The organism is Aliiroseovarius halocynthiae (assembly GCF_007004645.1).
GTDB classification, from domain to species: domain Bacteria; phylum Pseudomonadota; class Alphaproteobacteria; order Rhodobacterales; family Rhodobacteraceae; genus Aliiroseovarius; species Aliiroseovarius halocynthiae.
Window position 1 is genome coordinate 113,453 of sequence record NZ_ML660023.1, and the last position, 53,401, is coordinate 166,853.

53 protein-coding genes (1 of these 53 only partly in view) are annotated in these 53,401 nt (G+C 56.6%); 29 read left to right on the forward strand and 24 right to left on the reverse strand.

Translation table 11 applies throughout. The features are described 5' to 3' along the window. Positions 1–926 carry the 5' portion of a molecular chaperone DnaJ gene (dnaJ, locus tag FIL88_RS12950; protein WP_142854298.1) on the reverse strand. It extends 217 nt beyond the left edge of the window, so the window shows 926 of its 1,143 coding nt (coding positions 1–926); the start codon lies at positions 924–926; its stop codon lies off the left edge, out of view. A gap of 65 nt (positions 927–991) precedes the next feature. Beyond that, positions 992–2,908 carry a molecular chaperone DnaK gene (gene dnaK / locus FIL88_RS12955; protein ID WP_142854299.1) on the reverse strand — a complete coding sequence of 639 codons (1,917 nt, stop codon included), beginning with the start codon at positions 2,906–2,908 and terminating at the stop codon, positions 992–994. A gap of 339 nt (positions 2,909–3,247) precedes the next feature. Between dnaK and FIL88_RS12960 the strand changes: the two genes are divergently transcribed. Beyond that, positions 3,248–3,952 (forward strand): alpha/beta fold hydrolase, encoded by a 705-nt coding sequence (locus FIL88_RS12960; protein ID WP_221931156.1) that lies wholly within the window; start codon positions 3,248–3,250, stop codon positions 3,950–3,952. Between the two features lie 27 nt (positions 3,953–3,979). On the opposite strand, the gene FIL88_RS12965 is transcribed toward FIL88_RS12960, so the two are convergent. Beyond that, on the reverse strand, positions 3,980–4,801 hold the full coding sequence (locus FIL88_RS12965) for an ABC transporter permease (protein WP_142854301.1): 822 nt from the start codon (positions 4,799–4,801) through the stop codon (positions 3,980–3,982). Between the two features lie 131 nt (positions 4,802–4,932). On the opposite strand from FIL88_RS12965, the gene cysQ reads away from it, so the two are divergent. The 7 genes from cysQ to FIL88_RS13000 all read left to right on the forward strand — a co-directional run bounded on the left by cysQ (position 4,933) and on the right by FIL88_RS13000 (position 12,948). Then, entirely contained in the window at positions 4,933–5,730 is a 798-nt protein-coding gene (cysQ, locus tag FIL88_RS12970; protein WP_142854302.1) for a 3'(2'),5'-bisphosphate nucleotidase CysQ, read from the forward strand. 6 nt (positions 5,731–5,736) lie between these two features. Further along, positions 5,737–6,540, forward strand: a complete 804-nt coding sequence (locus FIL88_RS12975; RefSeq protein WP_142854303.1) for a 3-deoxy-manno-octulosonate cytidylyltransferase — start codon at positions 5,737–5,739, stop codon at positions 6,538–6,540. 215 nt (positions 6,541–6,755) lie between these two features. Next, positions 6,756–7,649 (forward strand): UTP--glucose-1-phosphate uridylyltransferase GalU, encoded by an 894-nt coding sequence (galU, locus tag FIL88_RS12980; RefSeq protein ID WP_142854304.1) that lies wholly within the window; start codon positions 6,756–6,758, stop codon positions 7,647–7,649. A 6-nt stretch (positions 7,650–7,655) separates the two neighbouring features. After that, on the forward strand, positions 7,656–8,684 hold the full coding sequence (locus FIL88_RS12985; RefSeq protein WP_142854305.1) for a glycosyltransferase family 2 protein: 1,029 nt from the start codon (positions 7,656–7,658) through the stop codon (positions 8,682–8,684). A 154-nt stretch (positions 8,685–8,838) separates the two neighbouring features. Further along, a complete protein-coding gene (locus FIL88_RS12990; protein WP_142854306.1) occupies positions 8,839–9,849 on the forward strand; it encodes a glycosyltransferase family 2 protein in 1,011 nt (336 codons plus the stop codon). After that, on the forward strand, positions 9,846–11,531 hold the full coding sequence (locus FIL88_RS12995; protein ID WP_142854307.1) for a DUF5927 domain-containing protein: 1,686 nt from the start codon (positions 9,846–9,848) through the stop codon (positions 11,529–11,531). The genes FIL88_RS12990 and FIL88_RS12995 overlap by 4 nt, the downstream gene beginning before the upstream one ends. A 1-nt stretch (position 11,532) precedes the next feature. Then, positions 11,533–12,948 (forward strand): nodulation protein NodH, encoded by a 1,416-nt coding sequence (locus tag FIL88_RS13000; protein ID WP_142854308.1) that lies wholly within the window; start codon positions 11,533–11,535, stop codon positions 12,946–12,948. 10 nt (positions 12,949–12,958) lie between these two features. Here FIL88_RS13000 and FIL88_RS13005 read toward each other — a convergent pair whose 3' ends face one another. From FIL88_RS13005 to FIL88_RS13045, 9 genes are all read right to left on the reverse strand, one after another. Next, the gene (locus tag FIL88_RS13005) at positions 12,959–13,423 is read right to left on the reverse strand and encodes a PTS sugar transporter subunit IIA (RefSeq protein WP_142854309.1); all 465 of its coding nucleotides are present in this window, start codon (positions 13,421–13,423) and stop codon (positions 12,959–12,961) included. A 35-nt stretch (positions 13,424–13,458) separates the two neighbouring features. Then, entirely contained in the window at positions 13,459–14,037 is a 579-nt protein-coding gene (gene hpf / locus FIL88_RS13010; RefSeq protein WP_142854310.1) for a ribosome hibernation-promoting factor, HPF/YfiA family, read from the reverse strand. A gap of 244 nt (positions 14,038–14,281) precedes the next feature. Next, a complete protein-coding gene (lptB, locus tag FIL88_RS13015) occupies positions 14,282–15,040 on the reverse strand; it encodes an LPS export ABC transporter ATP-binding protein (protein WP_142854311.1) in 759 nt (252 codons plus the stop codon). After that, positions 15,040–15,504, reverse strand: coding sequence for an LptA/OstA family protein (locus FIL88_RS13020; protein ID WP_142854353.1), 465 nt, complete (start codon positions 15,502–15,504; stop codon positions 15,040–15,042). The genes lptB and FIL88_RS13020 overlap by 1 nt, the downstream gene beginning before the upstream one ends. 29 nt (positions 15,505–15,533) lie before the next feature. Beyond that, positions 15,534–16,157, reverse strand: coding sequence for an LPS export ABC transporter periplasmic protein LptC (lptC, locus tag FIL88_RS13025; protein ID WP_142854312.1), 624 nt, complete (start codon positions 16,155–16,157; stop codon positions 15,534–15,536). A gap of 64 nt (positions 16,158–16,221) precedes the next feature. After that, the gene (locus FIL88_RS13030) at positions 16,222–16,833 is read right to left on the reverse strand and encodes a ribonuclease D (RefSeq protein WP_142854313.1); all 612 of its coding nucleotides are present in this window, start codon (positions 16,831–16,833) and stop codon (positions 16,222–16,224) included. A 64-nt stretch (positions 16,834–16,897) separates the two neighbouring features. Then, positions 16,898–17,767, reverse strand: coding sequence for a dimethyl sulfoxide reductase anchor subunit family protein (locus tag FIL88_RS13035; protein WP_142854314.1), 870 nt, complete (start codon positions 17,765–17,767; stop codon positions 16,898–16,900). Between the two features lie 12 nt (positions 17,768–17,779). After that, a complete protein-coding gene (locus FIL88_RS13040) occupies positions 17,780–18,511 on the reverse strand; it encodes a 4Fe-4S dicluster domain-containing protein (RefSeq protein WP_142854315.1) in 732 nt (243 codons plus the stop codon). After that, positions 18,511–21,336, reverse strand: coding sequence for a molybdopterin oxidoreductase family protein (locus FIL88_RS13045; RefSeq protein ID WP_142854316.1), 2,826 nt, complete (start codon positions 21,334–21,336; stop codon positions 18,511–18,513). The genes FIL88_RS13040 and FIL88_RS13045 overlap by 1 nt, the downstream gene beginning before the upstream one ends. 337 nt (positions 21,337–21,673) lie before the next feature. Here FIL88_RS13045 and FIL88_RS13050 point away from each other — a divergent pair, with 337 nt between their 5' ends. The 6 genes from FIL88_RS13050 (at position 21,674) to lpxK (ending at position 28,347) form a co-directional block, all read left to right on the forward strand. Further along, complete coding sequence (locus FIL88_RS13050; RefSeq protein ID WP_142854317.1) at positions 21,674–22,741, forward strand: NAD(P)-dependent oxidoreductase; 1,068 nt, start codon at positions 21,674–21,676, stop codon at positions 22,739–22,741. Between the two features lie 79 nt (positions 22,742–22,820). After that, positions 22,821–23,825 (forward strand): ArsJ-associated glyceraldehyde-3-phosphate dehydrogenase, encoded by a 1,005-nt coding sequence (locus FIL88_RS13055; RefSeq protein ID WP_142854318.1) that lies wholly within the window; start codon positions 22,821–22,823, stop codon positions 23,823–23,825. 65 nt (positions 23,826–23,890) lie between these two features. Beyond that, the gene (gene arsJ / locus FIL88_RS13060) at positions 23,891–25,075 is read left to right on the forward strand and encodes an organoarsenical effux MFS transporter ArsJ (protein WP_407642367.1); all 1,185 of its coding nucleotides are present in this window, start codon (positions 23,891–23,893) and stop codon (positions 25,073–25,075) included. A gap of 9 nt (positions 25,076–25,084) precedes the next feature. Next, entirely contained in the window at positions 25,085–26,002 is a 918-nt protein-coding gene (locus tag FIL88_RS13065) for an alpha/beta hydrolase (protein WP_142854320.1), read from the forward strand. A gap of 84 nt (positions 26,003–26,086) precedes the next feature. Beyond that, a complete protein-coding gene (locus tag FIL88_RS13070; protein ID WP_142854321.1) occupies positions 26,087–27,349 on the forward strand; it encodes a 3-deoxy-D-manno-octulosonic acid transferase in 1,263 nt (420 codons plus the stop codon). Then, complete coding sequence (gene lpxK, locus FIL88_RS13075; RefSeq protein ID WP_142854322.1) at positions 27,349–28,347, forward strand: tetraacyldisaccharide 4'-kinase; 999 nt, start codon at positions 27,349–27,351, stop codon at positions 28,345–28,347. Before FIL88_RS13070 ends, lpxK begins: the two co-directional genes overlap by 1 nt. A 27-nt stretch (positions 28,348–28,374) precedes the next feature. Here the strand turns inward: lpxK and FIL88_RS13080 are convergent, their stop codons facing one another. Both FIL88_RS13080 and FIL88_RS13085 read right to left on the reverse strand, forming a co-directional pair. Further along, positions 28,375–29,031, reverse strand: coding sequence for a DsbA family protein (locus FIL88_RS13080; protein WP_142854323.1), 657 nt, complete (start codon positions 29,029–29,031; stop codon positions 28,375–28,377). Positions 29,032–29,035: 4 nt separating this feature from the next. After that, positions 29,036–29,554: a DUF721 domain-containing protein gene (locus FIL88_RS13085; protein WP_142854324.1), complete on the reverse strand. Its 519-nt coding sequence runs from the start codon at positions 29,552–29,554 to the stop codon at positions 29,036–29,038. An 89-nt stretch (positions 29,555–29,643) separates the two neighbouring features. Here FIL88_RS13085 and mutY point away from each other — a divergent pair, with 89 nt between their 5' ends. Continuing rightward, the gene (gene mutY, locus FIL88_RS13090) at positions 29,644–30,684 is read left to right on the forward strand and encodes an A/G-specific adenine glycosylase (RefSeq protein WP_142854325.1); all 1,041 of its coding nucleotides are present in this window, start codon (positions 29,644–29,646) and stop codon (positions 30,682–30,684) included. 50 nt (positions 30,685–30,734) lie between these two features. Continuing rightward, positions 30,735–31,874, forward strand: a complete 1,140-nt coding sequence (locus FIL88_RS13095; RefSeq protein WP_142854326.1) for an alkane 1-monooxygenase — start codon at positions 30,735–30,737, stop codon at positions 31,872–31,874. A gap of 102 nt (positions 31,875–31,976) precedes the next feature. Here the strand turns inward: FIL88_RS13095 and FIL88_RS13100 are convergent, their stop codons facing one another. From FIL88_RS13100 to FIL88_RS13115, 4 genes are all read right to left on the reverse strand, one after another. Next, positions 31,977–32,600, reverse strand: a complete 624-nt coding sequence (locus FIL88_RS13100; RefSeq protein ID WP_142854327.1) for a glutathione S-transferase — start codon at positions 32,598–32,600, stop codon at positions 31,977–31,979. 151 nt (positions 32,601–32,751) lie between these two features. After that, the gene (locus FIL88_RS13105; protein WP_142854328.1) at positions 32,752–33,852 is read right to left on the reverse strand and encodes a site-specific DNA-methyltransferase; all 1,101 of its coding nucleotides are present in this window, start codon (positions 33,850–33,852) and stop codon (positions 32,752–32,754) included. 127 nt (positions 33,853–33,979) lie between these two features. Beyond that, the gene (locus tag FIL88_RS13110) at positions 33,980–34,603 is read right to left on the reverse strand and encodes a ribonuclease HII (RefSeq protein ID WP_142854329.1); all 624 of its coding nucleotides are present in this window, start codon (positions 34,601–34,603) and stop codon (positions 33,980–33,982) included. Positions 34,604–34,762: 159 nt separating this feature from the next. Continuing rightward, on the reverse strand, positions 34,763–35,263 hold the full coding sequence (locus FIL88_RS13115) for a hypothetical protein (RefSeq protein WP_142854330.1): 501 nt from the start codon (positions 35,261–35,263) through the stop codon (positions 34,763–34,765). Between the two features lie 165 nt (positions 35,264–35,428). On the opposite strand from FIL88_RS13115, the gene FIL88_RS13120 reads away from it, so the two are divergent. Then, positions 35,429–35,716, forward strand: coding sequence for a hypothetical protein (locus FIL88_RS13120; protein ID WP_322788900.1), 288 nt, complete (start codon positions 35,429–35,431; stop codon positions 35,714–35,716). Then, a complete protein-coding gene (locus tag FIL88_RS13125) occupies positions 35,688–36,392 on the forward strand; it encodes a winged helix-turn-helix domain-containing protein (RefSeq protein ID WP_142854331.1) in 705 nt (234 codons plus the stop codon). Before FIL88_RS13120 ends, FIL88_RS13125 begins: the two co-directional genes overlap by 29 nt. Positions 36,393–36,396: 4 nt before the next feature. On the opposite strand, the gene FIL88_RS13130 is transcribed toward FIL88_RS13125, so the two are convergent. Further along, complete coding sequence (locus FIL88_RS13130; protein WP_142854332.1) at positions 36,397–37,407, reverse strand: LacI family DNA-binding transcriptional regulator; 1,011 nt, start codon at positions 37,405–37,407, stop codon at positions 36,397–36,399. A gap of 199 nt (positions 37,408–37,606) precedes the next feature. Between FIL88_RS13130 and FIL88_RS13135 the strand changes: the two genes are divergently transcribed. The 5 genes from FIL88_RS13135 to FIL88_RS13155 all read left to right on the forward strand — a co-directional run bounded on the left by FIL88_RS13135 (position 37,607) and on the right by FIL88_RS13155 (position 42,821). Continuing rightward, on the forward strand, positions 37,607–38,911 hold the full coding sequence (locus FIL88_RS13135; protein WP_142854333.1) for an extracellular solute-binding protein: 1,305 nt from the start codon (positions 37,607–37,609) through the stop codon (positions 38,909–38,911). A 70-nt stretch (positions 38,912–38,981) separates the two neighbouring features. After that, positions 38,982–39,863, forward strand: coding sequence for an ABC transporter permease subunit (locus FIL88_RS13140; protein WP_142854334.1), 882 nt, complete (start codon positions 38,982–38,984; stop codon positions 39,861–39,863). Between the two features lie 12 nt (positions 39,864–39,875). Beyond that, positions 39,876–40,754 carry an ABC transporter permease subunit gene (locus tag FIL88_RS13145; RefSeq protein WP_142854335.1) on the forward strand — a complete coding sequence of 293 codons (879 nt, stop codon included), beginning with the start codon at positions 39,876–39,878 and terminating at the stop codon, positions 40,752–40,754. 13 nt (positions 40,755–40,767) lie between these two features. Then, on the forward strand, positions 40,768–41,817 hold the full coding sequence (locus FIL88_RS13150) for an ABC transporter ATP-binding protein (protein WP_142854336.1): 1,050 nt from the start codon (positions 40,768–40,770) through the stop codon (positions 41,815–41,817). Further along, positions 41,814–42,821 (forward strand): endonuclease/exonuclease/phosphatase family protein, encoded by a 1,008-nt coding sequence (locus tag FIL88_RS13155; protein WP_185960944.1) that lies wholly within the window; start codon positions 41,814–41,816, stop codon positions 42,819–42,821. Before FIL88_RS13150 ends, FIL88_RS13155 begins: the two co-directional genes overlap by 4 nt. A gap of 73 nt (positions 42,822–42,894) precedes the next feature. Here the strand turns inward: FIL88_RS13155 and FIL88_RS13160 are convergent, their stop codons facing one another. From FIL88_RS13160 to FIL88_RS13180, 5 genes are all read right to left on the reverse strand, one after another. After that, positions 42,895–44,130, reverse strand: a complete 1,236-nt coding sequence (locus tag FIL88_RS13160; protein WP_142854337.1) for a urate hydroxylase PuuD — start codon at positions 44,128–44,130, stop codon at positions 42,895–42,897. 112 nt (positions 44,131–44,242) lie between these two features. Continuing rightward, the gene (locus tag FIL88_RS13165) at positions 44,243–45,031 is read right to left on the reverse strand and encodes a heme ABC transporter ATP-binding protein (RefSeq protein WP_142854338.1); all 789 of its coding nucleotides are present in this window, start codon (positions 45,029–45,031) and stop codon (positions 44,243–44,245) included. A 4-nt stretch (positions 45,032–45,035) separates the two neighbouring features. Next, on the reverse strand, positions 45,036–46,127 hold the full coding sequence (locus FIL88_RS13170) for a FecCD family ABC transporter permease (protein WP_142854339.1): 1,092 nt from the start codon (positions 46,125–46,127) through the stop codon (positions 45,036–45,038). A 2-nt stretch (positions 46,128–46,129) separates the two neighbouring features. Beyond that, a complete protein-coding gene (locus tag FIL88_RS13175; RefSeq protein WP_142854340.1) occupies positions 46,130–47,041 on the reverse strand; it encodes a heme/hemin ABC transporter substrate-binding protein in 912 nt (303 codons plus the stop codon). Next, positions 47,038–48,087 carry a hemin-degrading factor gene (locus FIL88_RS13180; protein WP_142854341.1) on the reverse strand — a complete coding sequence of 350 codons (1,050 nt, stop codon included), beginning with the start codon at positions 48,085–48,087 and terminating at the stop codon, positions 47,038–47,040. Before FIL88_RS13180 ends, FIL88_RS13175 begins: the two co-directional genes overlap by 4 nt. 186 nt (positions 48,088–48,273) lie before the next feature. Between FIL88_RS13180 and FIL88_RS13185 the strand changes: the two genes are divergently transcribed. From FIL88_RS13185 to FIL88_RS13210, 6 genes are all read left to right on the forward strand, one after another. Continuing rightward, positions 48,274–50,412 carry a TonB-dependent receptor domain-containing protein gene (locus FIL88_RS13185; protein WP_142854342.1) on the forward strand — a complete coding sequence of 713 codons (2,139 nt, stop codon included), beginning with the start codon at positions 48,274–48,276 and terminating at the stop codon, positions 50,410–50,412. Between the two features lie 108 nt (positions 50,413–50,520). Beyond that, positions 50,521–50,886, forward strand: coding sequence for a hypothetical protein (locus FIL88_RS13190; RefSeq protein ID WP_185960945.1), 366 nt, complete (start codon positions 50,521–50,523; stop codon positions 50,884–50,886). Continuing rightward, the gene (locus FIL88_RS13195; RefSeq protein WP_142854344.1) at positions 50,886–51,536 is read left to right on the forward strand and encodes a MotA/TolQ/ExbB proton channel family protein; all 651 of its coding nucleotides are present in this window, start codon (positions 50,886–50,888) and stop codon (positions 51,534–51,536) included. The genes FIL88_RS13190 and FIL88_RS13195 overlap by 1 nt, the downstream gene beginning before the upstream one ends. Then, positions 51,526–51,909, forward strand: a complete 384-nt coding sequence (locus FIL88_RS13200; RefSeq protein ID WP_142854345.1) for a biopolymer transporter ExbD — start codon at positions 51,526–51,528, stop codon at positions 51,907–51,909. The genes FIL88_RS13195 and FIL88_RS13200 overlap by 11 nt, the downstream gene beginning before the upstream one ends. Further along, positions 51,906–52,328, forward strand: a complete 423-nt coding sequence (locus FIL88_RS13205) for a biopolymer transporter ExbD (protein WP_142854346.1) — start codon at positions 51,906–51,908, stop codon at positions 52,326–52,328. Before FIL88_RS13200 ends, FIL88_RS13205 begins: the two co-directional genes overlap by 4 nt. Before the next feature lie 3 nt (positions 52,329–52,331). Further along, positions 52,332–53,159 (forward strand): cell envelope integrity protein TolA, encoded by an 828-nt coding sequence (locus tag FIL88_RS13210; RefSeq protein ID WP_142854347.1) that lies wholly within the window; start codon positions 52,332–52,334, stop codon positions 53,157–53,159. Positions 53,160–53,401 lie beyond the last annotated feature (242 nt).

Consider the following 53,401-nt stretch of genomic DNA (forward strand, 5'->3'; position numbering starts at 1 on the left):
CCAGATTGGCTGCCTGCCGGGATCTTCACGCGCGAACGGCCACCATCGATGGTCGGTACCTCGATATCGCCACCAAGGGCAGCGGCGCTCATCGATACCGGAACGCGGCAATGCAAATGCGTGCCTTCACGGTCGAAGATGGCGTGATCTGTCACTTCGATGAAGATGTACAGATCGCCCGACGGTCCGCCGCGCATGCCTGCTTCGCCTTCGCCGGCTAGACGAATCCGCGTGCCGGTTTCAACACCAGCAGGGATGTTCACAGCCAGCGACCGTTCCTTTTCCGTGCGTCCTGCACCGTGGCAGGATTTACAGGGGTTCTGGATCATCTGACCCGTGCCCTGACAGGTCGGACAGGCGCGTTCGACAGTAAAGAAACCTTGCTGCGCACGCACTTTACCCATGCCTTGACAGGTTGGGCACACAGTGGGTTCCGCACCGCTTTCCGAGCCCGTGCCGTGGCATTCTTCACAAGCGACCGAGGTCGGTACGTTGATGGTCTTTTGCAGGCCCGAGAATGCCTCTTCCAGCGTGACGCGCAAGTTATAACGCAGATCAGATCCGCGTTGGGCACGTGCGCGGCCACCGCCACGTCCGCCGCCCATAAAGTCGCCGAACAGATCGTCAAACACGTCCGAGAACGCGCTGGCGAAATCACCTTGGCCCGGATGTCCGCCACCGGGGCGTCCACCCATACCACCCTCAAAGGCGGCATGGCCAAAGCGGTCATAGGCCGCTTTCTTTTCGGCGTCCTTCAAGACGTCATAGGCTTCGTTCACTTCTTTGAACTGTGCCTCGGCGTTTGGGTTGTCCGAATTGCGGTCTGGGTGCAGCTCTTTGGCTTTCTTGCGATAGGCTTTCTTCAGCTCGTCTGCCGAAGCGCCCTTATCAGCGCCAAGAACGTCGTAATAGTCACGTTTTGCCATGGGGTCGTCTCCACTTGGGAGGGAGGCAGGGCCGCATTGCAGCCCCGCCCTTTAACCTAAGCGACTTAGCGTTTGCTGTCGTCGAGGTCTTCGAAATCGGCATCGACGATGTCATCGTCTACGGCCGAGGGGCCGTCTGCCTCTTCCGGGGCTTCGCCGGCAGCTTCTTCCTGCTGCGACTTATAGATCGCTTCGCCCAGCTTCATGGCCGCTTCGGTCACGTTTTGAACGCCGCCCTTGATCTTGTCAGCCGAGGCGTCCTCTTTCTCGAGGTCGTCTTTCAGAGCAGCAATTGCCAGCTCGATGGCTTCGATCGTGGTCGGGTCGACCTTGTCAGCATGCTCTTCCATCGACTTCTCGGTCGAGTGGATCAGGCTTTCCGCCTGGTTGCGGGCTTCGACAAGTTCCTTGCGGTCCTTATCGGCCTCGGCATTGGCTTCAGCGTCTTTCACCATTGCTTCGATGTCGTCATCCGACAGACCGCCCGAAGCTTGGATGGTGATTTTCTGCTCTTTGCCGGTGCCTTTGTCCTTGGCGCCCACTTCAACGATGCCGTTGGCGTCGATGTCGAAGGTCACCTCGATCTGAGGCAGGCCGCGCGGTGCGGGCGGGATGTCTTCCAGGTTAAACTGGCCCAGAATCTTGTTGTCCGCAGCCATTTCACGCTCACCTTGGAACACGCGCAGGGTCACGGCGTTCTGGTTGTCTTCCGCGGTCGAGAAAATCTGCGATTTCTTAGTCGGGATCGTCGTGTTGCGGTCGATCAGGCGGGTGAAAACACCGCCCAGCGTTTCGATACCCAGCGACAGCGGGGTCACGTCCAGAAGAACAACGTCTTTCACGTCGCCCTGCAGAACGCCGGCCTGAATGGCAGCACCCATGGCAACCACTTCGTCCGGGTTCACACCCTTGTGGGGTTCCTTGCCGAAGAACTTGGTGACCTCTTCGATCACTTTCGGCATGCGGGTCATACCGCCAACCAGAACCACTTCGTCAATGTCGCCAGTCGACAGACCAGCGTCTTTTAACGCAGCTTGGCACGGCTTGATCGAACGTTTGATCAGGTCCGACACAAGGCTTTCCAGCTTGGCGCGAGTCAGCTTCATGACCATGTGCAGCGGTGCACCATCAGCACCCATCGAGATGAAGGGCTGGTTGATTTCGGTCTGCGATGCGCTCGACAGTTCGATCTTGGCTTTCTCAGCGGCTTCTTTCAGACGCTGCAAGGCCATCTTGTCTTTCGACAGATCGACCTGGTTTTCTTTTTTGAATGTGTCGACCAGATACTGGACGATGCGCATGTCGAAGTCTTCACCACCAAGGAACGTGTCGCCGTTGGTCGATTTCACTTCGAATAGGCCGTCGTCGATTTCCAGGATGGTTACGTCGAAGGTACCACCACCAAGGTCATAAACCGCGATGGTTTGGGTTTCTTCTTTGTCCAGACCATAGGCCAAAGCAGCTGCAGTCGGTTCGTTGATGATACGCAGCACTTCCAGACCAGCGATCTTGCCGGCGTCTTTGGTGGCCTGACGCTGAGCGTCGTTGAAATATGCAGGCACGGTGATCACGGCCTGAGTGACGTCTTCACCCAGATAGCTTTCTGCCGTTTCTTTCATCTTGCCCAGAATGAAGGCCGAGATTTGCGAGGGCGAATACTTTTCGCCAGCAGCTTCAACCCATGCGTCGCCATTGCCGCCATCTACGATAGCGTACGGAACCAGCTTCTTGTCTTTTTCGACAGCCGGATCGTTCATGTTACGTCCGATCAGACGCTTCACGGCGAAGACGGTGTTGTCGGGGTTGGTGACAGCCTGACGTTTGGCGGGCTGGCCTACCAGACGCTCTTCATCTTTGAAGGCGACGATCGAAGGCGTGGTACGTGCACCTTCTGCGTTTTCAATAACTCGCGGCTGCGAGCCGTCCATGATGGCAACACACGAGTTCGTGGTGCCGAGGTCGATACCGATGACTTTGGCCATGCTCAAAATCCTCTCTTAAGGCGATGTTGCGGGAGCCGACCTTGCAAAGCATCGGCCCCAGATCCCAGATTTTTACCGGTTCAGGGTTAATCCATCTCCGGCGTCTCGGCGTATATAAGTAGGCAAAATGGGGCCTGCAAGCGGTCGCGTGCCCCTATTGACGCAAAATTCAGAGATAACTTGAGGTTTTGCTGGACTGAAGCGGGTTTGCCACGCACGGATGCCCGAATTTCGGCGCTAGTTTGCCTAGCGGTAGACGGGTCCAAGCAACTTTCGGGATGCCTCGGAAATGCTGCGCGTATGGCTGACTTCGTAATGCGGGAATGCTAGGGCTTGAGGATGAATATTGTTCTTCTTCCGGGGCTGGATGGCACAGGCAGTTTGCTGGTTGAAATACGTGATCTTCTTGCATCACATTATCCGGTCACGGCTTTGTCCTATCCAACGGATATGGCCACATATGACGAGCTGCAGCAGTGGGTCATGCGGTCACTGCCAGACGGCAATTTCGTCCTCGTGGCTGAGTCGTTCTCGGGCCCCCTAGCGGCAATGATCCGCGCGAAAAACCTGCCCAATCATCTTGGAACTGTCTTCGTCGCGACTTTCGCGCGCAGTCCACGTCGTGTCCCTTCCTGTTTGACCTATCTGTTGCGAATTGTGCCGGTAAGGTCTCTGTTTCTGGCACGCCTTGTGCAACCAGCCCTCATGGGGAAGTGGTCTGATGTCGAGTTTGCCAAACGCTTCGCGCAGGCGATGGCTATTATTCCAGCCAAGACGCTTTCCCGGCGCTTGGCAGAAGTTCTCAATGTTGATGTGACTTCGGAACTGCGCATGTCTTCTGCGCCAATGTCGTATCTGCGCGCCACGCATGATCGACTAATCCCTGCAAAGATGTCTGGCGATTTTGCCGCAAATGGCAGCCAACTTAGCGATGTGGATGGCCCCCACTTCCTTTTGCAAGCGAATGCGTCTGACGCAGGTGCGCAGATCGTTGCATTCTGCGGTTCCGTCGAGCGCTGTTCAAATTCAAACGCATCCAACTGAGAGGCGTTCCGACGGTGACCTTAGGTGTCACTGGCGAGCGGCCCAGCTGGCGGATACGTGCTTGCGCGAGTAGTTTTCGCCCATGAAGCCGATCAGCATGATTACGAACGAAAAGACCAGCGGATACATCCAGTTTGTATAGTGTGGATTGTAGTTGATGAAAGTGAACCCTCGTGTCTGATCAACAATGTGGAACAAGGGGTTCCAGCTGACCATCGCGATAAGATAAAAAGGGGCCGAGTTGGCGACGAACATCTTGCCCGACGCAAACATATTTACGCGCATATAAATCGTTTGCGAGATGCCTGTGAGCTGCGGAAACCACGGCTTTAGTGCCAGAAAAACCAGGCCAATGGCCGCACCGTTGAACCAAGCCAGAAGGATCATCATAAACGCCTGAATGGGCCTGTAAATCTCAATCGGTGTGAAGGCAGTGTGATAGATGATTAGGATAAGCATGATGCAAAGAACTTGAATGTATAGCGATCCCAATGCGGCTGAAACCATTGCAACAAAAGTGTTCATAGGTGCGTGCTGCATCATTGGATGGGATGGCCCTGATGATCCCGCAACTGAGCCCATCGCTTTGACATTCGTGATGAAGATGAAAATCCCGGACATGATATACAGCAAAAAATCACCCCGCAATGCTGCCCCGCGCAATCCAAGCAGTTCGAACATTACAAAGAACACGGCAACCATCATCACGACCTGAATCATGTTTATCGCGATGGCTGCAAATGCATTTGTGTGCTTGCTGCGAATGCTGTGTGCAGTCATGTGGAAGATGACCGCGAACATCGACAATGTTACAGACAGCTGCGTTTGTTTCTTTTTTGCCTCGAACATTGCGTACCCTTAAGCGGCGATACTGTGGGTTTTAACAGGGAATTCTTGCTGATCCTTTACCGGTTGATCATAAGGGGCGGGCAAAATGTTATCAACAAGGCCGGATTGGGCCATATTTAAGGAGCACTGTCTTGGATTTTGATCGTCTGGAAACCGTCATGCGCACTCTGGCACTTGAAGCTGGGGACGTGATTATGGAGATCTACAACTCGGACGATTTCGATGTGCGTGCCAAGTCGGATGACAGCCCTGTCACCGCAGCAGACGAAGCAGCGGATGCGCTGATTTCTGCCGGTCTGCGTGCTGCCTTCCCGGATGTGCTTTTGGTCACGGAAGAACAAGCCGACAGCCACAGTGAACAGGCCAGAGAATTCCTGATTGTCGACCCTCTGGACGGTACGAAAGAGTTCATTCACCGTCGCGGCGACTTCACTGTGAACATCGCCTATGTCAAAGACGGCACCCCAGTACGCGGCGTGGTTTATGCCCCTGCCAAGGGCCGTATGTTCTTTACCCGTGCGGATGGCGAAAGCGTGGAAGAGCAAAGCCCATTTGCAAAAGACACCGTGGGGACTTTGTCGCCAATCAATGTGTCGACGCCTGACAATGATGCATTGTTCATCGTGGCCTCGAAATCGCACCGCGACCAAGCGACCGAGGATTACATCAATAAATACAACGTCAAAGACAGCAAATCGGCGGGCAGCTCGTTGAAGTTCTGTCTGGTCGCCACGGGCGAAGCAGATCTCTATCCCCGCGTTGGCCGCACGATGGAATGGGATACCGCTGCGGGTCATGCCGTTCTGAAAGGTGCAGGCGGTGACGTGGTACGTTTCGACGATCACACCCCACTGACCTATGGCAAGCCGATCTATGAGAACCCGTTCTTCATCGCCTATGCGCCGGGTGTCGGACTGAAAGAGGCCTGACCCGGCATGGCGACGCTGATTGTCATCCCGGCGCGTTATGCCTCGACCCGGTATCCGGGTAAGGCGCTTGCGCCGCTCAAGGGGGCGACGGGTCAAAATAAGACCCTAATCCACCGCAGTTGGGAGGCCGCGCAGGCTGTGCGTGGTGTTGAGCGTGTGGTTGTCGCGACGGATGATGATCGCATCCGCGTCGAGGCTGAAGGCTTCGGAGCCGAGGTTGTGATGACCTCAGACAGCTGTGAAAACGGGACCGAGCGCTGCGCTGAAGTCCTGACCGCGTTGGGCAGTGACTTTGACATCATTATTAACCTGCAAGGTGATGCGCCCCTTACGCCACCCTGGTTCGTGGAAGAGCTTGTGTCCGCCCTGAAGGTCCACCCGACTGCTGAGGTGGCGACCCCTGTCTTGCGCTGTGACGGGCGGGCGTTGAACGGCTTCCTTGAAGACCGCAAAGCCGGGCGTGTCGGGGCAACTACGGCGGTGTTTGGGGCCGAAGGAAAGGCGCTCTATTTTTCGAAAGAGGTGATCCCCTATACGCAAGGAAACGGTTGGTCGGACCAAGATCAGACACCGGTCTTTCACCACGTAGGTGTCTATGCTTATCGTCCGTCGGCTTTGGCGGCCTATCCACTATGGCCTGCCGGTCCACTTGAGCAACTGGAAGGGCTTGAGCAGCTTCGGTTCTTGGAACGTGACAAGCCTGTCCTTTGTGTTGAAGTGGAGGCCCGATCTCGCCAATTCTGGGAAGTGAATAATCCCGAAGACACTCCGAAGATCGAAGCGATCTTGCAAGAGCTTGAGATCGAATAGCCTTGGTTACGTCTCGGAGCGCCTAATACACGTGCTGAAAAAAGTCGTGAAATCTTGCCGATTGCTCTAGTATGACTAAAAAAGACCATGATGTTTTAGAATTTATAAATTACAGATTGAATGAAATCAGCGCAGCCCTAGTGCGATGCACGCCTGTATTAAGCAGACGACAATGATATGAGGGTACTGCGGCGATATGTACAAAGGTGAATTTAATGAATCGTAAAGTTACCAAGGCGATCTTCCCTGTGGCTGGGCTTGGAACGCGTTTTCTTCCCGCAACGAAATCAATCCCTAAAGAGATCATGACGTTGGTCGACCGACCGCTGATCCAATACGCGATTGACGAAGCACGTGCTGCCGGGATCAAGGAATTCATCTTCGTCACCTCGCGCGGAAAAGGCGCGCTTGAGGACTATTTCGACAACTCGCCCGTGCTTGAACAAGAGCTGCGCAAGAAGGGCAAAGACGAGCTTCTTGAGGTTTTGCAAGATACCAATATGGAATCTGGTGCGATTGCCTATATGCGTCAGCATAAAGCGTTGGGTTTGGGGCATGCAGTCTGGTGCGCCCGCCGTTTGATCGCGGATGAACCCTTTGCCGTCATCCTGCCCGATGACGTCATTGCAGCCGATAAGCCGTGTTTGCAGCAGATGGTGGAAGCCTATGAAGACACTGGCGGCTGCATGGTCGCCGCGATGGAAGTTCCGCCCGAGAAAGCAAGCTCTTACGGGGTGCTGGATGTGAAAAAGGATATGGGTGATCTGGTGTTGACCTCAGGGATGGTTGAAAAGCCAGCGGTGGACAAAGCGCCATCTAATCTTGCGGTAATTGGTCGCTACATCCTGACCCCGGACGTTTTGAGCACCCTGAACCAGACGAAAACCGGTGCTGGCGGTGAGATTCAACTGACTGATGCGATCGCGGAAGAGCTGGCGCAGGGACGTGACGTGTTTGGTTATCGCTTCCGTGGTCAGCGCTTTGATTGCGGGTCAAAGGCGGGCTTTTTGCAAGCCACTGTGGCGTTCGGCATGGCCCGAGAAGAGCTGCGCGACGAATTTACCGGCTATCTGCACGATTTGATCGCCCAGAACAAAGCGGCTGAGTAGTCCTGAATGGCGGGCGTATCCGGTCTGTGGGCCGTCTATCGGATGCGCCTGAAACGCCGTCGTCTGTTGTTTCGGTCCATACGATCCCGCCATCAGTTGACGTCCGTCATCAATCGGACAGGTGATATTCAGCCGGGACAAGTCTTGGCCTTCGTGGTGTTGCGCAACGAGATGCAGCGCCTGCCCCATTTCCTATCTCACTATCGCGCGCTGGGCGTCGATCATTTCCTGATGGTCGCCAATGCCTGCACGGATGACGGCGCCGCGTTTCTGGCGGATCAGCCTGATGTCTCGCTTTGGAGCACCGATGCCAGCTATAAAGCGTCGCGCTTTGGCGTTGATTGGCTGACATGGCTGCAGTTTCGTTATGGCCATGGGCATTGGTGTCTGACCGTGGATGTGGACGAAATTCTGATATATCCGTGTCATGACAAACGCGATATTAAGTCTCTAACAAGGCAGTTAGAGACTATTGGTGCGCAGGCACTGGGCGCGTTGATGCTGGATCTCTATCCCAAAGGTCCGCTGGATACCGGGCAGGCTGAAGCGAACCCAATCGATGCGCTTCCTTGGTTCGACGAAGGTCCGTTTCGGGCGGTCAGGCAAGCGCCAATGCAGAACTTGTGGCTGCAAGGCGGTGCGCGTGAACGTGTGTTCTTCCCAGATAATCCGACACGCGGACCGACTTTGAACAAATTGCCTTTGGTCAAATGGTCGCGACGCTATGCTTACACGAACTCGACCCATTCTATTTTGCCGCCACGTCTAAACCTCGAATGGGGCGGACCTCCTGTTGTCTCGGGCACCGATCAACTGTCCGGCGTGTTGCTGCACACCAAGTTTCTGCCTGACGTGATCGAACGTTCGGAAGAGGAAAAGCACAGACAGCAGCATTTCGGTCAATCAGATCAGTTTGACGCATACTATGATGCGATTGGCGATGCACCGGACCTGTGGCACCCGCATGCAGTACGTTTCGAGGGGTGGCAACAACTGGTGGCTCTTGGGTTGCTCTCAGCCGGGGGGTGGAGCTGAGGTCCGTCGCCCACAATGAAGTGATCTACGCTGTGTCTGGTGGAAGTTTAAGATACTGTATATACAAACAATAACAGGGTGCGATCAACTTTAGCTTGAAGTGGGCAGGTGATGCGCGCACTTTCTGTTGCAAGGGACACATACAGGAGGTGACTTGGGCGCTTGGACTTCATATCGCCTAAGGCTTAAGCGTAAGCGCCATCATGTCCGCGCGTTTCGAAAACGGCGCGAGCTGACCTGTGTTCAAAATCGGACCGCGCTGATCGACCCATCAGATATCCTGATCTTCTCGACATTGCGTAACGAGCTGGTTCGATTGCCCTTTTTCTTGAAGTATTATCGTGATCTGGGCGTGAACCACTTTGTTATTGTGGATAACGGATCGGATGACGGCTCGCGCGAGTATCTCGAACAGCAAGAGGATGTATCGCTCTGGACTACGCAAGCCAGCTATAAACGTGCGAAATATGGCGTGGACTGGCTGAACTGGTTACAGCGCAAATACGGCCACGGGCATTGGTGTCTGGCGGTCGATACGGACGAGCTGTTCATTTACCCGTTCTGTGATGCGCGCCCCTTGCGCGCACTGACCGACTGGCTGGATGCCAGCCAGATACGCAGTTTTGGGGCGATGCTTCTGGACATGTATCCATCGGGTCAGATCGGGGAAGAGACCTATCAGTCTGGCCAAAACCCGCTAGAGATCGCACGTTGGTTCGACAGCGGAAACTATATGATCCGCAAAAATACACGGTTTCGAAACCTGTGGATTCAGGGTGGAGCAAGGGCGCGGGTGTTTTTTGATGACAGCCCCAAAAGTGCGCCTGCACTAAACAAGATCCCGCTGGTCAAATGGCATCGCTCTTACGCCTATATCAGCTCGACCCACATGCTTTTGCCGCGTGGTCTGAACCTTGTGTATGACGAAAGCGGAGGCGAAAAGGCCTCGGGTTGTTTGTTGCACACCAAGTTTCTGGACACGTTTCAGGAAAAATCCCGTGAAGAACTCGAGCGCCGTCAGCACTATGCCAATAGCCACGAATACCGTGCCTATAGCGCGCGTTTGGCGGATGACCCGGTACTTTGGAGCAAGTGGAGTGAAGAATATAACGGTTGGCGCCAGATCGAGCACCTAGGCCTCATGTCCAAGGGAAATTGGGCATGAGTCTAGGTGTTGTCATGATTGTCCACGAGGCGCTGCACCGTGCGACGCAGCTGGCGCGGCATTGGGCGGACCACGGCTGCCCCGTGGTGCTTCATGTCGATCAGAATGTCGATCAGGACAGCTACTCCCGGTTTGTAGACAGCGTTTCCGATTACAAAAACATTCTGTTTTGCGACCGCAGGCACTGCGAATGGGGGACGTGGTCACTGGTCGAGGCTAGTCAAGCCGCCTCGGAAATGATGCTCGACTGCTTTCCAGAAGTACAGCACGTGCTTCTCGCCTCGGGCAGCTGTTTGCCATTGCGCCCGATTGCAGAAATGACTGCCTATCTCAGTGATCGACCCACGACGGATTTTATCGAAAGCGTTACCACCGAAGATGTGCCTTGGGCGATCGGTGGGCTGAATGAGGAACGGTTCACCTTGCGGTTCCCATTTTCGTGGAGACGTCACCGCCGGCTGTTTGACTGGGCAGTAGGTTTACAGCGACGTCTTGGCTATCGCAGGCGTATTCCATTGGGCGTGACGCCCCATCTGGGCAGTCAGTGGTGGTGCCTGACACGGCACACACTGTCGGCTATTCTGACCGATCCACGGCGCGTGGTGAATGACGCCTATTTCAGTAAGGTTTGGATCCCTGACGAAAGCTATTATCAGACCCTATCCCGTCAGCATTCGCAAAAAATCGAAAGTCGCTCGCTGACCCTGTCAAAGTTTGATTTTCAGGGCAAGCCACATGTGTTCTATGATGATCACATGCAGCTTTTGCGCCGATCCGACTGCTTTGTGGCCCGCAAGATTTGGCCGCAAGCTGATCGGCTCTTTAATAGCTTTCTATCCGCAAGCCCCAGCCTTAGCGCGGAGGCTGAGCCAAACCCGGGCAAGATTGATCGCATCTTCTCGAAGGCCACTCTTCGCCGCACTAAAGGGCGTTCTGGGTTGCTGATGCAAAGCCGCTTTCCACATCAACGATGGGGCAGCCGCGTTACGGCTGAACCCTATGTGGTTCTTGAGGGCTATACCGAGTTGTTTCGGAATTTTGAGCCTTGGCTGGCCGATTTCAGTAGGACGCGGGTACATGGGCATCTGTTTGCCACTGATCGCGCCCATTTCGAAGGCGGCGAGACCGAGTATTTTGGTGCGCTGCCTTCGTCAGCGGCGCTGCGCGATTATGACACCAGTGCGTTCTTGACCAATTTGATTTGGAACACGCAGGGCGAACGTCAGTGTTTTCAGTTTGGCCCGGCTGACACGCAGGACATCACCTGGAACATTGCCCGGGATGACAATGCGCGGATCCATGTGATTACCGGTGCCTGGGCAGTGCCTTTGTTTCTGTCTAAGGGCGCGTTCGCAGAAATTCGTCGCGAAGCCGCACGCCTTCAAAAGATCGAATGCGAACACTTGCGTGTGCTGCGATCCGATCATGCCCGCGCACGTATCAGGATCCAAACCTTGTCCGAGTTCGTTCTGAACCCTTTGCAGCCTCTGCAAGAAGTTGTGGACCAGCTTGCCCCTCGTGATCGCCCCCAGCTGACCAGCCCACCCGAGATGGTACATCTTGGTGGGTTCGGAGATTTCTTGCAAAACCTGAAAAATCAGGGGATGCATCCACATCTCGTTGGTGATTTCCCAACCGATTTCTCGCCTCAGCGCGCGACGCCCTATTTGGTACCAAAGTGACATGAACAACCGATTTGACAGCTTTATCATCTTTGCCGAGATGCGCACGGGATCCAACTTTCTGGAAAGCAATCTGGATCAGTTTGATGGCCTTAAATGCTATGGCGAAGCGTTCAATCCGTATTTCATGGTCAAACCCGAGCTGAAAGATCTGTTCGGCGTGACGGTTCAGCAGCGCGACGAAGATCCAGTGCAGCTGCTTGAACGTATGAAGGAAAACACGGATGGAACTCCCGGGTTTCGCTTCTTTCACGACCACGATATGCGCATCTATGAGCATGTGATTGATGATCCACGCTGTGCCAAAGTGGTTCTGACCCGCAATCAGGTCGAAAGCTATGTCAGCCGCCGTATCGCTTGGGCCACGCAGCAATGGGCGCTGACAAGCGACAAAGACGCCAAAAAATTTCGCGTCCGCTTTGACCCGCATGAATTCACCGAGTTCTTCTATGCCTACAAAGCGTTTCAGTTGAAGATCAAAAACCGGCTTCAGAGAACCGGCCAGACGGCATTCTATATCGATTATGAAGACACGCAGGACATCGCGTGTGTGAATGGGTTGGGCAAGTTTTTGGGTGCTGAGCACGAGATTACTAGTTTCTCAGGCAAGTTTAAAAAGCAGAATCCAGAGACCATCGCCGACAAGGTGCGTAATATGGACGAGTTGGTCGAAACCGTTCAAACCATTGATCTTTTCGATCTTGGCAAGGTGCCGAATTTCGAACCGGCGCGCCCGCCTGCGGTGCCGACCTATGTGACGGCTGAAAATGCTCCCTTAATTTTTCTACCTATTAAAGGTGGGCCGACTGAGCGCGTTCAGGGTTGGTTGCAAGGCTTCGGAGAGCTGACCTCGGATTTTACACAAAAGACGTTGCGACAGTGGAAGAACCGCAATAAAGGGCATCGGACCTTTACCGTGGTGCGTCACCCGGTTGCGCGCCTGCATTCCGTGTTCTGCACGCACTTCTTGCAAGGTGGGCCAGAAACATATTGGAACATCGCAGCAGCGTTGCGCGATCACTATGACATCTCGCTTCCCAAACGCCTGCCGGATGCCGATTGGGATGTGGGTGCGCATCGCAAGGCGTTTCTGGGCTTTGCAGATTTCATTCGCCGCAATCTGGCGGGTCAAACCAGCATTCGCGTCGATGCCGCTTGGGCTACCCAATCCGCTGTGATGAAAGGGTTTGGAGAGTTCCAACTTCCCGACCGTATTTTGCGTGAGGAACAAATAGAGGATGGGCTTCTGTCATTGGCACACGAGGTTAGTATGTCCTCACCCGGATTGCCCGCGCAGGAAGAGGATGCACCATTCACACTGAGCCAAATTTATGACGCAGATGTCGAAGCGGCAGTAAAAGCGGCCTATCAGCGGGACTATATGATGCTTGGGTTCTGGCCTTGGGGAAAATCCTAAGGCGTTACTCTTACGCGGCTTTATTCGACAGGCTATCCGTCAAAAGCGCATGCAGCGCAGCGGTGTCCGTGTTGGCCCGAAGCTTCGCACAGATCGACGCATCGCGCATCGAGCGAGATACCAGAGCCAGAGCTTTCAAGTGATCCACGCCCGAACCTTCGGGCGCGAATAACGCAAAGATCAGGTCAACCGGCTGGCGATCGACGGCGTCAAAATCAAAGGGGTTCTCTACGCGGACAAAGCATCCGGTGACCTCGGTTACGCCGGTCAGGCGCGCATGTGGCAAAGCCACACCACGTCCGACACCGGTCGGGCCAAGTGTTTCACGCTCGGACAGGGCGGCGAAAGCATCTTCCGAGTTGATGCCGTAGCAATCAAAGGCGATGTCGCCCAAGTCCTGAAATAGGCGCTTCTTGGACGACACCGTCGAAATGACTTTAACAGCGGATGGCGACAAAATGTTCGCTAGTTCCATTTTTGACCAGTTTTCCGCCCGCCATGGCGGGGGCCCTACGCTTCGTTGTTTACGGGATCAATCCAGCCGACATTTCCATCTTCACGACGGTAGACGACATTCATGCCCTGAGTTTTCTCATTCTTGAAAACAAGAACGGGTGCGTGGGCCAGCTCCATCTGCATGACGGCTTCGCCAACGGAAAGCGACGGGATGCGCGTTTCCATTTCGGCGATGATCATGGGTTGGAGCGTTGCGTCCGCTGCCTCGTCCTGGCCTTCTTCGTTGGCGAGGATATAAGAGGATCCGCCGAAAACTTCAACCGGATCTACACGGTCGCGGTGATGGTCCTTCAACCGACGCTTGTAACGGCGTAGTTGCTTCTCCATTTTTTCCGCACATTGGTCGAATGCCGCATAGATTTCTGTAGCATTTCCCTTGGCCTGAGCGGTCAGTCCAGTGGACAGGTGTACAATGGTTTCGCAGACATATTCATGCGCACTTTTCGAGAAAATGATCTGCGCATTGGTGGGGCGCTCTGCATACTTTTGGACAATGCCGCCAAGTTCCTCTTTCACATGAACCTGAAGGGCTTCGCCAATGTCGATCTGCTTGCCACTGATTTGATATTGCATCCTATCTCCTTTGGTCGTTGTAGGAATTGAAACCCTACGCCACGGGGGCGCAAGACGAGAAAATCGTTTGAAAAGATGGGGGTGTTTTATTCTTGTAAGAAGCCGTCCGCCCAATCAGGTCAGGGGCGATCAACTGTGACGGCCCGGATCGGGCGCGGCACGAACGAAAGGTTGCGTGTTCATGCATCACCCTCATTTGGCGACGAGTCGGAGGTGATTGTCAAGCGAGGGGGTGACGTTTTCGTCAGTTGATCGAGAAATTTTGACCCAGATAGACGCGGCGCACATTCTCGTCTTTCACGACTTCATCGGTGGTGCCGCTCATCAGAACGTGACCATCATGCAGGATATATGCGCGGTCCACGATTTCCAGCGTTTCGCGTACATTGTGGTCTGTGATCAATACGCCGATTCCACGGTTTTTCAGGTCATGCACCAGCGTGCGAATTTCGCCGACAGCAATCGGATCGACGCCCGCGAAGGGTTCATCCAGCAGCAAATACTTGGGATTCGATGCCAACAAGCGCGCAATTTCACAGCGGCGACGCTCACCGCCAGACAGGGCCAAAGCCGGCGTGCGGCGCAGGTGGCTGATCGAGAACTCGTTCAGCAGTTCCTCAAGCCGCTCGCGACGCTTGTGGCGGTCCTTGGTCGAGATTTCGAGGATCGACAGAATGTTGTCTTCGACGCTCATACCGCGGAAGATTGACATTTCCTGCGGCAAATAGCCGATGCCGTAACGCGCGCGGCGATACATCGGCAGAAGCGTCACGTCGCGGCCATCAATGATGACCTGCCCAGCTTCTGGCGTCACCAGCCCGGCGATCGAGTAGAATGTCGTAGATTTCCCGCACCCGTTAGGCCCCAAAAGGGCGACAACCTCGCCCCGATGCAGGTCAAGGTTCACTTCGCGGATCACGGGTTTCTTGCGATAACTTTTACGCAATCCGATAATGCGCAGCCCGGCGTCGCCTTCTTCCACTGTTAGCTTCGGCGCGGCCATTAGTTCGCCCCGGTTTGGATGATTGACTTAACACGCCCATCCATTTGGCCAGTGCCTGTGCGCAGGTTTACGGTCATCTTGTCCGACGACAGAGCATTCGGGCCCTGGGTCAAGATAACATCGCCGGTCATGATGACCGTACCGGTTTCAATGGTATAGACCGCCTCGCGCGCTTCAGCGGCCTCGCTACCGTTCACAAGAGTAACACCGTCCGAGGCATGCAGCCGCGAAATCTCGCCCTTAGTATCGGCGCCGGTCGCATACTCCACTTGGACTTTGCCGGCACTCAGACGCATGTCGCCCTGACCAATCAGGACATTACCGATGAAGGTGGCTTGACCGCTGGCTTGATCTACGGACAGCTGATCGGCCGAGATCTCGATCGGAAGGCTGCTGTCATGTTTCAGACCGCCAAAGGCGATGTCGGCCTGCGCAAAAGCGGCGACCGGCAAACAGATCGCCATCAATATAGAATAAAGAAAACTGCGTTTGATCACTGGGGTATCCCCTTATCTTTCGGATCGTATATCAGCTTCACCCCGTCCTTGAAAACAAGAACATACCCACCTTCCGCACCTTCTGCGCGGGAAATCACCACATCGCCAGCGGACAGGTCTCCCATAGGGCCCGTGGCTTCGACGGGCCCGTTGCTTGCAACATAAGTGCTGTCCAGCGTTGCGGTCAGCGTCTCGCTCGAAATCCGATAGTCGGTTGATGTATGGAGCGTGACGCCATCGGATAGGTTAACCCGGTTGTCTGTGCCATCGATCTCAGCTGCGGACGCAATGATATTGACGTGCGCGCCGTCAGGAGTGCTGATGTTGGCCTCAAGGTCTAGGGCTTTAAAGTGGTTTGAATTACCAGAATCTGGTGCGGCACTGGCGGCTTGAAATTGGATCGCAGCACCGTCCTTGGTCACGCTGGAAAACTTGGGGTGGGTAATTTTCTGTTCACCCGTCAACTCTTCCAGATTGATTCGCGCATAGGTCAGGGACGTTGTCGGATCAATGGATTTTGACACCAGAAACATCAGCGACAATAGCACAAGCGCGGTGGCTGGCAGAATGATTTTCAGCCAGTTCACAAGACGCGTATAGGTGATGCCGGTGCCGGACATTTGAAACCTTCTATAGGGTCTGTTTGGTATTTAGCGCAGAAACACCGGATTCCAAGACGCACCCTTAATGTGCAAAGATGTCCTGTTCGGGCCAACCCGCCAGATCCAACTGCGCACGCATGGGCAGGAAATCGAAACAGGCTTGCGCCATTTCGGTACGGCCTTCGCGGGCAAGACGCATATTCAGTTCTTCGCGCAGGCGATGCAGGTGCAACACGTCCGATGCCGCATAGTCCAGTTGCGCCTCGGTCAGTTCTTCTGCACCCCAGTCGCTCATCTGTTGTTGCTTCGAGATATCGACCTTCAGCAGCTGATCAAGCAGGTTCCGCAACCCGTGACGATCCGTATAGGTCCGTACCAGCTTCGATGCGATCTTGGTGCAATAGACAGGCGCGGTGACGACGCCAAACGCGTTAAGCATAGCGGCGATGTCAAACCGGCCAAAATGGAAGATCTTCAGCACATCGGGGTCGGTCAGCATCTTCTCAAGATTGGGCGCGCTGGTCTGGCCCTTCTCGACCTGCACCAGATGCGCATTCCCGTCTCCACCTGACATCTGAACCACGCACAGGCGGTCGCGATGCGGGTTCAGACCCATGGTTTCACAGTCGATGGCTACGACTGGACCAAGGTCCAGCCCGTCAGGAAGATCGCGCTTGTAAAGATGGTTGGCCATGTCGCCCCCGTAAACAGTTTCCCCTCTGAATAGGGCCAGAGGGGATCAGGTTCAACGAAAAGACTTACTTGCCGTAATAAAGGCCCACGACATGCTCGGCTTCGGCGAAGAACAGCCAACGACCGACAAGTGTGCCGACGACGTGCAGTGCAAGCGCGATGAAGGCGGTGACGTGCCCAGCGGGAGTCAGCAGCAGGATGGCGGCGGGAAGGACGGCGCCAAGACCCAGTGCGATCATCCGCAGTTTCTGAGCATGTTTGCGCCCGACGCGATAGACCATCTCGTCCAGCACATAGTTGCCGCCAGTATGGCCGCTTTCGAACATCCGGACCTCGCCCAGATGGCCCAACCCGGTGGCGTCGCCAAGCGTGCCACGGTTGGCCGCACGTGCGTCACCTTGTTGCCAGTGCAGCCACATGACCACAGCCAGAGCAGCCAGCAGGACGCCAGCGATTTTCGCCTCGCCTGCCAAAAGTGCTCCGCCACCGATGGCATGCAGCATGAACAGCACGGGCGTCAGCGGTTGGTTCCAGCGTGAAATCGTCTTGAGCTGGGTATAGATCATCGAGGTCGTGAAGATCGTGATCAGTGCAAGAATAGAGCCTACTGCACCGGAAAACGTCATTTCTGCGCCTAAGAAGATCCGCGCCAAGGCGATCAACCCGAAAAGCAGAAGGGTAACAACTGCGGCCACACCTTCGCGGCTCAGCCAACTGGTGCGCCATTGGCTGAACGCATAGAGCGCGTTCTTCTTATTGGCCAAATGCAGGGTCGAAGACAAAAGCCCCCCGACCGCCAACGCATAGGCGATGAAGAAAAAGGCAAACAGGGTGGTGCCGCCGACATCAGGAATGCCAAACCCCAGCCAAGCCAAAAGCCCAAATCCAAGCCCGGAAAAGGTGGTAAAAATGATAACACTGGGTGCGGGATGCATCCGTTTCCTCCGTCAGAGCTTGTCGAGCGCTTTGTCCAGCCAGCCAAGGAAGCCTTTGGGCTCATCCGCAACAATGTTCAGCGGCGCAGTGTCCAGCTGATCCTTGGGGCGCGGTGGCAGGTATTTGTTTACGGGCTTCGTGCCCAAATCTGGCATCAGGTCAAACCCGCCGCGATCCGCGACCAGTTTTGATACATCGCTGTCTGGGTCGCCCAGATCGCCGAAATGGCGCGCGCCAGAGGGACACGTGCGTACGCATGCAGGCACGCGGTCTTCCTCGGGCAGGTTTTCGTTATAAATCCGGTCCACACACAGGGTGCATTTCTTCATGACACCCGCTTCACGATCCAGTTCGCGCGCGCCGTAAGGGCAGGACCATGCACAAAGGCCGCAGCCAATGCAGCGGTCTTCGTTCACCAGAACGATCCCGTCTTCCTCGCGCTTGTAACTTGCTCCGGTCGGGCACACGGTCACGCAAGGCGCGTCTTCGCAATGTAGGCAAGACCGCGGCATGTGCACGGTTTGCGAGGCACAGCCAGTTTTCTCAGCCTCGTAACTGAACACGCGGTTCAGGAACGTGCCAGACGGATCCGCGCCATAGGCATCCTGATCGGACAGCGGCGCGCCATAGTTCTGGGTGTTCCAGCCTTTACAGGCGGTCACGCAGCCATGGCAGCCCACGCAGGTATCAAGGTCGATGACCAGACCAAGTTTCTTATCAGTTTTTTCTGGCAAAGCAGTCATCAGATCTTCCTCGCCACAGTTTTGGGGCCTTTGCCCACGGGGGACTTGATCGGCGGGTAAGCGGGCTGGCTTTCCGCTGGTTTAGTCTCGCATCTCTCGATTTTCACGCGCAGATCAAACCACGCTGCCTGCCCGGTAATCGGGTCTGAATTCGACCATCGTAGCCCATCGCCCTTAGGCGGCTGAAGTTCGCTGATCAAGTGGTTCAACAGGAAGCCATCGGTGGCTTCCGGTGCGTCCTCGTCCAGCGCCCAGGCCCCTTTGCGTTTTCCAATCGCGTTCCACGTCCAGATCGTGCTGCCGTTAAGGCCCGCGTGATGCGCAACGGGCACCGTGATCTGACCATGCACGGACGATACAGTGGCAAAGTCGCCATCTTCGAACCCGTGTTCCTCCCAAATTTTGGTGGGCAGATACAGGTAATTCTTCCCGGTGATCTGCCGCAGCCACGCGTTCTGCGTACCCCACGAGTGATACATGTGCATCGGGCGCTGGGTCAGGGCGTGGATGGGGTATTCGTCGGTATCAACATTGCCTTCTTCAAACGGTTCATACCAGATCGGCAAAGGGTCCATTGTGTGGCCGATGCGGTCGCGCAGATTGTCGGGGGGTTGGCGGTCTCCGAACCCTTCGGCGGCCAGCTGGAATTTGCGCATAGGTTCGACATACAGGCTGAAGACATAGGGGCTTTCCACGTCGAAAATCCCGCGCTTCACCGCCCATTCCTGATAGTGCTTATTCCACGGTTTATAGAAGCTAGCGTTTTCCGGAACATGGTTAACCCAGAAGCCGCCATTTTCGATATACTTGTCAAGTTGGGCCGGATTAGGCTCTCCTCGCCCTTTTCCATTCCCGTCCTCTCCACGCCACCCGGCCAATGGTCCGACGCCCGGACGGCGCTCGTGATTGACGATGTAATCGGCATAGTCTTCGTATTTGGCTGAGCCGTCTTCATTCACAAAACCGGGCAGGCCCATTTTCACGCCGAGTTGGATCAGAACCGTCTGGAATCCGCGCACATCGCGGTCAGGCTCGACCACAGGCCAGCGGATCGCATCGGCGGCGCCGTCTGCCTCGCAGATTGGGCGATCCAGCAGCGAGATACAGTCGTGACGTTCCAGATAGGTCGTGTCAGGCAGGATCAGATCCGCATAGGCCACCATTTCCGAGCTATAGGCGTCGGAATAGATGATATGTGGGATCACATAGTCGCCGTTCTCGTCTTTATCGGTGAGCATCCGCATCACCTCGGACGAGTTCATGGACGAGTTCCATGCCATGTTCGCCATATACAAAAACAGTGTGTCGATCTTATAGGGGTCGCCGGCATGTGCGTTCGAGATCACCATATGCATCAGCCCGTGGCTGGACATCGGGTTTTCCCACGTGAACGCTTTATCGATCCGCGCGGCGCTTCCGTCTTCCTTCAGGGCCAGATGCTCGGGTCCACGGACAAAGCCCAGATGCGGGCCGTTCAGCGGCTGCCCGGGCGTTACGCCGACATGGGGAACGGGATGTGCCTCGACCGGTTTGGGGTAGGGCGGTTTGAAGCGGAAGCCGCCCGGAACTTCGACAGAACCCAGCAGGATTTGCAGCACATGCAGCGCGCGGCAGGTTTGGAACCCGTTCGAATGCGCCGAGATGCCGCGCATCGCGTGGAAGCTGACCGGACGCCCGATCATTTTGTCGTGTTTCTCGCCCTTCCAATCGGTCCAGGGCTGATCCAGAACGATCTCTTCCTCGAACGCCACGCGGGCAAGTTCTGCCGCGATCGAGCGGATCTTGTCGGCGGAAATGCCGGTGCGATCGGCCACAGCCTCGGGCGCGTATTCGTCCGACAGATAGCGCTCGGCCATCAATTGGAACACGGGGCGATGGCTTTGGCCTGCATGGCGATAGGTCGCCGCCAAATCGGGCATCACGCCGGGCGTGTCATAGTCAGCCAACTTGCCGGTCGCGCGGCAGATCACCTGAGGCTTCCCAGTATTCCCCCGCAAAAAAAGGCCGGTTTCTGCTGTGTTAGGCTCTTCATTCACGATAAAGCCCGCGTTGGTGTAGCGCGACAGATAGTTCAGATCGACCTGACCTGCGCGGAACAGCTCATGCACCAGCGCAAGGATGAAAAGTCCGTCCGTGCCGGGGGTGATCCCCACCCATTCATCCGCAATCGCGTTATAGCCCGAGCGGATCGGATTCACGCCAATCACACGCGCGCCACGCTCTTTCAACTTGCCCAGACCAATTTTGATCGGGTTCGAATCGTGATCCTCGGCCACGCCGAACAGCATGAACAGCTTGGTGCGGTCCCAGTCGGGCTGGCCGAACTCCCAAAACGCGCCGCCCATCGTATAGATGCCAGCCGCCGCCATGTTGACGGAGCAGAATCCGCCATGGGCTGCATAGTTCGGCGTGCCATAGCTTTGCGCAAACCACGAGGTGAAGCTTTGGCTTTGGTCGCGCCCGGTGAAGAACGCCAGTTTCGACGGGTCTTCGTTGCGCAGCGGGCCCATCCAGCCGACGGCCATCTCTAGCGCTTCGTCCCACGAAATCTCTTCGAACTCGCCGGAACCGCGCGGACCGACCCGTTTCAACGGTGCGCGCAGACGCGACGGGGCATAGTGCTGCATGATCCCGGATGATCCCTTGCCGCACAAGACACCTTTGTTCACGGGGTGATCGCGGTTGCCTTCGATATAGGCAACCTTGCCATCCTTCATGTGCACGTTAATCCCACAGCGGCAGGCGCACATGTAACATGTCGTCTTGCGTACCTCGTCCGAAACAGGGGGGGAGGTGTCGATCTGGATGTTTTCCGGTTTGCTCATCACGTGTTGCTGGTCCTGGGCTGGTTTGCCGGGTTGATTGGCGGGCGCGAGTTTGGTGCGATCCTGTTGGTCTTACGCCTAAAATGCCGATTCTATCAGGGGGTCCGGTAGGTCCAAAAGACTCTGCGGTTATATCCAGATTGGAAGGCCCGACCAACTGCGGTTGGCGCAGAGCGGTGCGCAAAAATGGACCAAGAAGTTACTGTAACTTGGAACGTATGGCCGCGAGGTGGCCAAAAAGGGACGAAACGTCCTTTTCGGAAGCGCGAAATTGCCTATTATCTGGAAACATTTCCCGATCATGGGCATATGATGCGCAACGTATCGGAGGCGCGACATGGATCATCTGCCAATATTTCTGGATATAAAGGGCCGAAAAGTGGTCATAGACGGGGGCGGTACGACCGCTGCCCGCCGCGTTGAACGTGCCTTGGATGCAGGCGCGGTTGTGCATGTGTTCGAACCAGACCCGCAGGACGAACTGCTGGGCCTTCTGTCCCGACCGGGCGTCAAACACCATGCGCGTCTGCCTGAAAAAGATGACTTCAAGGGCTGCATCATTGCTTATGGTGCGTCGGATATCCCAGAGCGGGACGAATTTCTGCACGCCGCCGCCAAAGCCGAAGGTGCTTTGGTCAATGTTGCTGATGTGAAGCCGCTGTGCGACTTCATCACGCCGTCGATTGTTGATCGCAGCCCTGTGACGATTGCGATTTCTACCGGAGGCGCAGCGCCCGTCATCGCCCGCATTCTTCGCGCCCGGATCGAATCGCTTCTACCCTCTGGCTATGGTCGCCTTGCTAGCTTTCTAAGCGGGTTTCGCGGCAGGATAGAGACACATATTACCGGGGGCCGTGCCCGCCGTCGCTTCTGGGAACAGATGATCGAAGGCCCGATTGGCGACGCCTTTCTGGAGGGCGACGAGGATCGCGCGGAAGCGCTGATCGATCAATCTTTGACCGGTGAAGACCCGGATCAGAAAGGTGGGATTTGGTTGGTTGGAATCGGATCAGGCGCACAGGACCTTTTGACGTTCCGCGCGCTTTCGGTCATGCAGCGCGCCGATGTGATTGTCCACGATGCGTCCGCCAATTCCGACATTCTGGCGCTGACTCGTCGGGACGCGACTCGGATCACGGCGAATGATGCCGCGTTGGCCGATTATGCCGGGATGGCTGCCAGCGGCCGTCGCGTTGTTTGGCTGGTCGCGGGCGACCCCGCAAGCCGTTCGGATGCGAAATCGTGGGTTGCGCGTCTGACTGGGCAAGGTGTCGAGGTGCAAGTGGTTCCAGGTGTCTCTAACACAGGGCATTCTATCCAATCCGAGGGCAATGTCATCTCTCTGACTCAGACACCCAAGACCGCGTCGCATGCGATGAGCCTTTCTCCGCGTGCATCACTTTAAGCGGGATAGGTGAGTCGTCATAAAACTGTTACCCCTTCGACATATCCCGCGCAGCAGGGATCCATAGAAGGGGCACGATATGACACGCATCGCAATCAACGGACTTGGGCGTATGGGCAAGCTGGTTCTGCGGGACCTGATTGAAAACGGTGCACCCGGAGAAATCGTGCTTTTGAATGACCCCGTAGGTGATGCAGAGCAGCACGCCCACCTGCTGGAATGGGATACGGTGCATGGGCGCTGGCCAGCTGAATTCACCGCGGGTGAAGACAGCATCATCATCAACGGTCAGGAAATGAAGCTGACCGGATCGTGGACGCTGGACGCGTTGCCGCTGGAAGAACTGGGCGTCGATATGGTGATCGATTGCACGGGCGCCTTCAAAACCAACGAAAAGCTGGCCCCCTATTATGCGGCAGGTGTGAAGAAGGTGGTCGTCTCGGCCCCCGTCAAGGAAGAGAACGCGCTGAATATCGTTTATGGCGTGAACCACGACCTGTATCAGGACCAGGCGCTTGTGACGGCGGCGTCCTGCACGACGAATTGCCTGGCTCCGGTGGTCAAAGTTCTTCTGGATCGGATTGGGATCAAGCATGGCTCGATGACGACGATCCATGACGTGACGAATACGCAAACCATCGTGGACCGCCCTGCCAAGGACTTGCGCCGTGCGCGCTCGGCGCTGAATTCGCTGATCCCGACCTCAACGGGCTCGGCCAAGGCGATCACGCAGATTTTCCCCGAACTGACCGGACGCTTGAACGGCCACGCTGTGCGCGTGCCGCTTCTGAATGCTTCGCTGACCGATTGTGTATTTGAAGTCGAGCGTGAAACCAGTGCCGAGGAAATCAACAGCTTCTTCAAAGAGGCTGCCGAGGGCGATTTGAAGGGCATTCTGGGCTATGAAACCCGTCCGCTTGTGTCCGCCGATTATACCAACGATCCGCGCAGCTCGATTGTGGATGCGCTGTCGACGATGGTGATCAATGGCACGCAGGTTAAGATCTATGCGTGGTATGACAATGAATGGGGCTATGCTTGCCGCTTGGCGGATGTTGCCCGCTTGGTCGGAGCCTCAATGTGATCCTAACCCAGCCCAAACAGGGGCTTGCGGCCTATGTTGCGGTCACGGCGGCCTATTGGGCGTTCATGCTGTCCGATGGTGCGCTGCGGATGCTGGTGCTGCTGCATTTCCATACGCTGGGCTTTTCACCTTTCACCTTGGCGTGGCTGTTCCTGCTGTACGAGTTCATGGGTGTAGTCACCAACCTGTCTGCGGGATGGATCGCCGCGCGGTTCGGGCTGACCTCGACGCTTTATGCAGGGCTTAGCTTGCAGATCGTAGCGCTGATTGCGCTGTCGCAGCTGTCGACGGATTGGGCAGTTGTGACCTCGGTCATCTATGTGATGGTGGTGCAGGGCATGTCCGGCGTCGCCAAGGACCTGTCCAAGATGTCGTCGAAAAGCGCCGTGAAGCTGTTGGCGCCCGAAGGCGACGGACTGTTCCGCTGGGTGGCCATTCTGACCGGATCGAAAAACGCTGTGAAAGGCTTTGGCTTCCTGTTGGGCGCAGCACTTCTGGCGCTGATCGGCTTCACCCCGTCGGTGATTGCGATGGCTGTGGTGCTGGCCGCGATCCTGATCGGGGTGGTGGCGTTTATGCCCGCTGGCCTGCCAAAAGGCTCTAAATCAGCGAAATTCTCGCAGGTTTGGTCGAAAGATGTACGGATCAACCGCCTGTCACTTGCCCGTATGTTCCTGTTCGGCGCGCGGGACGTTTGGTTTGTTGTGGGCATCCCGGTCTATTTCCACGCGGTGGTGTCGGACGGTTCGCATGCTGGGGATCGCAGTGCCTTTTTCCTGATCGGAAGCTTTATGGCGCTTTGGATTATCGCCTATGGCGCGGTTCAGGCCTGGGCGCCGAAACTTCTGAAAGCGGCGCAGCGCGATCCGCATGATTTCCCGCGTCTGGCCACGCTTTGGGTAGGCATTCTGACCCTTGTCATCGGCGCATTGGCCGCCGCCGCGCTGTTCCCCGGCCCGTGGCTGACGCCGGTTCTGGTAATTGGCCTGTTGGTGTTTGGGTTTGTTTTTGCCGTGAACAGCTCGCTCCATTCCTATTTGATCCTTGCCTTCACCAAAGCCGAGCGTGTGACCATGGATGTGGGCTTTTACTATATGTCCAACGCGGCAGGCCGTCTGATCGGCACACTTCTGTCTGGTCTATCGTATCAGATCGGAGGGCTGCCGCTGTGCCTTGGCACCGCCGCCGCGCTGTCTGCAGCCAGTTGGTTGTCCGCCCGCCAGCTTGCCAAACTGGACCGCGCCGCCTAGCGTCCGACTATGGATTATTCAAAGCTGATCGACGACGAGATTTGGCGTTTCATTCGCGAAACGGACGCACATTATCCGCCTGACGCAGTGAACCGTACCGTGGCCGAGCAACGGCAGGTCTATGACACGATGTGCCGCGCGTTCTTCGCTGGCTATCCTGATGGGCTGAATGTGCGGGATGATGCGATCGATGGCATTCCGATACGGCTGTATGAACCCGCAAAGCCGAAGGGCACCGTGGTCTATTTCCATGGCGGCGGCTTTGTGGTCGGTGGGCTGGACAGCCACGATGATGTCTGCGCCGAGATCTCTGATCAAACCGGGCTGCGCGTGGTCAGCGTGGACTATCGCCTTTGCCCAGAACATCCGCATCCCGCTGCGTTTGAAGATGCAGTGACAGCGGTTCTGTATGCATCTCAGGTATGGGACGAACCTTTGGTTCTTGCCGGGGACAGCGCGGGTGGAAATCTGACCGCTGCTGTGTGCCATACCCTTCGGGGCTCTGTTCAGATCGCTGGGCAAGTTCTGATCTATCCGGGTTTGGGGGGTGATATGACAAAAGGGTCCTATATTGATCACGCCAACGCGCCGATGTTGACGATGGATGACCTGAAATTTTACAGCGCCATCCGCTTTGAAACGCCACCAAATGCACCCGATCCCACCGCTGCCCCGCTTGAGGATACGGACTTCAGTGATTTGCCGCCAACAGTCTCTATCACGGCGCAATGTGATCCATTGGCGGATGATGGAATGACCTATCGCGATGCGATTTTGGCCGCAGGTGGCAAGGCCGTTTGGTTCAATGAAGCCGGGTTGGTGCACGGGTATTTGCGTGCACGGCACCAGTCAGACCGTGCACGACGCAGTTTTGCGCGGATCGTGGATCAGATTACCATGTTGGCACAGGGTGAATGGCATCACTGATCGTCCCTTTCCCCCGCCCCCCGCTTCCCGTAATCTGGCAAGCGGAATTTGCGCCGGGTGGGCGTGTTAACGATTGGACAGTCCATGTCGCGCATAGGATTATCACTGCTTCGGCGCTTGCAGGCTTTGCAGGGAAAAACATTTGCCGATTCCGCGGATTCCGAACTTAGTAAGACGCCAGTCGCCAAGCGCGAAAGCACCCCAGATCAGCGCCCTGAAGGGTTACTGATTTGGGGTTGTTTGTCAGAACCGGCGGAGGGCGAAGCACTTTCGTCGCTTATGCCCCAGCTTCGTGCAGAGATGGGCGAGCTGACACTTTTGCTGACATCGCCCAACGCACAGCAGGGGGCGAGCTTCTCTGATGACCTGTATCTTCCCAACCCGAAATTCGATCCAGCCTCGATCCGTGGGTTCTTGGAGCACTGGCGCCCTGATGTTGTCGTCTGGATGCGATCGGAGGTGGATCTGACGGTGTTCGAAGCGCTGAACCGCCAAGGGATTCCGATTGTCTGGATCGGCGCAACGCCGCCGCAAGATCGGGGTTTAACACAGCGGCTCAAGCAAGCTGCGCTGCGCGATATCATAATCGAGATAGACACTATTCTGCCCCAAGACGGCGCTTCGCGCCGAGAGCTGCTGCGTCTTGGGGTGGCGCAAGATAAAATGCAGATCACAGGCGTTCTTGAGCCGCATATTCAGGTGCCCAAATGTGATATCGAAGAACGCGACCAGATCGCACAGAAGCTGGACGGGCGGCCCGTGTGGTTGGCGGTTGGCGTGGACCCGCGCGAGGAAGGCGCCATACTTTCTGCGCATCGCACCCTTATCCGCAAGTCGCACCGACTTCTTCTTGTATTGATCCCCGAGGATCCCGGCAGGACCACGGATCTGGTTCACGAGCTGGAAAAAGACACTTGGATCACCTCGACCCGGTTTGTGGACAGGCATCCACATCGCGACGACCAGATCTTTGTCGTTGATCGAACGGATGAGTGCGGTCTTTGGATGCATCTTGCGTCAATCACCTGGATCGGAGGCACGATGGCAGGAGGGGCAAACCGGAATCCGCTGAACCCCGCTGCCTTAGGATCAGTTGTGATCTATGGAACCGAAGGTGGGCGCCACGAGGCATCTTTGGAGCGCCTGACCCAAGCTGGGGCTGCACGTAAGGTGCAGGATGCTGCATCGCTGGCGACCGAGGTCGAACAACTTCTTGCCCCTGACAAAGCCGCTGAAATGGCCATGGCGGCTTGGGATGTCACCACCAAAGGCGCAGAAGTCAGTGAACACTTGATGGAACGGCTACTGGATCTTTTGGACGAAGCAGAAAGTCGAAAGGGCTTGTGATGCGTACGCCTTCTTATTGGTTCACGGACCCCAAAACGCCCGATTGGCGCGCACGCCTTCTTGCACCTCTTGGTTGGTTGTATGGCTTTGGTACGGCCCGCCGGGTTGCGCGCGCTGATGGTGCATATCGCGCGACAGTCCCAGTGGTCTGCATTGGTAACATCAACGCTGGCGGCACCGGGAAGACACCGACCACGATTGCGCTGGCGCAAAGGCTGATCTTGCAGGGCAGGGCGGTACATATCGTGTCGCGCGGGCACCGCGGAAGCGAGGAAGGACCGCTGCGCGTTGATGAACGCAGTCACGGTGCAAAACAGGTTGGGGACGAACCCTTGCTGATGGCAGCATTCGCGCCGACATGGATCGCGCGCGACCGCGTAAAGGGGGTCCAGGCGGCTGAAGCGGCCGGTGCGGATATCATTTTGATGGATGACGGGTTTCAGAACCCAAGCGTGCACAAAGCGCTGTCGATTGTCGTGGTGGACGCGGTGAAAGGGTTTGGCAATGCGCGGTGTATTCCGGCGGGCCCACTGCGCGAGCCCGTCGCCGCTGGCATGCAGCGTGCGGATCTGGTTTTGTCCATCGGGCACGCCCGCGCACAGACACTATTCCAGCAGAAATGGGAAAAATCGATCCCCTGTCCTCATGTGACGGGTCAGCTAGAACCGCTTCAAACGGGCATGGATTGGCAGGATATGGATGTGCTGGCCTTTGCCGGTATTGGCCTGCCCGAGAAGTTTTTTGCGACGGTCAGCGATTTGGGTGCAAATCTGCTTCGGGCCGAGGCATTGGCCGATCACCAGACTTTGACCGATGCCCTGATGAAACGGCTGGAAATCGAGGCGGCCGCGCTGGGCGCCCAATTGGTCACCACCGAAAAAGACGCCGTGCGCCTGCCTGACAGTTTTCGCCGCCGGGTGTTGACCGTACCAGTTCGGCTAGCGCTTGAGGATTGGAGCACTGTTGACGCCGCGCTCGCGCGTGTTTTGGCGGGTTAGGGTCGTTTCAACCCTAACCCAAATTGCTTATTCGCCCAGCTTCTCGTCCAGAATGGCGGCGAAATCGCTGTAGTTCATGTTTGAATATTTGGTGCCATCAATGATGAAAGACGGCGTTCCCGTGATCTCGTCCGCGCCAGCGTTCTGCTGATAGGCAGCTACTAGGCTTTGCGCCGAAGCTTCGTCCTGCAGGCAGGCGTCCAACTGTTCATCCGTCATCCCAGCCGTCCGGCCCAGCTTTTTCAGGTTCGCCACGATGGTCGAAGGCGACCCGTCCGCGATCCAGTCTTTCTGACCGCCATAAATCAGATCAATCAGGCCGAAATATCGTGTATCGCCACCGCAGCGTGCGATCATCCCGGCCCAAAGACCGAACTGATCAAAATACACTTCGCGGTGGATAAACTGAATTTTGCCCGTGTCGATATAGTTCTGCTTCAGTTTCTTGAACGTATCTTCATGAAAATTGGCGCAATGTGGACAGGTGAACGACGCATATTCGATCACGGTGATTGGCGCGTCCTTGTCACCAAGGATCATGTCCGCCGCGGGTTCAACTGCGGCGTCACTGCTTTGTGCCTCGGCGACGGATACGCCGGGAAGCGACCCATTATTCTGCGTCATATAAAACGCGCCGCCGATGGCGATCACCACAGCGATCAGGATTGGAATGATGCGATTCATCTGTTTAAGCCTTGTGTTTGTTTTTTGTTATGACGTTTCGCGCCAGAAGCTCTAACGCGGAACGAAGCCCGTCATCACCTATCTCTTTGGCCGCATCTGTTGCGCGCGCCAAGATCTTGGGGTCAGGCTGGGCCTGTTTCTTTGGGGCGTGGGCGAATTGTGCCTGCCCTTCGGCAAAGCCAGTCGCCGCGGTCTGCGTGATGCGAATGCGCGCAATGGCGTTATAGCCATACACTGCGTTCACCTTCTCGCGCAGCTGGTCCTTTTGCATGTCCAACATCGGCGCCTGCGCACCTGTGGTCAGCACAGTCAGCGTTGCCCCCATGCCGCCGCGCCCATAAGAAATGTCCACGGGGCGTGAAATTCCAGCTGTCGCTTCACCTACGATCTCGGCCCAATGGGTCAGCACACGTGTCACCGCAAAGCCGCGCGTTTCGCTGGCTTTGCGAATCCGGGCCGTCAGCAGGGACGAGGTGCGCTCGAACCCTTTTTTGCGGCGAGGATATGCTTTGGGCTTTTCCATTTGGCGGATACGTGTGACTCGTTTCTTTTTGCTTATTCTAGGATGTTCACTTTGCTATGCCAGAACAAACGACGGATAGGAGATAACAGGTGCGTGACGGGCCGAAAACTGCTGATTTGCTGGACTGGTACGATGCGCACGCGCGGGTCCTTCCGTGGCGGGTAAGCCCAGCTGATCGCGCAGGCGGCATTGTGCCCGACCCCTACGCGGTTTGGTTGTCCGAGATTATGTTGCAGCAGACCACAGTCGCTGCGGTAAGGGACTATTTCACCCGATTTATGTCCATTTGGCCCACGGTTCAGGATCTGGCGGCGGCCGAGGATGACCGCGTTATGGGCGAATGGGCTGGGCTTGGATATTATGCCCGCGCCCGGAATTTGCTGAAATGTGCGCGCGAAATCAGCGCCTTGGGAGCGTTTCCGACCACCCGCGCAGGGCTTCAAGCCTTGCCAGGGATTGGTCCCTATACCTCAGCAGCGATTTCCGCGATTGCCTATGATCTGCCGGAAACGGTTGTGGATGGAAATGTCGAGCGGGTCATGTCGCGCATGTTTCATGTTGAAACTCCGTTGCCTGACGCCAAGTCCGAGCTGACCGCATTGGCAGAAACCTTAACCCCACAAAAGCGTGCAGGCGATTACGCTCAGGCTGTGATGGATTTGGGTGCCACGATTTGTACGCCGAAATCACCCGCTTGTGGCATTTGCCCATGGAATAGTGACTGTTTGGCGCGAAGATCAGGTGTTCAGGCCGAGCTACCCAAAAAGAAACCAAAGGCCAAGAAGCCCACACGGTTCGGGGTTGTCTATCTGGCGCGTAATCAGGCCGGGGAATGGTTGATGGAGCGTCGACCCGAGAAGGGATTGCTTGGCGGGATGCTGGGCTGGCCGGGGGCAGAATGGGGCGATGTCGCGGTCGAGCAGCCCCCATTCAGCGCGGATTGGCAGGATCCCGGCGTGGAAGTTCGACACGTTTTTACGCATTTTAACCTGCATCTTTCGCTGCGGGTCGTACAGACCGACGGTAAAATTCAGCCGAGACAGGGTCTATTTCTGGACATTAAACGCTCGGATCTGCCAACCGTGATGCGCAAAGCCTTTGACGTGGCGATTTCGCATCTGTCGCATTGAGCGTTTAGGCATTCAACGCTAGCCTGTGCAGGAATAGAAGGACCGATCCCATGCTTCCTGCGTCCACAATCTCGCGTTTTCGAAATGCGGCCCCGTTCGGCATCTCGCTTATTTTGCCGGTCTTGGTGATTGTCGCAGCAACGCAGGGCGGCTGGTTCCTGCTGCTGCCCCCTTTGGGCACGTGGTGGCTTTATGCGATTCTGGACGCGATCATCGGGCGCTATACCGAGAACGCGGACCCGACGACCGAGGACACAGACCTGTTCTGGTATCGCCTGATCACCATGATTTGGTTTCCGATCCAATTCGTCATGATCTATGGCATGATTTGGTACGTGAGCGGGGCCGAACATCTTTCGACTGCGGAAAAGTTTGGTGCCTTCTTTGGAGTCGGGGTTCTGTCGGGCACAGTCGGGATCGTTTACAGTCACGAGCTGATGCATCAATCCAATCGGTTCGAGCGCTGGTTAGGGGATCTGCTGTTGGCGACTGTGCTATACAGCCACTTCCGCACCGAACATCTTCTGGTTCATCACCCTTACGTGGGCACGACCCGCGATGCGGTGACCGCGCGTTATAATGAAGGCTTTCACCGTTTCTTTCTCCGCGTGCTGTTTGAAGCACCTTCATCGGCGTGGACGGCCGAAAAAGCCATGCTGGCGCGGCGCGGGCTTTCTGCTTTTGACCGCGCGAATCCATTCTGGCGCTATGGCACGTTGCAGCTTTTGGCGATCATCCTTGCGGTTTGGATCGGCGGCTGGATGGGGCTTGCGCTGTTCGCGTTCCAAGCCTTGGTGGCCATCTGGCAATTGGAACTTACGAATTATGTCGAGCATTACGGCCTGACCCGCAAACATCTGGGCGATGGGAAATACGAACGCGTCAAGCCGCATCACAGCTGGAACGCGGATCAGAAGGCCTCGAACTGGTTGTTGATCAATCTACAGCGTCATTCCGATCACCACTATAAGCCAGCCCGGCGTTTTCCGCTGTTGCAGACCTACCCCGATGCCGAGGCCCCGCAACTGCCCTTCGGTTATCCGGTGATGACGGTCGCCGCGATGATCCCGCCGATTTGGCGACGCGTAATGAACCCGCGCGTGCGGGCGTGGCGCAAGCTGCACTATCCGGAAATCACGGATTGGAGCGTATACAAGGCGGGAACGTTGCCACCTCCGGGGATCCGATAAATCAGCGGGACGCATCGCGTACCGCCCCCACGGGGCGGCGCGACTGCGCCACCCCTCGGATCGGCGCTTGCGTCGGTCTGTCTTACGCGACGTGGACGCTGCCTAAGGAAAGGTCACTGGCGCGTCGCCTTCGGCCCACACCGCATATTTCCGCATCACAAAGTTCAAGCGGTCGCTGGCCAAAAACGTCTCTAGCCAAGCGGAAACATGGCGCGTTGCCTCAGTGTCAAAGCGGGGTTTGTCGATATTTGCGAACTGACGAACAAAGGGCAGGGCGGCCAGATCGGCCAGCGTGGGGCGTGCACCAAAAAGCCATCCATCAGCCAGCTGATCCTCAAGCGTCGCAAGCATCTTCATCGCGTCGGCACGTGTCACATCGGGATCGCTGTCGGGGTGGCGCACGGCATATTTTGTCAGGTCCAACGCGCGTTTGAACGGGCCGTCGAACATTTGAATCAGATCGTGTCCTGCATCCGGCATGTTCAACAGATCCTCGGGATCAGATTGGCCCAGCGCCCATGTCATCACGTCCAAGCTTTCGTCCAAAACTCCTGAATTAGAGACTAAACAGGGTACCGTCGCGCTGGGCGAGGCATCCAGAAATGCGGCGGGTTTGTCGCGCAACAGGATCTCGCGCAGTTCAACGGGGACGCCGGCGCTGGCAATCGCCAGACGGGCGCGGATCGCATAGGGGCAGCGGCGGAAGGAATACAGGATCGGTTTCATACCCCCAGAAACCAAAAAAAACCCTGCCTAACAAGTAGGCAGGGTCAGTCAGGTTGTGCTGTGGCGGCGGGCCACAGGCACAGGCGGTACCTGATGATGCGGGCGCGTCTGATGCGCGCGCCGCAAATTCTTTAATTGCAGAGAGTTTGGTCTAGTTCATTTCCGCGCGGATCTGCTGGCGCAGCAGGTCAATCGGAGCTTTCTTTCCGTCCTGCTTGAAGTGCCAATAGGTCCAGCCATTGCAGCTGGGCGCGCTTTCCAGCGCAGCACCCACCTGGTGGATCGAGCCACGGGCATCGCCGGAAATCAAGGTGCCATCCGCACGAACCTTGGCGGTTTTACCACGCGGGCTGGTCAGAACCTCGCCCGGACGCAGCATGCCGCGTTCGACCAACTGGCCAAAGGGCACGCGCGGTTCAGCGCGTTTCGACGGCGTGGTGGTCAGGGCTTCTTTGTCGAACTTGCGCACTTTCGAGATGCGCTTTTCAGCAACCTTGCGGTAAGCCTCTTCCCGTTCGATGCCGATGAAGTCGCGGCCCAGCATTTTTGCAACCGCACCTGTGGTGCCGGTGCCAAAGAACGGATCAAGGATCACATCGCCGGGGTTGGTCGCACCGACCAGAACGCGATGCAGCAGGGCCTCGGGTTTTTGGGTCGGGTGTGCTTTGTCGCCATTTTCGTCTTTCAGGCGCTCGTGGCCTGTGCAGATCGGCAGAACCCAGTCAGAACGCATCTGAACACCTTCGTTCAGCGCCTTTAGGGCTTCATAGTTAAACGTGTATTTCGCGCCTTCGGATTTCGAGGCCCAGATCATCGTTTCATGCGCGTTGGTGAAGCGCTTGCCGCGGAAGTTCGGCATTGGGTTGGATTTGCGCCAGACCACATCGTTCAGGATCCAATAGCCCTGATTTTGCAGCTCGGCACCCATGCGGAACACGTTGTGATAGGATCCGATGACCCAGATTGCACCGTTGGGCTTCAGAACACGACGCGCGGCCTTCAGCCATGCGCGGGTGAACTGATCATATGCTTTGAAACTGTCGAATTGATCCCACTCGTCATCTACGGCGTCGACCTTCGAGTTGTCGGGGCGGTGAAGTTCGCCTTTCAACTGCAAATTATAGGGCGGATCCGCGAAGATCATATCAACCGAGTTTTCGGGAAGGGAATTCATCACCTCGATGCAGTCGCCATCAAGGATCTGGTTCAGGGGCAGCTCTACAGCCGCCTTTACTTTGGTTTTGGTTACCATTTCTGCCTCATGTACCGGCGCATTTTGCGCTCTATCAGCGGCGTGTTTTCACGCTCGTTTTGATGAGGTCAGGATCGGGCAAACAGGATTCCCCGTCAAATTCTTTTTTGAATCAGCAACTTACATTTTACTGTTGATACAAGATATTGTGGACCGGTTTGAATGAACGTCTATGGTGTGGGGTCACACCAAGATTTTGCAGCGCCAATCTGTGGCTTTTTGACGGGTATCCTGCGTTCGTCTCCCAGCCATAGCCGGGGAACTGTTGCGCCAAATCCACCATGATCCGATCGCGGGCAATCTTTGCCACGATCGATGCGGCGGAAATCGACACGGAACGCGCGTCGCCCTTCACGATCGTTTCGGATGGGCCGGTAAACCCACGGGGGGTCTGGTTTCCGTCGATCAGCAAATAGTCCGCCTGTTGCGACAGCCCGGCGACAGCACGCTCCATTGCCAGATGGCTGGCGCGCAGGATGTTCAGCTCGTCGATTTCTTCGACCGAGGCATGGGCGATGCACACACAGGCCCTGTCGTGGATCGTATCCCACAGCGCCTCGCGCCGTTTGGCGGACAGCTTCTTGGAATCATTCAGCCCCTCGGGGATATCATCGGGGTTCAGAATGACGGCGGCGGCTGTGACGGGGCCGGCAAGCGGACCGCGCCCAACCTCGTCCACGCCGGCAATATATTGAAAGCCGCGATTTATCGCGGCGGTTTCGAAACTGAAATCAGGAACGGTTTTTGTCATTCTATTGAGGTGGCCCAAACTGCCCGACCCCGCAAGCAAAAAGGACAGAGGCCGAAGCCTCTGCCAAGTGACAGCGGGTCAACTTTTAACCGAAGGTGTCGATCCCGCTGAGAACGGCGCGTGGAGGTGAAGGGACCGGGCGCCGCTGTTCAAAATGTCTTAGTGGTTCTGGGCCGCGCGATATCCACGAGCTCTTAGGCATTTTGGCCGATAGCCATGGCGCTGTACGAAGACGCCCTTGCGATTGCGTATGACCACGGATTTGGCGCAGGTCGACGGCAGCTCATGCGCAAAGGCAAAGTTTTTTTGCAGGCAACGTCGCGCAAACAATTTCTGTCGGCCAGTTTGTGTTTTGAAAGTGCGAAGGCAATGTGCTGGCAGCTTATGGAATTTGCTGACTTTCGGCGGCTTGGGGCGGTGTGGCTTCGGGAATGTCGGCATTGGCGTGTGTACGAAATGGTCGCCGCCAGCAGACGGTTTGTCATCACCAGATAGAATCACGCCCAAGGTGACCAGACCCAAAAGGGCGGCGATAATCGCTGCGCTGTCATCCCCGGACGAATCGTTGCGTGCTTGTGCCGGGGAAAGGGTCAGCGTGGCAGCTACGGCGGCGCTGAGAGCCAGTTTGATAATAGTACGAGGCATTGCGGTGCGGATCATGGGATCATCCTTTCTGTTGGATCAGCGCAAGTAGGCGCTTGTCATGAACCCAACATGGGGATCAGCCCTAAAGACAGGCAATAACGGGCGATTGCTATAGCCTATCAATGCCTCAGACCGGGGTTTGTTATTGAATAACCGGCCCCCGCACCGCATGGTCGACACATGATGAAACATACCGCACTCACTCTCCTCCTTATGCTCATGGCATCGACGGCGCAGGCCGCATGCTATGCAGACTACAAAGCCAAACGGGATGATCCGCTCAAGCTTCACTATGGTGTGATCGAGCTGTCGGACGACGCTTGCGATGATCACGAAACTGCGCATCGGCAGATAAGTGACCGTCTTGCTGGAAATGGCTGGTCCCTTTTGAAAGTCCAATCCATATTCGACGATACAGGTCTTGAGGAAAGGAAAGAGAGTGCCGGAAAATTCTTCCTTCGCTTCTGATGCGTTGAAGCGGTCGAATCGTGTGATGGTCATCGGGATCGCGGCAATTGTCGTGATCCTTTTGGTGGCTGCGGTCTTTTTGTTTCTGACCCTGCCTGACGCCAACGCGTTTAATATGAGGGTCGAACGAATCTTTGTCGAAAATGACGGTCTGAATTCAGGCGCCGAGATCAAACTGCTTGAGATCCTGGCGCAGTCTGGAACGGCGTTTTCCGACACGTTGACCAGCTATCGCATGGTGATTTTCGTTCTGTTGGTCTTTTCGACGGCGTTGCTGGTGGCGGCGCTGTTGTTCCTGTTGACCATTTTGGGCTTGAACCGCCGCATGAGCGAGATCGAGCGTGCAGGCATTCAAGTGAACTCGCTTCTGATCAGTCGTGAAGAGCGCACCGTATATCTGAACAATATGGAATTCTCGCTGACCGAAGCTGCGATCGAAACGCTGTCGGCCTTGGCCGAGGCGCGAATGGATGAAGATGTTTTGTCTGGGTCCGAGCTTGAGGGGCTGATTTCCGGTCGTGATCCGTCAGAATGCGACGAGGCCGCAGGCGCGACCCGCATCAAACGTCTGCGCGACGCGCTGGGCAATCAATTGATGAGCGAGCTTTTGGTGAAAACCATCACGCGCCGCGGCTATATGCTGTCGATTGATAAAGACGTCATCCGGATGATCTGACGCTTTAATGCGTTCCGCGCAGAACCAGCTCGGTTTTGACCAGAATCATCTCGTTCGACTTTTCGGGTGTCTCAAGACGCCGGTTTAGCAGCTCGATAATGGCGTCTACGGATCTGTCGATGGGATTCATTACCGTCGTCAGATCAAAGGACGGCCAGCGCGCCATATCGATATCGTCAAAGCCAACGATGGCGATCTGGTCTGGCACCTGCCAGCCCATCTCTTTCGCGGCGGTCAGTGCACCGATGGCGGTGGCATCATTGGCGCAAATCAACGCGTCGGGCCTGTGGTTGGACAACAGCCGCATTCCAGCATCAAAGCCGCCATCCACAGTGAAATCCCCGTCTTCTTCGGCCATCAGCTCTCGCCCGGCCTGCGCCAATGCCTGTACAACGCCGTTGCGTCGCTGGGTCGACGAATAATACGCCCTTGGTGCCGAGATATAGGCGAATTTCTTGCGACCCTGCGCAATCAGAAACTCGGTCATAGACCGCGTGCCGTCGGCATTCCGACAGCAGACATTGTCAACGCCATCAATGTCGACCGGGCGCCCGGACGAGATCATGGGGATCCCGATCTTGGCGCATTGCAGCACCAGATCTTCAGGCATGCTGCCGCCGCGCAGAATCATGGCGTCCAACGGATAGCGCAACACATCTTCGACCGCCGTGCTGGCCTGTGCGCCGCTGCCATCGATCAGGATCGGCCATTTCCCCAGCGCATTCAGGCGGCCAACCAGGTGGCCGACAAAGGCAGTGTCATACGGGCTGCGCATATTGCCGACGAAGATCGCCACCAGATGGCTGCGCCCACCCTGAAGCCCGGCGGCCAGCGCGTTGGGTTGATACCCCAGCTCTAGCGCGACCTGTCTGATTCGCACCCGTTTTTCGCTGTCCAGATACGCGCCGTCGGTGAATGCACGCGATACGGCGGACCGCGAAACACCTGCCGCATCGGCCACCATTTGCGCTGTGACACGCTTCTTTTGCTCGGGTTTTTCGTCGAAATCGCTCATGCCTGCCCTGATGATCCAGCCGCTATCTTTTTGTCAACATGATAGAAAAGTTTGACAGAACTGTTACACGTATAAAGTATGTGAACACGTGTGCACAGTCCGTGCATACCTGAAAATGACGCGAATCGATCAGCCCCAATAAGAGTTGGCGATCGGTGCACGTGTTCTGACAGGGTGGAATAGAATTCGGAGACCCGAGATGACTAAGATGAAACTTAGCGCGGCAGCTGCCGCCGTAGCGATGATGGCAAACACTGCGTTTGCTCAGACTGAAATCACCTGGTGGCACGCAATGGGCGGCGCGCTGGGCGAAACCGTTAATAAAATTGCGGAAGATTTCAACGCAAGCCAGAGCGACTATAAAATCACGCCTGTTTTCAAAGGCACATATGAAGAAACCCTGACCGCTGGCATCGCGGCATTCCGTGCTGGTGAACAGCCCAACGTGCTGCAGGTGTTTGACGCCGGCGCGGCCACCGTGATTGGTGCAAAAGGCGCGACCGTTCCGGTTCAGGATCTGCTGACCGACAATGGCGTTGCTTTCGACATCAACGACTATATCTCGGGCGTGCGCTATTTCTATGCGGACAGCGATGGCAAAATGATCGGCATGCCGTTCAACTCGTCCTCGCCGATCATGTATTACAACATGAACGCGCTGGAAAAAGCTGGCGTAACCCCGCCGAAAACCTGGGAAGAGTTCCAGACCGTTACGGCTCCTGCATTGAAAGACGCCGGATATACCGGTCTGTCGCAGTCGCACCTGCCCTGGATCTTCACCGAAAACTTCATGTCGCGCCACGACCTGCCGTTCGCCACGAACAACAACGGCTATGACGGCACCGACACCCAGATCCTGGTAAACAACGACGCCATCAAAGCCCACTTCACTGCTGTGGCTGATTGGAAGGACAAAGGTTACTTCGAATGGTTCGGCACCGGCTGGGGCGACAACCAGACCCCGTTTGAAGAAGGCAAAGTTGCCATCTGGCTGGGATCGTCGGGTTCGTTCGGCGGCCTGTCGAAAAAAGATCTGCCGTTTGAATTTTCAGCAACCTATCTGCCGTATTGGGAAGCTGTAACCAAAGAGCCGAAGCAGACCTTCATTGGTGGTGCATCGCTGTTCGCGATGGCTGGCAAATCGGCCGAAGAAAACAAAGCAACCGCTGCGTTTTTCGAATTCCTGACCTCGCCTGAAACCCAGTATTTCTGGCACAAAGACACCGGCTATGTTCCGATCACCGAAGCCGCTTATGAACTGGCAAAATCGGACGGTCACTATGACCGTATGCCGGCAGCCGAAGTTGGCATCCAGCAGCTGTCATTGCCTGCAGGTGACAACACCAAAGGTTATCGCATGGGCTTCTATGTTCAGATCCGTGACGTGATGAACCGTGAATACGGCCGCATCCTGACGGGTGAAACCTCGGTTGAAGACGCATTCGCGAACATCGAAACCGAAGCCAACGCTCTGCTTGCCAAGTTTGCAAAAACGCAAAAATAAGCAAGACTAGAGACTATCAGGTGGTCGCGATCCGTCGCGGCCACTCTTACGATCCGATGGGAGGTTCCCCTTGAAACGTGCCGGTTTTACCACGCGCTGGTTGCCCATATTGCTGTTGCTTCCACAACTGCTGATTATCTTCGTGTTCTTCTATTGGCCCGCAGGACACGCGCTGCATTCATCCTTCTTCCTGCAAGACCCGTTTGGGTTTGGATCGACCTTTGTGGGCCTAGACAACTACCGCGACTTGGCCGGTAACAAAGAATATATGCGGATCGCCCGCTTTACGTTGCTGTTCACGCTGTTGGTCACGTTCTTCTCGCTGGCTTTCGCGCTTCTTCTGGCGGTGAAAGCGGACAATGTTTTGCGCGGCGCCAAGACGTATCGCACGCTTCTTATGTGGGTCTATGCCATCGCCCCGCCTGTTGCAGGTTTCATCGGCCTGATCATGTTCGACCAAAGCTGGGGTCCGCTGACACGCTTCCTGCAAAGCATTGGCTGGGATTTCACGCTGGGTGTAAATTTCCGCGACACCGCCACCGCCATGGTGATCGTGTCGGTTTGGAAACAAGTACCGGTGAACTTCATTTTCTTCCTGTCTGGTCTGCAATCCATCCCGCGCTCGGTGCGCGAGGCGGCGATGATCGACAACCGCTCGGCCGCAGGGCGCTTCTGGGATGTGACCTTCCCGCTGCTGGCCCCGACCGGGTTCTTCCTTCTGATCACCAACATCACCTATTCGCTGTTCGAAACCTTTGGCACGATCGACGTGCTGGTGAAAGGCGAGCCGGGCAACAACCCGATGACGCTGGTCTACAAGGTGTATGTGGACGGGTTCCGCGGTAATGACCTTGGCGGTAGCTCGGCGCAATCGGTGGTGCTGATGGTGCTGGTGCTGGCCTTGACAATCTTCCAGTTCCGACTGGTCGAACGCCGTATTCATTATACGTAAGGGGACGCAGATATGACTGACATTACCCAAGCCCCGCCTCGCCGTCGCATCCGTTGGAGCGTCCTTCTGGACCATGCGATCCTGATCTTCGGGTCGCTGTTCATGCTGCTGCCTCTGCTTGTGGTGTTTCAAATGACCACGATGCCGGATGTAGAAGTCATCAAAAACGGCCCCCAATTGAAGCTTGGGGGCGAGTTAGGGCCGAATTTCGACAAAGCCATGTACAAGGCGTCGGGCTTTTCCGGTCTGAATACAGGCACCCGAATGCTGTATAACTCGTTTGTGTTGGGCATCGGCTTTGCCGTCGGCAAAATCGTTCTGGGCATGATGGCTGCTTATGCGCTGGTCTATTTCCGCCTGCGCTTTGCCACGCTTGCCTTCTGGCTGATCTTCACCACGCTTCTTCTGCCGCTTGAGGTCCGTATCCTGCCGTCCTACGAAGTGGTGCAGAAAATGGGCATGCTGAACAGCTTCAACGGGTTGATCATTCCGCTGATTGCCTCGGCCACAGCGACGTTCTTTTTCCGGCAGTACTTCCGCTCGATCCCGGAAGAACTGGTGGAAGCCGCGCGCATTGATGGCGCCGGCCCGGTGAAGTTCTTCATCGATATTCTAGTGCCGCTGTCCAAGACCATGATCGCCGCGATGTTCATCATCATGTTCGTCTTCGGCTGGAACCAGTACCTGTGGCCCACCATGATCACCACGGACGAGGACATGTACACGCTGGTGCGCGGGATCAAGCAGATCACGCAGGATCTGGAGGGCACCAATATCCCCGAATATGGCCGGGCAAACCTGCTGGCGCTGATCGCCATCCTGCCCCCGGTTCTGATCGTCATTTTCTTCCAAAACTGGTTCGTTAAGGGCCTCACGGAATCCGACAAGTAAGGAAAACAACAATATGGCTCAGGTCAAACTTGATGCGGTGCGCAAGGTCTATCCCAATGGCTATCAGGCTGTTGTGCCCACCAGTTTTCAAATCGAAGACGGCGAGTTCGTCGTGCTTGTCGGACCGTCTGGCTGCGGGAAATCGACCCTATTGCGCATGATTGCGGGGTTGGAAGATATCACCGAGGGCACGCTGTCCATCGGTGGCCACGCTGTGAATGACGTGGATCCGGCGGATCGTGACATCGCGATGGTGTTCCAGAACTATGCGCTTTATCCGCATATGACCGTGCGCAAGAATATCGGCTACGGGCTGAAAAACCGAAAGGTTCCGGCGGCCGAGATCGAAGCGAAGGTACAGGAAGCGGCCAAGATGCTGAACCTGACCGAGTATCTGGATCGCAAGCCCAGCCAATTGTCTGGCGGTCAGCGTCAGCGCGTCGCGATGGGCCGTGCTGTTGTGCGCGACCCGAAGCTTTTCCTGTTTGACGAACCCCTGTCGAACCTGGACGCCAAGCTGCGCAACCAGATGCGGATCGAGATCAAAGCCCTACAGCGGCGTCTGGGCGTGACCTCGGTCTATGTGACGCATGATCAGGTTGAAGCCATGACCATGGCCGACCGCATCATCGTGCTGAATGAAGGGAAAATCGAACAGATCGGCACCCCGTCCGAGATATATCACAACCCCGCCTCGACCTTCGTTGCGTCCTTCATGGGCGCCCCTCCGATGAACCTGATCCGCGCGCAGATCGAAGACGGGCAGGTCAAGATCAATGGCGGGACCGAGCTGATGGCCGTGCCTGCCGGGTGGGACAGTGGCGAGATCACGCTTGGCGTGCGGCCCGAGGACGCGGTTCTGGATCATTCGGGTGCCGTCCCGTTCGAGATCTCGATCGTCGAGGAACTGGGCGCGCATCGGTTGCTGCACGGCGAGATGGCAGGCCAGCCCTTCACAGTTCATGTCTCGAAAGAGGTCGACATTCAGCCGGGTCAGACCCGTTTGACGCTGAACCCATCCACCCTGTCCCTGTTCGACGCCGAAAGCGGCAAAACGCTATGATCACCAAGACAGTAGGCACGCTGCCCGCCGTTCCTTCGGATGTGCGGGCGCAAATCTTTGCGGCCCCACGCACAGCCGAGGCGCATCGCGACCTCTTGTCTACCCTGCCAGCCATGAATGCGGTGCAGGTTGGCGGTGTGGCCTCGTCCGCGGTGCTTCCCGCGTCGTTCTCGGTTGCTGCATGGAACGTCGAACGGTGCCTGTTCCCGCAGGAAACCGCTGAACACCTTTCCGACATTTCCCCGCAGGTCGTGCTGTTGTCCGAGGTCGACCACGGCATGGCCCGCACTGCGCAACGGCACACGACAGAAGAAATGGCGACCGCACTGGGCATGACCTATGCTTTCGGGGTCGAGTTCCATGAACTGGACCTTGGCGGCCCGACCGAGCGGCACTTTTGCACCGATGACTTCAACGCGCTGGGCTGGCATGGCAATGCCATCCTGTCGGCAGTTCCGTTTGAACGTGTCTGCATGATCCGGCTGGACGATCACGGGCATTGGTTCGCGGCGGACAGTGGTGCTGCAGATCCCGACCAGCCGCGCGTTGGCGGGCGGATGGCCTTGGCGGCTGTCGTCCCCACCGACGCGGGTCCGCTTTGCGTTGTGTCCACCCATCTGGAAAGCAATGCGAGCGCGCCGCATCGCCATGCGCAGTTCGAACGCCTTCTGGATCAAATCGACGCCTTCGCACCGGGCATGCCAGTATTGATCGGCGGGGATCTGAATACGGGCAATCACCTGCCTCCGAATTTCGACTGGAAAGACGAAACTTTGTTCGATTTGGGCAGGGATAGAGACTATTCGTGGGATTTCACAGCCGAAGGACCAACAACGCGCCCCAGCCTGATCACGCCGCACCCAGACCGGGTTATGAAGCTGGATTGGCTGGCCGGGCACGGTATTTCGCCACTTGCAACGGGCGTCCTGTCATCGCTCAGCAAGGACGAGAAACCCTTGTCAGACCATGATTGCGTGTGGACGCGATTGCAGATGAAAGCGTAGCCGCGATAACAGAAACGTCTGTGCCGAGCGAACCTTAGCTTTGCTCTTGTGAACTAGCGAGGCGATAAGGGGATTAAATGTCGCTGCGGACATCCTGCACCCACGCAACGATCTGCTGACGGACTTCGGGGTCCATCTGAATTGCATTGGGCGGGGGCATGGCGTGTGTCCGCCCGGCTTGCAGATAGATCTGGTCTGCGTGGCGGGCGACGTCTGATTGGGTTTCCAGCACAACGCCTTTAGGCGGCCAATGCATGCCTTCCCATGACGGTTCGCGGGCGTGGCACATCGAGCAATTTCCGACCACAGCGTAATACGCATCTTCGAAGTGTTCCGAGGATGCGTATTTCTGTTCGTACGGGGTCAGCGGGCGGGCCTCGGCTTCGTCATAGGTATCCATGCCGGGCACGGTTGACAGCCACGCGATGATAATCATCAGGATCGCCGTCACCGCCCATGTCCAGTTCGGCCCTTTGCCGGTGCGGTGCATGGTGTTGAAATAGTGGCGGATGGTGACGCCGGTCAGGAAAATCAGGCTGGCGATGATCCACGCGTACTGGGTCGCGAAGGCCAGCGGATAGTGGTTCGACAGCATCAGGAACACGACTGGCAGCGTCAGATAGTTATTATGGGTCGAACGCACCTTGGCGATCTTGCCGTATTTGGCATCCGGCGTGCGGCCGTTCTTCAGGTCGTCTACAACAATGCGCTGGTTGGGCATGATCTGGAAGAACACATTGGCGGTCATGATCGTCGCGGTGAAGGCCCCCAGATGCAGCAGCGCTGCGCGGCCCGTGAAAATCTGGTTATAACCCCAGGACATCGCCACAAGGATCACAAACAGAAGCAGCATCAAAAGCGTCGGATTTTCGCTGAGCTTGGATTTGCACATCTGGTCATAGAGCAGCCAGCCAATGGTCAGCGACCCGCCCGAGATCACGATCCCCTGCCACAGCGCCAGATCGGCCTTGGTCGGGTCCAGCAAGAACAGCTCGCCCCCGACCCAATAGACGATCATCAACAGCGCAGCCCCCGACAGCCATGTCGAGTAGCTTTGCCATTTATGCCAGGTCAGATGCTCGGGCATTTCTGACGGAGCGACCATATATTTGACCGTGTGATAAAACCCGCCTCCGTGGACCTCCCACTCTTCCCCGTGGGCACCCTCGGGCAAGGCGGGGTTGGGCTTCAGCATCAAATCCAGCGCGATGAAATAGAAAGACGCTCCGATCCACGCCATCGCCGTCACAACATGAAGCCAGCGCACACAAAACGCGATCCAGTCCCACAATACCGCCATATCGTACATGTTCGCCCTCCGTCAGCGTCGGTCAAAACTGCCCGGCTTGGGGGTGTTTGTCCAGCCGTATCACCGACGGTGCAAATGCGCGAAAACACGGGTCAGGCGCGTGGGGCGTTCATTATAATGGTGCTAGGCTGACACCTGCGGGGTGCAGGATCGCAATGTCAGGTGCGGGGCGGAAATCCAGATCGATCCGACAATCATAGGCTTGCGACAGGGTGCTGCTGTTCAGCACGTCGCGGGTGTCCCCGGCGGCAAGAACTCGACCGTTTTTCATGATGATCACGCGGTCGGCATATAGGCCGGTCAGGTTCAGATCATGCATTACTGCGATCACGCCGCCGCCTGCTTGGGCGAAGTCGCGGGCGATGTCCATCACTTGGATTTGATGAGCAATATCTAACGCGGCAACCGGTTCGTCCAGATAGAGCCAGCGGGGGGCACCGTCCAGCATCGGCTCCCAGACCTGACACAACACGCGGGCTAGTTGGGCGCGCTGTTGCTCGCCGCCTGACAGTTCCTGATAATACCGCCCTTCATAGCCCGCCAGACCAACGCGGGCCAATGCGCGTTCAGGCAGCCTGTCATCTTGGGCCGAGGTGCCGGACATCAGGCCAAGACGGACAACCTCGATGACCGTGAAGGGGAAGGCCAGCGGGGTGGCTTGCGGAAGCACGCCACGCAAAGCGGCCAGTTTCCACACCGGCAAATCGGTTACATCGGCGCCGTTCATCTGAATTGTGCCGCCGTGATCGACATCCCCGGTCAGCGCCCGCAGAAGCGTGGTTTTGCCCGAGCCGTTTGGACCGACAATGGCAGTCAACTGGCCGGGGTAGGCCGCGAAGTCGACATTGTGCAGGATCTCTTTCCGACCCAGTTGGACCGTGATGTTAAGTGCGTCAATCATAGGGTCACATGTCCAGAACGCCGCGCGCGCGTAGCAAGATCCACAGGAATACGGGCGCACCCAGAACTGCGGTTACGATCCCGATGGGCAGCTCGGCCGGGGCGATGATGTTGCGGCTGATCACGTCAGCGCCCAGCAGAAGTGAAGCACCAAGAAGGGCGGCGTTTGGCAGCAGATAGCGGTGGTCTGGCCCGATCGACAGGCGCAGCAGATGCGGCACGACGATGCCGATGAACCCAATCCCGCCCGAAACAACAACCGCGGCACCCGTTGCAGCGGCAACTGACAGGATCGCCACCGATTTCACACGTTGAATATTAACGCCAAGATGCCCGGCGGCGGCTTCGCCCAAGGCCAGCCCGTTCAGGCCACGCGCCAGAAAGGGCGCTACGGCCAGTGCCGCGCAGATAATGGGTGTTGCTGTCAGGACTTTTGACCATGTTGCACCGGCCAAGGATCCCATGCCCCAGAAGGTCAGATCGCGCAGTTGCTGGTCATTGGCTTTGTATACCAAGATACCCGAGACAGCGCCCGCCAGCGCCCCCAATGCGATCCCAGCCAGAAGCATTGTTGCGACCGAGGTCCGGCCCTTTCGGGTCGCCACGCGATACAACAGCAGGGTCGAGGCCCAACCGCCGAGAAATGCCGCGACGGGTACAAGGTAGTATCCCAGAAGGCCTGCCAGAGCGACGGGCAACATCCCACCCAGAACGATGCCGGAAATTGCCCCAAGGCCTGCACCAGCGCTGACTCCGACAAGGCCGGGATCAGCAAGCGGGTTGCGAAACAGCCCCTGCATTAGCGCGCCCGATACGGCCAGAGACGCGCCGACCAGTATCCCCAGAACCATCCGGGGTAGGCGAATATCCAGCAAGACCACCCGGTCGCTGATCGAGACCTCATGACCCAGGCTGATTTGCGCAAGCACCCGGAAGGGTGAAACGCCGGTCGCGCCATAGGTCAGGCTGACAACGCACATCAGAGCCAGAAGTCCAATCTGCGCCCAGATCATGCGCTGCGCACGCTGGTTGCGGTCGATGTAGCCCACGCTTGCCGCGGGCTTCCCACCGTCAATCTGGATGTCGGCGACGGCCATGATCAGCTCTCGCCAGCTTGCAGGTCATCGAGGTTTTTGCGCAGGTCGGCGACCGCATTCGCAGTGCGCGGACCGAAGCCCAGCAGATATGACCCGCTCATGGCGATGAGGGCTTTGTTCTTGCCTGCGGGTGTCAAGCTGAGGGCCGGGTGTGCCCACAGGTCTTCGGATGTGGCGCCGTGATTGGCACTGTGGGACATCATCAGCACGACGTCCGGGGCCGAGGTGACAATCGCCTCATCGGTCAGAGTGCGGTATTCAGTGAATTCCTGTACGGCATTTACGGCACCAGCCATCTTGATAATGCCGTCCGCGCGGGTGTTCAGGCCCGCGACATTCAAGCGACCGCCGGGCATTGACAGGACAAACAGCACGCGCGGTTTGTAATCCGCGTTGGACGCCGCCTGAATGGCTTGCTCCAGTTCTGCCTCAAGCTGGGCAACGAGCGCGGCACCCTTCTCCTCGACACCAAGGGCCTGCGCCACGGTGGTCACGCGGGTCAGGATGCCCTCGGCGTCATAGCCTCCGGGAACCGGAACGAAGGGGATTTGCGCCTCGCCCAACAGCTCGATAGTCTCGGCCGGTCCCGAGCCGGGTTCGGTCAGGATCAGGTCGGGATTGACCGACAGGATGCCCTCGGGGGACAGTCTGCGCATATAGCCGACATCGGGCAGCTCTTTCGCGGCGGCGGGGAAGCTGGATGTCGTGTCGCGGGCCACCAAGCGATCTTCTTCACCAAGCGCATAGACGATTTCTGTCACGGCGCTGCCAACGGACACGACGCGGTTTGCGTCAGGGTACCGTTCTTGCGCGTGGACCGGCAAGGCGACGCAGATCAGGGTGGCAAGAAGGCAGATCTGCGTGCTGCTGTGCAGAAATTTTCCCAGACGCAAAGGGCGGAAAAGATAGGTCATGATACGGTTCCTTTGCTGGGCAGGGCCGACAGGATGTCTTTCCAGACAACAGCGTTTTCCTCAGAAGCTCGCCGATAGGGGAAGATTTGCAGGATGATGCGGCCCTCGGCGTCGAAAGCTTCCAGCGAAAGGGCTTCACCACCATGGGCGAACTTGCGGACGGCATAGATCTCGGCGATGTGGTCCGAGCGCAGATGCATGTCAAAGCGTGGATCCAAGACGTTGAACCACGGACCCATCGTTTTCAGGTTCTCGCAGGGGCCGCCATGGATCTGAATACAGCCCCGGTTACCAACGAAGATCATGACGCCAATGCCGGTCTCGGCGATCTTTTCGAACGCCTGCTCAACCGTTCCGGAGGCCAGACGGCGCACATAGGGTTCGCCCGCGATCCGGTAAGAGCCCAGACGGTTCATTTTCAGCTTGGACAGTACTTTCTGAAACTGATGCGTATCCGTCATCTGATCCCATTCGGCACGCAGTTGATCGGCCTTGGCTGGATCTGCATGCGGCGCTTCAGGTTCGCCCTTCTCGCGCAGGTCCAGAGTGTCGCTTTGCGTATCGAGACGCAGCGCCTCGACGACCCCATCCCATGCACCTTGGTCTGACGTGTCACGCAGATGGATCTTATGCACCGCGTCGCCAACGCCGTTGAAGATCTGGATCGACCGCCGTACGCCCGCATCAGTTTCCTTTTCGACGGCGAAGGCGTGTTCCCAGAACTTTGGGAAGATCCGCAGATCAATTTCGGCATCAAGGATCATCGCAGCATGTTTGCCGGTGTGATAGTTATTGTAAGTGCCGACCCGTTCAATCACGCACGAGGGGTTGCGGGTCAGGGCCATCACCTCGCCCAGCTTCTCGGCTTGGGGCATGATGTTGTCGGGATGTGCGTCGATCACGGTAACGCCATGACCGACATGGGCGGCCACCAGATCAGCTTCTGAAATACCAAGGGAATCGGCAAAGTCGCGATCCCGCATCTTAGGGTTTTCCGCACGTTTTTCGCGGATGGTTGCGGCGGTGGGCTTCTGAGTGTCCAGCATGAGCGTCCTTTGGATCTGCGCGTCTTGCTGGGGCGGTGCCTTGGCTGGAGCATCGGGAGTTTTGCTCGTTTTGTTGTAGTTGACAAAATTAGTCAAGTTAAATAGTTGGCCCTTTAGAAGGGTTAATTCGACGCAAGCTTTCGGCCAGCGACTCGGTTTTTTGGCACAATCGAAGGAAAGCTTGTGATGAGAATTTCACGTAATACCGTCCTACTTGGGACGGTCGCATTGGCCGCCGTTTTGGCAACGCCAACTTACGCGCAGGAAGAAGAAAGCGCTGGATTTCTGACCCATCTTGGTCAGATCATTTTAGGCATCGGGGCCGAGAAGGTCGCCATTGACGCCCCTCAGGCCGTCACGGTTATTGATGAAGAAGAGATCGAACAGGAAGCCCCTGACACAATCGGCGATATTGTCGAGAACGTACCCGGTGTAACCACCGTAGGATCGGAAAGTTTCTTTGGCGAAAGCCTGAACATCCGCGGTATTGGCGCAGGTAGCTCGGCCGACGAGCCAAAAATCGTCATGACCATTGATGGCGTCAAAAAGTACTTCGAGAAGTACCGCATGGGGTCGATGTTCACCGACCCCGTGTTCTTTAAACGCGTAGAGGTTCTGCGCGGACCGTCCAGTTCGACGCTTCATGGTGCAGGTGCGATCGGTGGTGTGATTGCCTCGGAAACCAAGGACGCTGCAGATTTCATAAAGGAAGACGGCGACCCCTTCGCGTTCTTCCAGAAGCTGGAATACAAAACAAATAGCGGCTTGTGGTCATCGACATCGGTTATGGCCTTCCGACCGTCCGAAGATCTGGACTTTATGATCGGATATAACCGCAAGGGCGGTGAGAATGCGAAAGACGGTGGGGGTGTTGATATCCCCGGAACGAATGGGTCGCTAGGATCGCTTGTTGCAAAAGGGACCTATTATTTCGGTGATGCCCGCGAACACTCGATCGAGGCATCATATCTTTCTGCGCGCACGGTACGTGATGACGCCCCTTACAACGAAACGGACTCTACATTGAGTTGGGGAACTGTAGATCGGAAGATTCACGACACAACAGCCTATCTGAAGTACGGATACGATTCTGCCGCGAGCGATCTGATCGATCTGTCGGTTCAGCTTTCCTATAGTGATACTACGGTTAAAGAGAGCGACGCAAAGGGTACTTTCATCGCGCCTGCGAATTATGCCTATGAATCGTGGACCTTGAAGGTCGAAAACGAGGCAGAATGGAGTGGTGCAAGTTACGAGAACTTCCTGACTGCTGGGATCAGCTATTCTAACCAATATCGTCAGGCTGAAATATCTGAACCTTGGGCATCGCCATTTGGTGGCCCACCCGTCATGCCAGGGGACGAGTTTTTATACCATCCGCAGGCTGCTACTAAGACGCTCAGCCTTTATGCGCAGAACGAGTTCATCTGGGATGACCGTCTGACAGTGATTGCAGGTGGCCGCATCGACAAACAGGAAACTGTGCCGACCACAGGCACGCCTGCCACTGCGACGCTGCAGAATACGAGCAAGACGGGTACGGCGGCCACGCTGGCTGCGCACTACAAGTTGAACGAGAGCTGGGCTGTGTTTGGATCCGCATCGTACACCGAACGCCTTCCCACCGTGGACGAAATCTATGACCAAGGATCGTTCTCGCCGCGCCCGCCCTCGTTTGGTCTGGGTAATGAAACTTCGCGTAATTTCGAAATTGGGTTTTCCTATCAGAACAGCGATGTTTTCCAGTCTGGCGACCAATTGTCATTCAAAACTGTTGCGTTCCGGAACAACATGGATGGGCAGATCGTTACCAATCCAAGAGCTGTACCAGGTGGATCGGAGCCAGGAAAAATCAACCTTGGGGCAACGCGTATTGAGGGGCTCGAAGTCGAAGCCGCCTATGACAGCGAAAAGGTCTTCGGATCGCTGGCGTATTCGAAGCTGAATGGCCGAAACCTGTCGATTGCGCCGGATGCCGCTAACGCTGACCTCGCGAATGTCCTGCCAGCAGAAAATCTGTCTTTGACTTTGGGCTACCGCCCTGTGGATACGGTCAAACTGAGCTGGCGCGTTTCGCACTCAAATATCGTGAACTATCAGCATTTCGACCGTACGCGACGCGGCTATGTGCCAGCAACTTCACCTGCCCACACCACTCATGATCTTTTCGCAAGCTGGAAACCCGATCAGGGTGCGCTTGAAGGGGCAGAGCTGCGCCTTGGTGTGCACAACATCTTCGACCTCGACTACAACACGCACCTTATGTCGAGCGGCACCAAAAAGACTGGTCGTCAGATCAGCCTAAGCATCAGCAAAACTTTCTAAGAGGGTAACATGATCCGCCATTGCATTTCGACCGGTTTCAAGAGTCCGTTGGTCTCTACAATTTTATTGTGGAGTGCTGTGGTGGGGCCGGCATTGGGGCAAACCCCTGTGCCGGCAACCTCCCCCGAAGGGGGCGAACTCTCCATCGAGCTGAACAGCACTGAAACGATGTCGTCTGGCTGTCGTTTGACGTTCATGGCGGTGAACACTACCGGCGCCGATCTGGGGCAGGTCGTGCTTGAGACGGTACTGTTTGGCAAGGATGGCGCGGTTATCACGCTGTCTTTGTTCGACTTTCAGGATTTGCCAATTGCCAAGCCACGAGTGCGGCAGTTCGACATGGCAGGGCAAAGCTGTGATGGGGTTGGGCAGATCCTGATCAACGGAATTGATACTTGCGAGGGCAGCAGCGCCGAGGCTTGCCAAAGCGCCCTGAAGCTAACCAGTCGTATTGAAGTAGAGGTACAGGGCTAATGGAGCTTTTGTCGAGCATTCAGGCGCATCTATCTGAGTTCATTGAGCTTGGGGGCCCGGTGGTTGCCGTTCTTCTGGCCATGTCGGTTCTGTCACTGGCGACCGTAATTTACAAAGTGGCTCAATATCGCGCCCAAGGGGTCGGACGGCGTAAGTCGCTGGAGACCGCATTGCGGGCCTGGGATCTTGGCAATGACAAACAGGCGTTTTCCGACGCAGGCGTCAGCCGCAATCACTTGAAGTCCTACGTGTTGGAAGCCATGGAACAGGCCGCGGCTGGCGACAACTCCGCGCTGGCGCAGCGATTGGTGTCCCGCTCGGAAGAAAGCCTGACCCGACTGGAAAAGGGCTTCCGCCTGCTGGACACGATTGCGCAAGTCGCCCCGTTGCTGGGCCTGTTCGGCACGGTTCTGGGCATGATTGAAGCATTCCAAAAGCTGCAGAATGCAGGATCCGCCGTGGACCCCAGCATTCTGGCAGGCGGCATCTGGGTTGCACTGATGACGACGGCCGTTGGCCTGGCGGTTGCCATGCCGACACAGCTGTTCTTAACATGGCTCGAAACGCGTATTTCGGACGAACGTGTGTTTGCAGACAAAGCAATTCACATGGTTCTGTGCCGCACGAAAGAGCTGGACCATGCCGCGTAAAACAAGGTTTCGTCGGGGGCGTCTGACACTGACGTCCCTGATTGATGTAATCTTTCTGCTGTTGCTGTTCTTCATGCTCAGCTCAACCTTTACCCGATTTGCCGAGGTGAATTTGACGCAGGCAGGACAGGGGGGCGTCGGGGCAAACGAAGAGGTCAAGACCCAATTCGTACGGCTGAATAAAAACGGTGTGACGCTGAACGGGGATCCCATCGATTTTGCGGCGCTGACGCCGGATTTGATTTTAGCCAAAGGTGACGCGACGGGCCGCGGATTTCTGTCGATTGGACCAGAGGTTCAGGCTCAGCTATTCGTTGACGCCTTGGCGCGAATGCAAGCCGTACCAGAATTTGAAGTTGTGGTGCTGCAATGAGGCGTCGCTCCGTTGAAAGGCGTAAAGCCGAGCCTACGATAGCCCTGATCAATGTGGTGTTTCTGCTTTTGGTGTTCTTCCTAATTGCCGGGCAACTTAGCCCGCCGATGGATCAGGATATCAAACTTGCTTCAGTCAAGGATCTGACATCCACGCAAGCACCTGATGCTTTAGTGATCGATCAGGACGGGGCTCTATCCTATCAAGGTGTGCCGATAACGCCGGAAGCCTATTGGGACGAACACCCCCAATCTAAATTGGCAGATGACGAAGAAGTTCCGCAGAGCAAGCGCTTGCGGTTGGTGCCTGATCGTCGCGTGCCTGCTGTGACGCTGCTGGGTGTTGCCAACGAGCTGCGCAAGCTTGGTGCGCGTGATATCTGGATTGTGACCCAGCGCGGTCTGGACGACGAGGGCTGATTAATGCGCAGGTATATTTTTGCGATCTTAGCGATGCTGATCTCGGCTGGTGTGCATGGGTTGGGATTTGGTCTGCGCGCAGGGCCAGCGCCTCTCGAGATCGAGGGCGGTGCGCTCGGTTCTGTCGCGCGATTGGGAAACAGTTTCGCCGATATGACGCAGGGAACGATGTCTCCGGTCACGACCAAGCCGGATGTAATGCCAACAACTGAACCGGTTCAAACCGCAACGCCTGTGCAGACAACCACGCCTGTGCGTGCAACGGTCCCGATACCGACCGAGGCGGTCGATCCAAGCAAAGTAGCACCCGTGCAGACGGCAAAATCCCCAGTTGCTGTCGCGCCGGCGCCGGTGGCAAGGCCAGCGGAAAAACCGGTTGTGAAACCCACTCCGAAAGAGCGACCGAAACCACGTCGGGAGCAGGAAAAAACACAACAACCGCCGAAACCCGCCGCTAGTGCTGCGCGAAAGGGCGGTAATTCCGAAACGCGAACTGGTCAAGAGGATGGAAAGGCCAGCGCGCCAAATGTGCAGGCTAGCCGCAAGGAAGGGCATAGCGGTCAGGCCGGCAATGCTGCGGCCTCGAACTATCCTGGGAAGGTCATGCGCAAGCTTCAACGGGTGCGTAAACGCGGACGCGAACGTGGCCGGGCGGTTGTGGGATTCTCGATCGCAGCTTCTGGTGCTGTCGCCAAGGTCTGGCTGCGGCGGTCGTCTGGAAATGCCAAATTGGATGGTGCGGCGCTCAAACATGTGCATCGTGCCGCGCCCTTTCCTGCGCCACCTAAAGGGGCACAGCGTCAGTTCAGCTTCGAATACATCAGAGAATAGGGGCATTGACGTTGCTGCGAGCGTTCTCAATTGCATCAGGGGAACACGGCCAACTTGGTATCGTGCCCAGGCCTAGCGGCACGTTATGTGCGGCATTGCCGCCTGAAGAGATGGGCAGGTAAGAAACGAGATCAAACCCGAGTTGGCCGCACTAACTGCATTTTCTGAGCTATCCCTCAGTGGGATATGGACAATGCGGGCGCGGGTTTGTTGGATATCGCTGGGGCTTTTTTCTTTTTTCT

Bases quoted from the DNA above. Each gene is read 5' to 3' on its own strand.
- dnaK (WP_142854299.1), bottom strand. From the start codon at position 2,908: ATGGCCAAAGTCATCGGTATCGACCTCGGCACCACGAACTCGTGTGTT.
- FIL88_RS12960 (WP_221931156.1), top strand. From the start codon at position 3,248: ATGAATATTGTTCTTCTTCCGGGGCTGGATGGCACAGGCAGTTTGCTG.
- FIL88_RS12965 (WP_142854301.1), bottom strand. From the start codon at position 4,801: ATGTTCGAGGCAAAAAAGAAACAAACGCAGCTGTCTGTAACATTGTCG.
- FIL88_RS12975 (WP_142854303.1), top strand. From the start codon at position 5,737: ATGGCGACGCTGATTGTCATCCCGGCGCGTTATGCCTCGACCCGGTAT.
- galU (WP_142854304.1), top strand. From the start codon at position 6,756: ATGAATCGTAAAGTTACCAAGGCGATCTTCCCTGTGGCTGGGCTTGGA.
- FIL88_RS12985 (WP_142854305.1), top strand. From the start codon at position 7,656: ATGGCGGGCGTATCCGGTCTGTGGGCCGTCTATCGGATGCGCCTGAAA.
- FIL88_RS12995 (WP_142854307.1), top strand. From the start codon at position 9,846: ATGAGTCTAGGTGTTGTCATGATTGTCCACGAGGCGCTGCACCGTGCG.
- FIL88_RS13000 (WP_142854308.1), top strand. From the start codon at position 11,533: ATGAACAACCGATTTGACAGCTTTATCATCTTTGCCGAGATGCGCACG.
- FIL88_RS13005 (WP_142854309.1), bottom strand. From the start codon at position 13,423: ATGGAACTAGCGAACATTTTGTCGCCATCCGCTGTTAAAGTCATTTCG.
- hpf (WP_142854310.1), bottom strand. From the start codon at position 14,037: ATGCAATATCAAATCAGTGGCAAGCAGATCGACATTGGCGAAGCCCTT.
- lptB (WP_142854311.1), bottom strand. From the start codon at position 15,040: ATGGCCGCGCCGAAGCTAACAGTGGAAGAAGGCGACGCCGGGCTGCGC.
- FIL88_RS13020 (WP_142854353.1), bottom strand. From the start codon at position 15,504: ATGGCGATCTGTTTGCCGGTCGCCGCTTTTGCGCAGGCCGACATCGCC.
- lptC (WP_142854312.1), bottom strand. From the start codon at position 16,157: ATGTCCGGCACCGGCATCACCTATACGCGTCTTGTGAACTGGCTGAAA.
- FIL88_RS13030 (WP_142854313.1), bottom strand. From the start codon at position 16,833: ATGGCCAACCATCTTTACAAGCGCGATCTTCCTGACGGGCTGGACCTT.
- FIL88_RS13035 (WP_142854314.1), bottom strand. From the start codon at position 17,767: ATGCATCCCGCACCCAGTGTTATCATTTTTACCACCTTTTCCGGGCTT.
- FIL88_RS13040 (WP_142854315.1), bottom strand. From the start codon at position 18,511: ATGACTGCTTTGCCAGAAAAAACTGATAAGAAACTTGGTCTGGTCATC.
- FIL88_RS13045 (WP_142854316.1), bottom strand. From the start codon at position 21,336: ATGAGCAAACCGGAAAACATCCAGATCGACACCTCCCCCCCTGTTTCG.
- FIL88_RS13050 (WP_142854317.1), top strand. From the start codon at position 21,674: ATGGATCATCTGCCAATATTTCTGGATATAAAGGGCCGAAAAGTGGTC.
- FIL88_RS13055 (WP_142854318.1), top strand. From the start codon at position 22,821: ATGACACGCATCGCAATCAACGGACTTGGGCGTATGGGCAAGCTGGTT.
- arsJ (WP_407642367.1), top strand. From the start codon at position 23,891: ATGCTGTCCGATGGTGCGCTGCGGATGCTGGTGCTGCTGCATTTCCAT.
- FIL88_RS13065 (WP_142854320.1), top strand. From the start codon at position 25,085: ATGGATTATTCAAAGCTGATCGACGACGAGATTTGGCGTTTCATTCGC.
- FIL88_RS13070 (WP_142854321.1), top strand. From the start codon at position 26,087: ATGTCGCGCATAGGATTATCACTGCTTCGGCGCTTGCAGGCTTTGCAG.
- lpxK (WP_142854322.1), top strand. From the start codon at position 27,349: ATGCGTACGCCTTCTTATTGGTTCACGGACCCCAAAACGCCCGATTGG.
- FIL88_RS13080 (WP_142854323.1), bottom strand. From the start codon at position 29,031: ATGAATCGCATCATTCCAATCCTGATCGCTGTGGTGATCGCCATCGGC.
- FIL88_RS13085 (WP_142854324.1), bottom strand. From the start codon at position 29,554: ATGGAAAAGCCCAAAGCATATCCTCGCCGCAAAAAAGGGTTCGAGCGC.
- FIL88_RS13095 (WP_142854326.1), top strand. From the start codon at position 30,735: ATGCTTCCTGCGTCCACAATCTCGCGTTTTCGAAATGCGGCCCCGTTC.
- FIL88_RS13100 (WP_142854327.1), bottom strand. From the start codon at position 32,600: ATGAAACCGATCCTGTATTCCTTCCGCCGCTGCCCCTATGCGATCCGC.
- FIL88_RS13105 (WP_142854328.1), bottom strand. From the start codon at position 33,852: ATGGTAACCAAAACCAAAGTAAAGGCGGCTGTAGAGCTGCCCCTGAAC.
- FIL88_RS13110 (WP_142854329.1), bottom strand. From the start codon at position 34,603: ATGACAAAAACCGTTCCTGATTTCAGTTTCGAAACCGCCGCGATAAAT.
- FIL88_RS13115 (WP_142854330.1), bottom strand. From the start codon at position 35,263: ATGATCCGCACCGCAATGCCTCGTACTATTATCAAACTGGCTCTCAGC.
- FIL88_RS13120 (WP_322788900.1), top strand. From the start codon at position 35,429: ATGATGAAACATACCGCACTCACTCTCCTCCTTATGCTCATGGCATCG.
- FIL88_RS13130 (WP_142854332.1), bottom strand. From the start codon at position 37,407: ATGAGCGATTTCGACGAAAAACCCGAGCAAAAGAAGCGTGTCACAGCG.
- FIL88_RS13135 (WP_142854333.1), top strand. From the start codon at position 37,607: ATGACTAAGATGAAACTTAGCGCGGCAGCTGCCGCCGTAGCGATGATG.
- FIL88_RS13145 (WP_142854335.1), top strand. From the start codon at position 39,876: ATGACTGACATTACCCAAGCCCCGCCTCGCCGTCGCATCCGTTGGAGC.
- FIL88_RS13150 (WP_142854336.1), top strand. From the start codon at position 40,768: ATGGCTCAGGTCAAACTTGATGCGGTGCGCAAGGTCTATCCCAATGGC.
- FIL88_RS13155 (WP_185960944.1), top strand. From the start codon at position 41,814: ATGATCACCAAGACAGTAGGCACGCTGCCCGCCGTTCCTTCGGATGTG.
- FIL88_RS13160 (WP_142854337.1), bottom strand. From the start codon at position 44,130: ATGTACGATATGGCGGTATTGTGGGACTGGATCGCGTTTTGTGTGCGC.
- FIL88_RS13165 (WP_142854338.1), bottom strand. From the start codon at position 45,031: ATGATTGACGCACTTAACATCACGGTCCAACTGGGTCGGAAAGAGATC.
- FIL88_RS13170 (WP_142854339.1), bottom strand. From the start codon at position 46,127: ATGGCCGTCGCCGACATCCAGATTGACGGTGGGAAGCCCGCGGCAAGC.
- FIL88_RS13175 (WP_142854340.1), bottom strand. From the start codon at position 47,041: ATGACCTATCTTTTCCGCCCTTTGCGTCTGGGAAAATTTCTGCACAGC.
- FIL88_RS13180 (WP_142854341.1), bottom strand. From the start codon at position 48,087: ATGCTGGACACTCAGAAGCCCACCGCCGCAACCATCCGCGAAAAACGT.
- FIL88_RS13185 (WP_142854342.1), top strand. From the start codon at position 48,274: ATGAGAATTTCACGTAATACCGTCCTACTTGGGACGGTCGCATTGGCC.
- FIL88_RS13195 (WP_142854344.1), top strand. From the start codon at position 50,886: ATGGAGCTTTTGTCGAGCATTCAGGCGCATCTATCTGAGTTCATTGAG.
- FIL88_RS13200 (WP_142854345.1), top strand. From the start codon at position 51,526: ATGCCGCGTAAAACAAGGTTTCGTCGGGGGCGTCTGACACTGACGTCC.
- FIL88_RS13205 (WP_142854346.1), top strand. From the start codon at position 51,906: ATGAGGCGTCGCTCCGTTGAAAGGCGTAAAGCCGAGCCTACGATAGCC.
- FIL88_RS13210 (WP_142854347.1), top strand. From the start codon at position 52,332: ATGCGCAGGTATATTTTTGCGATCTTAGCGATGCTGATCTCGGCTGGT.